Origin of the sequence: Chryseobacterium sp. C-71 (assembly GCF_020911865.1) — a bacterium.
In the GTDB taxonomy this organism is placed as follows: domain Bacteria; phylum Bacteroidota; class Bacteroidia; order Flavobacteriales; family Weeksellaceae; genus Chryseobacterium.
In genome coordinates this window covers 403,698-461,368 of the sequence record NZ_CP087131.1, presented here as the reverse complement: position 1 = coordinate 461,368, position 57,671 = coordinate 403,698, and the positions used below count along the sequence as shown (strand labels likewise).

The window sequence follows — 57,671 nt, the reverse complement described above, 5'->3', positions numbered from 1 at the left end:
TAAAAAAGCAAGCCTGATTGCCCATAGTTTTGGAGGTTTAGTTGGAACAATTTTCACAGAGCAAAATCCTGAAAAAGTAAATGCATTAGTGCTCGCGGGAGCTCTATTTTCCCAGCAAGAAACTTATGATCATATTTTAAGTACAACTAAAATAATTTATCAAAAACAAAATGATAGCCTGATGCTTTCTAAAATTGCTGAAATTGAAAGTTTAGATAAAAATTCAGCGGCGTACAGAAAGCAATGCTTTGAGCTGGCAGGTCAAAATAATTATTTTAAGATGCCGTCTCCAACAACCGAAGCAAATAATCTTCGAAATGACTATGAACGAAGTGATTTCTTTAAAAATAACATCCGAAATACTCAGGCACCGATTCTGTTTTACAAAAATGAAATCAGGAATAATATCGACACTAAACCTATCTTAAAAAAGCTGAAAAATCAAGTAAAATTATTTGCCATTTATGGAAAGCAGGACAGCATATTTTCTGAGAAGCAATTGAATGATCTTCAAAAAATCGTCACAAAAAAGAATTTCAAAATCATAGAAAACTGTTCGCATTATCTCTTCGTAGATCAACAAGAAATATTCAATAATACCATCGAGAAATGGCTAAAATAAAACGACCTCCAACAAATTTATTTGAGCCACAAAGTCAGCCTTCGTTCTTTTTTCAAAAAAAAGACATTGATAACAAAAATATCTGGCTGTACATTTAACTTTACATTTTTACAATTTTACAATTTTCATGGTTATAGTAAACATACTATTGTAATATTAAACAAGACAAAAAATGAATTTCGACTTTAATAAAAACTATATTTTAGAAAATGAATGGGTAAGATTAGAACCTCTTCAACTATCTGACTTTGACAAATTACTTCCCTACTCGGAAAACGAACCTGAAATCTGGGAATTCAATTCCGGAGGTGCAGACGGAAAAGAAAATTTAGAAAAATACATTTCAAATGCGATACTGCAAAGGGAAACTGAAAAAGAATATCCGTTCATTGTTTTTGATAAAACGACACAAATGTACGTTGGAAGTACACGGTTTTACGCCATTTTCATAGAAAACAAAACCATAGAAATCGGCTACACCTGGTACGGAAAAAAATATCAGGGAAGCGGAATCAACAAAAACTGCAAATATTTGTTGCTTGAATTTGCTTTTGAAAAACTCAATATGGAAAGAGTTGCATTTGCAGCAAATACCAAAAACAACCGAAGTTTAAATGCAATGAAAGGAATAGGTTGCTTCGTAGAAGGTGTTTTAAGAAATTGCAGCACAGATGCTAATGGAAACAGAATCGATGTTGCAAGGCTAAGTATTTTGAAAAATGAATGGAATGAAAATGTAAAATCTAAACTTAAAAACAGTATTGAAAAATAAAAATTTAAATACAAAGAAGCGCAAAAAAAGTATTCCTAATTACATAAGTTAGATTTAAAAATATGAACATACTAAAAGCCGAAACTAAAGACAGTGAATTACTGACAACCATCACCAAACGCTCAAAAGCCTATTGGGGATTTTCGGAAGAAATATTGAAAGAATGGGAACATTTACTTAGCATTTCAAAAGATTACATCGAGAAAAACATGGTCTACAAATTGGTAGAAAACGAAAACATTATAGGATATTATTCCTATTTTTCAATTGATGAAAAAACAATTAAACTTGATAATCTTTTTATCCTGCCAGAGTTTATTGGAAAAGGATTTGGGAAAATTTTAATGAATGATTTTTTAGAAAAAGCAAACCGATTAGGAATAAAAAAAATAACACTCGATGCCGAACCTAATGCAGAAAACTTTTACAAAAATTTTGGATTTGAAACCGTCGGACAGCTCGAGAGTTCAATCAAAGACAGATATTTACCTATAATGGAATTACGTTAGACAAAAATTCTCCAAAAAAGTAAGAAATTAAATGATACAATACACCAGAAGAACTTTCTCAATTTTTGCGGTTCTGTTAATTCTGACAAATAATTTATTTGCACAAAACAAGCAAATCAAACAAATCAATTCATTGATGAAATTGTCCCACGAAATCGGTATTTTTAATGGGAATGTTTTGGTCGCAAAAAACAACAAAATAATATACAACGCTTCTTTTGGGTTTACGGATGCGACTAAAACGAACAAATTATCGCCTGACTACAGATTTAATATTGGTTCGATTACAAAGGAATTCAGTGCAGTTGCTTTGATGCAATTGAAAGATCAAGGCAAACTTACACTGGACGATAAGGTTTCCAAGTTCATTCCCGAGTTACCAAAATGGGCGAATGAAGTATCGATTAAAAACCTATTGCAATACACAAGTGGAATCCCAAACATCAATTGGAAAAACATTAAAAATGATAAAGACCTATTTGATGGTTTAATGGGTGCAGATTCACTCGATTTCAAACCCGGAACAGCTTACGACTACAATAACAATAATCTTTTTTTAAGACAGTTTATTGTAGAAAGGGTAACCAAAATGCCTTTTAAAGAATATATAGAAAAATTCATCTTTAAACCTTGTCAAATGACTTCATCCGTGATGACACCTTTTGAAAATGAAGAGAAAATTGCCAGAGGATTTAATAATAATTTAGTTCCTGACAAACCAGATTTGCCGATAACAGGCGGAACTTACGTCACAACGATTGATTTATTAAAATGGACAAATTATCTTCACCAGAATAAAATAATCACCAAAAAATTACTCTACGAATTAGGTCAGCATTTTGATTTACCGGAAACTCAATCAGCATTGGGGCAAGCAAAATTTAAAAATGAAAATCTAATCGAACATTTACATGATGGAAGGGCTGGAAACTATGAAGCTATTTTAGTTTCTGATATGAATGAAAAGTTTACCGTAATTTTATTGGACAACAATTATAACGGGAAAGTTTTTGAAATATCTGATGCCATCATCTCAATACTAAAAAACCAAAAATATTCTTTTCCAAAAAGAACAATTGACTAACAGCTAATTACAAATAAAAATTAAATAATTTTCAAAACACAGATGAAAATTTTTTTCAAAATCACATTCATTGCCGTAGCAAGTGTATTTACATCATGCACCGCAGATGCCCAGCAAAAAGACAATTATTCTGCAAAAATAGATAGCTTGGTAAAAGCTACCCATCCTCGAAGTTTTAACGGTGTTGTTTTCATCCAACAAAACGGCAAGACAAAGTATAAAAAAGCGTACGGTTATGTAGATTTCAATAAAAAAACACCCCTGAAAATCTCTGATCGATTTTCAACCATGTCTATCGCAAAACAGATTACTGCCACCCTTATTTTGCAGGAAGTTGAAAAAGGAACGATTGATTTGCACGTACCTATTCGAAAATATTTACCAGATTTCAAATATTCTTGGGCAGATAGCATTACCGTTCATCACTTGCTGAATCATACTTCGGGATTATACAGCGATGATTTGAAGCCGAATTTGAAACTCAAAACGGGAAAAGAATTCAGTTATTCTAATGTCGGATATTCTGTTGCGGGAATGGTTTTGGAAAAGCAAAGTGGCAAAACTTATAGTGAATTGGTAACGGCCTTATTTAAAAAATGTAAAATGAATGACAGCGCCTATCCGACAGAAAATAGCAGCAAACTTTTGACGAAAGGTCATACGATCAGAAAAGACGGAAGTTTTAAATTGAATGAAAAATTAGGTTTCGATACTTCTTATTATTTTGGAAGTCATCTGATTGTGACCGCACCAGATTTAGCCAAATGGAATGAATGTCTGCACAACGGAAAACTATTGAAGCCTGAAACTTATCAATTAATGACCAATTATTCAACAACTGCCATCCATCAATTATTTAGTGAAAAGCCAATTGGTTATGGCTATGGTTTACGAATCAACGATAAAGCTGATATTTACGAAATCGGACATACGGGTTTTCATCCTAGCGAAGGTTTTACTGCTGTAAATCTCTATTATCCGAAAACAAAGACCAGCGTTATCGTCATGGAAAATGTAGCGAATGAAAACTTTGATATCGCTTATTATTTTGAGCAGGAGATTAGAAAAATAGTGAAGGAATCTCAACTTTTGAAATAAATGAAAAATATCTTTAATATTATTCTGATTTTACTATTTCTTAGTTTTGTCAACTGTCATTCAAATAAAGAAACGCAAAATTTAAATAAAGAAAATAATTACGTTTTCTTTTTGCATAATAAATTTTTAGAAGAAAATCCTGATGGAGCTTTTTCTACAGAATATGGTGTTAAAGCCGAATATAATAGAGTTTCAGAATCATTTATAAAAGATGGATTTGTAGTTTTTAGCGAAAAAAGAAAAACAAAAACTAATGGAATTGAATATGCAAAAAAAGTTACAAAGCAGATTGATAGTTTAATCTCAAAAGGTGTAAAACCAAATCACATTACTGTTGTTGGAACTTCAAAAGGTGGATACATTGCACAATTTGTTTCCACTTTTGCAAAAAATCCAGATTTGAACTTTGTTTTTATCGGTAGTTTTCAAGATACAGATATTGAAGAAGTACCTGAAATTGAATTTTGCGGAAACATTTTAACCATTTATGAAAAATCTGACGTATTTGGTGTCTCCGCTTTGAAAAGAAAACAATTATCAAAACTTCCCATTCCCCATTTTAAAGAAATTGAGCTCAATACTGGGTTAAAGCACGGATTCTTATACATCGCTTCTGATGAATGGTTGAAACCTTGTAAAATGTGGGCGAAACGGAATTATGAATTGAAAAACTAAACCATTTATGAAAAAAATAATATTAATACTGTGTGTTGCTTTGTTTTCGGTTCAGACATTTGCTCAAAATATGGATGAACTTCGGAAAGAACTTAATGAAATCATCGCAACAAAAAATGCAATAGTAGGCGTTTCAATAAAAGGAATTGAAAACAAAGACACTTTGAGCATTAATGGAAATATGAACATGCCAATGATGAGCGTTTTCAAATTTCATATTGCGTTGACTGTTTTGAATGAGGTCGATAAGGGTAAACTCAATTTGAAACAGAAAATTTTCATTAAAAAAGAAGATTTAAAAGATACTTGGAGTCCGATTCGAGAAGAATTCCCTAATGGAAATATAGACTTAACTATAGACCAATTATTACGTTACACCATTTCTCACAGCGATAATAATGGGTGTGACATTCTTTTGGAATTAATTGGCGGAACAGAAACGGTTCAGAAATTCATCAATAAAAATGGAATAAAAGATTTCACCATTAAAGTGAATGAAGAACAAATGCGGACTTGGGAAAATCTTTACATCAATACAACAACGCCGATTGCTACGACAGAATTATTAGAAAAATTCTACAAAGGAAAAGTTCTGAAAAAAGCCACTACAAAATATCTCTACCAAATAATGGTGGAATGTTCCCGTGGAATCACCTGGATGAAAGCCGGACTTCCTGAAGGAACAGAATTGGCGCACAGAACAGGAATTTCCGGAACGAATGATGAAAATTTAAGAGTTGCTATGAACGATATTGGCATAATAAAACTTCCGAACGGAAATCATTTTATCCTTTCCATTTATCTGAAAAACATTACCGAATCTAGAGAAGATACCGAAAAAATAATTGTAGATGTTACACGGAAAGTCTGGGATTTTTACAACCGTAAAAATGCTAAATGATTTAGATTCTCAAATTATTACAATTTTAATTAAAAGACTTCCGAAACTCCAAAGGCGAAATATCCGTTTTAGCTTTAAACAGTTTACTGAAAGATTGAGAATGTTCAAACCCCAATTCATAAGCAATTTCACTTACGGAAAGTTCGGTTGTTGATAGTTTTTCTTTGGCTTTTTCAATCAGTTTTTCGTGGATGTGTTGTTGTGTGGTTTGTCCTGTTAATTGCTTCAATAAACTTCCCAAATAATTGGTTGAGATATTCAATTGTTCAGCAACATAATTGGCGGTTGGTAAACCTTTATCAATCACATTTTCATTAAAATAATCTTCCAGAATAGTTTCTAATTTATCCAAAACCTGATGATTAGTCTTTTTTCGGGTGATGAATTGTCGCTGGTAAAATCTTTCGCAATAATTTAAAATAACTTCAATCTGAGAAATGATGATACTCTGCGTAAATTGGTCAATTCCAGATTGGTACTCTTTTTCGATTCCTTTAAAAAGTCCGATTAACGTCTCCTCTTCTTTTTCGGAAAGAAATAAAGCCTCGTTTACATCATAACCGAAGAATTTATAATTGTTAATGGTTTTTGCCAAAGGCGTATTCCATATAAAATCGGGATGAAATGCCAGTAAATAGCCGGAAGGTTTCACATCATACTTACTGATAATCATTTTGACAACTTGTCTTGGGGCTATAAAACACATCAGACCTTCATCAAAATCATATTGACTCTGCCCATAATGAAGCTTCCCCTGAATATCTCTTTTAAAACCCATAAAATACAAATCCTGAACCCAGCTGATTTCAGATTCTTCGATTTGATATTCCACCAAACTATAATCTACCAGACTGATAAGCGGATGCTGAGGTTTTGGCAATCCTGAAATTCTGTGAAATTCAGAAATGGTATCGATGGTGTATAATTTTCTGTTATTCATAACTTTAAAAATTAAAAGGCAACAGCAAGAAACTGTTGCCTTTACAAATTTAATAATCTGTAGATGTACTTAGCGTTTTAAACTCAGAAATTTCACTTTGAAGGGCATTTAATTTGTTTCCTGCGATTCCAAATGCATCAGAACCTAAAACCAAATGAACCGGCGGGTTTTCCATTTTGACTAATTCTATCAATGCCAGAGCCGCTTTTTCTGGGTCGCCCGGTTGATTCCCGTTGATGTCTTTTTCGTGCGCAGTCTGAAGTTGTCTTGCTACGGTGTACTCTTCAATTTCAGTTTTCGGAGTTCTGAGTGAACCGCCCGTTAAGAAATCTGTTCTGAAATACCCAGGATAAACAACCGTTGCATTCACTCCAAATTCTTTTATTTCCGCAGCCAAAGCTTCTGTAAATCCTACAACTGCAAACTTAGTGGCGCAATATATTCCCCAACCTGCAAATTCTCCTGTCAATCCGCCAATTGAAGCGATGTTGATGATGAAGCCGCTTTTTTGTTCTCTTAAATAAGGCATCGTTTTTCTGATGATATTCAGAGAACCGAAAACGTTGGTGTCAAAATTCTGACGGCTTTCCAAATCCGAAATTTCCTCCAAAGTTCCCAACTGTCCGTAACCAGCGTTATTCACTACAACATCTAGTTTACCGAATTTTTCTATTGATTTTGAAACTGCTGCTTCAATAGAGTTCTCGCTAATCAAATCAACTTCAAGCGGAAGAAATGAAGCGTTTTCATAACTGACAGCCTTCTGAAGTTCAGTAATATTTCTGGAAGTTGCTGCCACAGAATGACCTTCTGCCAATAATCTTTTAACTAAAGTTAACCCTAAACCTTTTGAAGCTCCTGTCACGAACCATACTTTTTTTGTGTCCATTTTTTGATTGTTTTTAATTGATTAATTTTTACAGTACAAAGGTGGAAAATCAAGAAAAGTATATTGTGACCAAATCAAAGATTATTGTAGCCAAATCAAAGGAGAACTACGCAATCAATTTCATTATTTGTGATGAAATTGATTATTTTTGATGGTTATTAAAGCTTTAAAATTTACTTTAGCAATACCATTAAAATTTAATGAGAAATTCACTTTTAATCACCATAGTTTTCGTCTCAAACTTATTTTATTCCCAAAATGACAAGCTTAGTCAGGATAAAGCAGATAAAATTCAAATTGTAATTCATTTATTTAAAACTAAAAATATCAAGGGAATTTCTGAAATTACAAACTATCCATTGAGTAGAGAATATCCTTTAACCGATATAAAAAATAAGCAGGAACTGATCAAAAGATTCCATAATGTATTTGATCAAAGCGTTATTGATGAGATTTCAAATTCTAAAATTACAGATTGGTCTGAAGTAGGCTGGCGAGGGATTATGCTTCATCAAGGAACGATGTGGATCGATACAGATGGAAAAATAATTGCTTTAAATCATCAAAGCGAAACTGAAAAGAAACAACGTTTGAAATTGATCTCCGAACAAAAAGAAAGTCTTCATTCTGCTTTAAAATCATTTAAAAATCCTCAGTATAAATTTAAAACAAAGCATTATCTCATAAGAATTGACGAATTAGAAAACGGAAAATACCGATATGCTTCATGGAAAAACAATCAAAATGAGTCTGCAAAACCTGACATTATTTTAATCAACGGAATTTTAGAATTCAGCGGAAGTGGCGGAAATCACACCATTACTTTTAAGAAAGGAAACTTTAAATATATTGTTTACAGATTTCATATAGGAGCGAGCGATACACCGGAAATCAGTCTTTCTGTAGAAGAAAATAATAAAGAAAATTCTCAATGAGGATGGTCAATTATTAGAAAAGTAAAACATAATTTAGATCAATATGAATTTCAGAAAAACATTCTTTCCTCATATAATAACTCTAGATTTTTCCTTTTCCGAAAATGATATTAAATCGATATCCTACTCCCAATAATTACTCTTTATCATACTCACAGCGGGATATATACAATGCTCATCTTAACAAGATTAAAGTAATCAATAGCTTTCATACGTTTTATTGATAAACATACCAACTATGAAAATTCCTACCATTCACGGTTACATCGAACGCAGAATTTTAATTAATTTCACCGCTCATCCGAAAGATATTGAAAAGATTTTACCATTCCCCTTTCGTCCGAAAATTTACAAAGGCAAAGCAATTGTCGGAATTTGCTTGATTCGATTAAAAGATATTAAACCGAAAGGTCTTCCCGATTTTATAGGAATTAATTCTGAAAATGGTGCGCACAGAATTGCGGTTGAATGGGATGAAGATGGCGAAGTAAAATCCGGAGTTTACATTCCGAGAAGAGATACTTCTTTACAGCTGAATACCTGGGTCGGTGGCAGAATTTTTCCCGGAAAGCATTATTTAGCAAAATTCAATGTCGATGAAAATAAAGGAAATTATCATATTGATTTTAAAAGTTCAGATGATACAGAGATTTCAATTGATGCCAAGGAAACTGAAACATTTAGTAAAGATTCCGTTTTTGAAAATTTAGAAAACGCTTCTGATTTTTTTGAAAAAGGTGATTTAGGATACTCTCCAAACAAGGAAAAATTTGATGGTTTAAGACTCAATGCTTATGAGAGGAAAGTAAAACCGCTGCAGGTTTCAAATATAAAATCCAGTTTCTTTGAAGATGAGAATGTGTTTCCGAAAGGTTCAGTTCAATTTGATAATGCTTTACTGATGACAAATATTGAGCATGAATGGAAAAGTGAAAAACCCATTTGATCTATAAATAACGTATGATAAAGAAAAATAAATTGCTCTGCTACCTAATCATAACTCCAATTATACTATTTATTTTATTTTGGATGCTTCAAGCTTACGGTGGTTGGTTTGGTTATCAGAAATGGAAATACCGCGGAGGAACTTCATCAATCGCAGAATCAAAAAGGAGAAATGTTTTTGTAAAAACTCTACATTATAAAATTGTAGAAGCAGAAAATCTTCATAATTTTAAATTTACACCATATTTAGAGAAAGGTTTTAAAGTAGGATTGCATACGAGTGAAGAAACAAATATTATCATGAACAGTCAATTCCCTTTCAATCTTTCGTACGACCGAAATAAAAAAGATTCTATTGCTTTAAATATTTTAAATATGGAGAAAGCAGATAGTTCAGATGTTGTCTGGGCTTATTTCAAAAAACCTAAACTGAATGATACAATTATCATAGAAATTGACGGAGCAGAAAACAAAAACGGAAAATTCATCAGTGGAAAAATAAAAGTTTGGTAATAAAATTTCATTTCTTTGATTGGAAGAAGAATTTCTATACCAAGTAATTCTCTTACATCAATTTTCTTCAAAATAAATCTCAATTCATACCCTTTTGGTGTAAAAATAGATAGGTTATAAACATCAATCACAATCATCAAAATAATAAGGTATGAAATCAGAAAATATTTTAGAAAAAAGAAGTCTTCAAGGTAAAACGGTTGTTGTAACCGGAGGAAGCAGCGGAGTTGGTAGAGCTGCCGTAGAAGCTTTTGCTTTAGAGGGTTGCAATATCGTCATCGCAGCCCGCGGACAGGAAGCTTTGGATGAAACTTTACACCTGTGTCAAGAGTTGGAAGTAAAAGCAATTGCAGTTCCTACCGATGTATCAGTAGCCGAAGAAGTTGATCATCTTGTTAAAAAAGCAATTTTAGAATTCGGACGAATTGATATCTGGGTAAATAATGCCGGAGTGATGGCAAGCGGAAAATTTGAAGAAATCCCGATGTCACTGCACGAACAGGTCATTAAAACCAATCTGTTCGGGTATATGCACGGCGCATACAGCGTTCTTCCTATTTTTAAAGAACAAAATGAAGGAATCCTCATAAACAATGTATCAATTGGCGGATTCATGCCTGCTCCATACAGCGCAGTGTACTCTTCCACAAAATTTGGAATCCGTGGAATGATGGAATGTCTTCAGGGTGAAATTTCAGATTTTGCAGATATCCATATTGCCAATTTATATCCTCAGATTCAGCGTTCTACAGGTAATGCACATTCGGCAAAATATTCAGGGTTAGATTTTAAAGTTCCGCCATTTGCTTCAGACCCTCGTGATACTGCTGCAAAAATTATTCAATTGGCCAAAGAGCCTAAAAAAGATTTATTCCCTGATTTTACATCAAGACTTTTGGTCAATGTATATGGAATGTTTCCAAAAGCCATCATCAACACAGCTTCTGCAGGAATGAGACTGATGATGAAGATGAAAAATGGCGAACCCACTTCAGGAAATGTTTTGCAACCATCATCAAAACCCCACCAAATTTACGGAGAAACTTCCTTACCAGTTCCTAGTAAGAAGACAAAGGTTGCAATGGTAGCCGGAGTCACATTGGGTTTAGCCTACATGTTTTTTACATCAAGAAAATCTGGAAACAATGAAAATTAATTAAAATTTTTACAACTTGTAATAAACGAAATTTAAAAAAATTAAACAATATTCTTTTATCTTTGAAAACAAGCGACTTACAGAATAGCTGTATTAATTCTTCTCAATTTCTCTGTTGATTAAAATTACAATCTTTATTTTAGCTCAACATAATCAATTTAACACCATTTAAAGTTATGAAAAAGTACATTTTCTTAGGTTCATTATCATTTTTGTTAATGAATTGTAATAAAAAAACTGAAGCAAACAAAACAGTTGCCGATTCAGATTCTCTGACAGACACTATTTCACCCGTGGTTGATACTTTAGGCTCAAAATCATTCTGTTATTTGGGCGTTACCGGTAAAGACAGTGTTTTCGTAACTATCGATGATAATTTGGGTACTGTAACCGGAAAAATGAGATACAAAAACAGTGAAAAGGACAGTTCAAAAGGTGATTTAGCAGGATTCAAATCTGGAGATACCTTGAAACTGACTTACGAATTTGCATCAGAAGGAACTACCAGCAAAAGAGATATTTTCTTCATTCAGAAAGACGGAACTCTTCAAGAAGGCATTGGAAATCAAAAAGATGAAAATGGCGAAATGAAGTATGCAGATGAAAAGAAAGTTACCTATAAAGACGGACAAAAATTTGAAACTGCAGACTGCGCAATGATTTCAAAAGCCTTAAAATAAAATCACCAATCAATCACTCTGCAAAAAGCAGAAATTAAACATTCAAAAGATAACCAAATCTTTATGCAAAATGTAAATGTTAAGCCATTTTTAAAAAATGACCTTGTTGAAGGATTAAGAAAAAAATTCCCACAGTACAAAATTCAGACAAGCTTCGGAGCTTTGCAGGTAAGAACCAGCGGTTTTACACTTACCGGAAATGTGAAAATAGACGCTTTCCCGGAATCTGGTAAAATTAAAACCACAACACAGTTGGATTCTGGTGTTTTCTTGATTTTCATGTTGCCCATCGGGCTATATGTTTGGGCAAAAAAACAGAAAATCAAAAATTTAGAAAATGAAGTTCTTGAAGGAATTAGTACTATTTTAAATTAAAATTCACTCAAAAATCATAAAAAAATGCAACTCAATTCGGTTGCATTTTTTTTATTTATTTTCAACTTCACAATTAATGAAATTTAAGCAGGCTCTAAGATATTCAAAAGGACCTGATGTGAATCGTGAAGAGGTTTTTACATTTTGTGAAATTTTGTTTTACAATAATTCCTATTGAAAGTTTTACTTGCAGTAAAAACCTTTCAAAACAGATTCACTACTCAATAAAATTCATAATTTTATAGTTTTTCTTTTCTAAATTTCAGAAATTTGCAGGTATGAGTATTAAAAAAAATTATAAGAATATAAAAGATCAACTTTCTTCACATGTTGAACTGGTAGCGGTTTCAAAAACACATCCCATTTCAGCAATTCAGGAAGTTTATGATTTAGGTCAAAAAGTTTTTGGCGAAAATAAAGTGCAGGAATTGGTTGAGAAATATGCTCTACTTCCACAAGATATTCAATGGCATTTGATTGGACATCTTCAGACAAACAAAGTAAAATACATTGCAGAATTCATTGACACCATTCAAAGTGTTGATTCTGAAAAGCTTTTAAATGAAATCAATAAAGAAGCCGGAAAGCATAACCGAAAAATAAAAGTTTTACTTCAGGTGAAGATTGCTGAAGAAGACACTAAGTTCGGATTGGAAATGGAAGAAGCAGAAAATTTATTTAAAAAATTCATTGATGGTGAATTTCCAAATGTTGAAATCACAGGATTGATGGGAATGGCAACTTTTACGGAAGAAGAAAATCAGGTGCGAAAAGAATTTGAAAAATTGAAGAGTCTTTTTGATAATTTAAGCAAGATCAAACCATTACAGACCCTTTCTATGGGAATGAGTGACGACTTCCCTATTGCAATTGAATGCGGAGCCAATTCTATACGTGTAGGTTCTGCAATTTTCGGAAGTAGAGATTACTCAATATAACCTTTTGGGAACGATTTTTGCTAATACTCAACCAAAAAATACCTAAATTTGCGACTATGCAAAAAATCCTTATTGTAGAAGACGAAAAAGCAATCTCCGGAGTACTTCACAGTATTCTTTCGGATGAACTTCCCGATTATGAATTTGTAATTGCCGAAGATGGCCTTGAAGGCTATAAACATGTTGAGAAAGAAGACTTTGCCTTAGTCATTTCAGACATCAAAATGCCCAAAATGTCAGGGACTGAATTTTTAAAACAAAGTTTGGTTTTAAAGCCTGAATCAACATTTATCATGATTTCCGGCCATGCCGATATCGATTCTGCGGTAGCTTGCTTAAAGGATGGAGCTTACGATTTTATCTCAAAACCAATCGACATCAACCGATTGATTACAAGTGTGAAAAACGCTTTAGTAAAGGAAACTTTAAAGAAAGAAAATAAAAATCTTCAGACCGAAAATAAAACCCTGAAGAGAAAAGTCAACAAGAAATACCAAATGATTGGTGAGTCTGCTCCGTTGAAAAAAATTCAGGAGATGATTGAAAAAGTGGCAGTTTCTGATGCTAGAGTTTTAATTACAGGACCAAACGGTGCTGGTAAAGAACTGGTTGCCCACGCTATTCACAATTTAAGTGAAAGAGCAAGAGGCCCAATGGTAGAAGTAAATTGTGCTGCGATTCCTTCTGAACTGATTGAATCTGAACTTTTTGGTCACGTAAAAGGTTCGTTTACAGGTGCTATCAAAGACAAACAAGGGAAATTTGAACAGGCTACCGGTGGTACTATTTTCTTAGACGAAATCGGAGATATGAGTTTAATCGCTCAGGCAAAGGTTTTAAGAGCATTGCAGGAAAGCAAAGTTTCTCCTGTAGGAAGCGATAAAGAGATCAAAGTTGATGTAAGGGTACTTGCAGCAACCAATAAAAATATGGCGAAAGAAATCGAGGCCGGAAGATTCAGAGAAGATTTGTATCACAGACTTTCGGTTATTGAAATCTACGTTCCGCCTTTGGATGAGAGAAAAGAAGATATCAAATTGTTGGTAGACCACTTTTCTACCCTGATTTCTGATGAGCACGGTACAGCTTTGAAAAAATTTGATGACACTGCGATTGATGCTTTAAAAGCGTTATCATGGACAGGAAACATCAGAGAATTGAGAAATGTTGTTGAAAGATTAATTATTCTTGGAGGAGCTACGGTTTCCGAAGAGGATGTTGCAAGTTTTGTGAGAAAATAATTTAATTATTAATTAAAATAAATTATAAAAATTTGCAGTAACTATACTGCAAATTTTTTTTGAACTATTATGAGCTTTTTAAATAAAAATTACACGAAAGAAGCCCTTACACTGGCACTTCCGGTAATGCTTACTCAGGTTGGGCAGGTTTCTGTAAACCTATTCGATAATATTATTGTAGGTAAATTATTAGGTGCGGATGCTTTGGCGTCTGTTTCTTTGGGTAATGCAGTATTTTTCTCAATGTTCGTTTTGGCATTGGGATTTTCGTTTGCAATTCCGCCGTTGGTTTCTGAGGCGCATTCTCAGAATGACCACAAAACCATCAATTCGGTATTCAGTCATGGTTTTGTCATCAATATGACGGTAGGAATTATTTTGATGTTGGTCTTGTTTTTAGGGTTACCGCTACTCTATCATTCGGGTCAGCCAGCGAAAATTATTCCTGATACAGCAGATTTTTTATGGATCATGGCGATCAGTATTGTTCCGTTTATGGCATTTCAGACTTTGAGAGAAGTTTCTGAAGGTTTATCATATACAATCGGAGTTACGAAAGCGACTATTATTGCGAATGTGATTAATATCGTTCTGAATTACGTTTTCATCAAAGGACTTTGGATTTTCCCTGAAATGGGTGTAAAAGGTTCAGCTCTAGCGAGTTTAATTGCCAGAATATTCATGGTGGTTTTTCTTTATTTTGTTTTAATGAAAGAACCAAAAACCAGATTGTATGTCAAACAGTTCTCTTTGAAAATACAGGTTTTCTCTAAGCAAATGTTTGAAAAAATGGTGAGACTAGGCTTCCCGACTGCTTTACAAATGTTCTTTGAAGTAACGGCTTTCGCTGCAGCTGCTTTTATCTGTGGATTAATTTCGGCTCACGACATTGCATCTCATCAGATAGCATTGAGTATGGCGTCATTTACCTTTAATTTATGCATCGGTTTTAGTGTGGCTTCAACAGTAATGATTGGTAGAAAACTAGGTGAACAGAATTTCGTGGAATTAAGAAAAATAGGAATTAACAATTTAAAAATTGCCTTTCTTTTTATGTGTCTTTGTGGGATTGTCTTCATTTTAGGTCGAAATATTTTGCCTACATTTTTCACAAAACCTGAAGAAGTTGAAGTGATTATGTTGGCATCGAAACTCATGATTATTGCTGCATTATTCCAGCTTTCTGATGGAGTTCAGGTGACGGCTTTGGGGATGTTGAGAGGTTTGCAAGATGTGAAAATACCGTCAATCATTACGTTCATTGCGTATTGGCTAATTACCATTCCTTTAGGATATTTCCTTTGTGTAACCTTAAGAATGGGCGCTTTCGGAATGTGGATAGCCCTTGGATTGGGATTAACGATTTCAGCATTTATGCTGGTCAAACGTTTTCTGGATATGTCAGCAAGAAGAATTAAAGCAAGTAAATTATAATATTAAGCGGTCTTTGGATCGCTTTTTTTATTTGTTATCTTTAAGTTTTAATTAACTCATGATGAAAACGATACTCGAAACCGATCGCCTTTTACTAAGAGAATTTGAAATCACCGATGCTCAAAATTTCTATGAATTAAATTTAAATCCAAACGTCATTAAGTACACCGGAAATTCAGCATTTAAAGATATTGACGAAGCTGAAACATTCTTACAAAACTATTCAGATTATCAGAAAAATGGATTTGGAAGATGGGCAGTCATCAACAAATCAACGCAAGATTTTATTGGCTGGTGCGGACTAAAATATGATGAAAAACTTGATGAAACCGATATTGGCTTTCGCTTTTTTGAACATTTATGGAATAAAGGCTATGCGACTGAAAGTGCGAAAGCCTGTGTCGATTATGGTTTTGCTAAATTAAATTTAAAAACAATTATAGGAAGAGCCATGAAAGAAAATACAGCTTCCATAAAAGTTTTAGAAAAAATTGGACTTCAATATCAACGAGACTTTAATTTTGATGGTCAGGAAGGTGTCATTTATTCAATTAAAAATTATTAAATTAAATAAAATCATGCAAAAAATCGTTTTTTATGAATTACATAGTCCTGTCTTTAACATCTTTCAAAGCTTTGTTCAGACTTCTGACGGTAGTTCCCAGATAAGCTGCCATATCTTCTTTTGAAACTTTCATTTCTTTCGCTTTTAGTTCCAAAAGTTGAGATAAAGTATGTTCTGTTGCGTGAAGCTGCTGATAAGATGATCGGTTGGAGGTATTTACAATACGTTCCGCAAAAACATCAAGCAATAAATTGTTTAAATTGATGTTGCTTTTGATCAATGACTGAAAGTACGGAATCGTCATTGAAAATACAGTAACTTCCGTTATAGCCTCAATACTGCAAATACACGGAACATTTTTCATCACTTCTATTTCACCAATAATTTCTCCTTTTCCTAAGAATTCAACGATGTATTCCTGATCATTTTTTTCTGTGAAAAAACATTTTGTAATTCCGGTTCTGATGAGCATGATGTTGTTTGAAATCTCATTTTGAGTCAGTATTTTGTCTCCTTTTTCAAAAGATTCTATAATGATATTTCCTTTGTTATCCTGATTATTATATATTTTTTCTAAATAATCTAAAAATGGCTGGTTTGTTTTTAACATAACTTTTTTTGTAACAGAAATCCTTTCGGGATCTAATATTTAAACTAAATTTTACCGCAGAAAATTACAAAAATTAAAGTGAACCCAATGTGAATTATTCTTTAGTGTATTCATAAAAAAACTCGTTCTGCTTGAACGAGTTCTATTATTTATTTCTTTAAACATTTTTCCAAAAACTGATCCTGTTCCCAAAGCAAATGCAAGATATTTTCTTTAGCAACATATCCGTGAGCTTCTTTTGGAAGAAGAACCATTTTCACAGGTGCTCCAAGGTTTTTCAAAGCCTGGAAATATCTTTCGGTCTGCAAAGTAAACGTTCCGGGATTGTTGTCGGCATCACCATGAATCAACAACATTGGCGTCTTCATTTTGTCAGCATTCATAAACGGTGACATGGTGTTATAAATTTCCGGAACATCCCAGTAATTTCTCTGCTCACTTTGGAAACCAAACGGTGTCAAGGTTCTGTTGTATGCACCACTTCTTGCAATTCCGCAAGCGTAATCTTTAGAATGAGTCAGAAGATTAGCCGTCATAAATGCTCCATAAGAATGTCCGCCAACTGCAACTTTATTTCTGTCAATGTAACCTAACTGATCTACTGCATCGATGGCAGCTTTTCCATTAGCCACCAATTGAGGTATAAAAGTGTCATTCGGTTCTGTTTTTCCTTCGCCAATAATTGGAAACGCAGCGTCATCCAAGACTGCATAACCTTTAGCCGTCCAGTAAACAAATGAACCGTAATAAGGGAAGGTAAAGTCATTAGGATTTTGCGTGTTCTGACCAGCTGTATTTTTATCTTTATATTCGGTAGGATAAGCCCAAATCAACAAAGGCAGTTTTTCTTTTTTCGCTTTCCTGTCGTAGTTTGCAGGTAAATAAAGTGTTCCCGTCAAAGTAACGCCGTCATTTCTTTTGTACGTAATGACTTCTTTATAAACATCTTTAATGCTTTCAAAAGGATTGGCAAAGTTTGTAACTGCTTCCGCTTTATTAGATTTAATATTTTTCTTAAAATAATTCGGATACTGACTTGCTGACTGCTGAATCGTCAACACCTCTCCTTTCGCAGGATTGATGATATCGATGATTTCTTCTTTTGCACCTTTAAGATTCGAAGTGTAGAGTCTTTTCTTTTTCAATGATTTCATATCCATCTCATCGATGAAAGGATGCTGTCCGTCTTTGGTGAATCCTGCTCCAATTAAATATGCTTTGTCTCCTTTCATATCTAAAACATATCTTCCGAAATCATTTTTAGTGGTGTGAAAACTTCCCGGATCGCTGTAAACATCCTGGTAATTTCTATCTTCAATCACCTGAGATTTTCCGTCATTTAAATCAACTAAATAAGATTTTGTGTTTCTTGTATCGTACCAACCTTCAGAAACGATTGCATAATGATTATTCGTCCAGCTCGTTCCTTCGTATCTTTGTTTAGTTTTAAAAAAAGACTTTGGAGCAGCAGTAAAAGGAGCTTCCCATGTGAAAACTTCATCCCTGAAATCAACGGTTTTCGACTGATCACCACCATCTAAAGCTTCGGCAAAAACTAATGTTGCAGGCTGATCGGCTCTCCAGCTCATATCTCTTTTTCCTGTTCTTACAGAAGAAAAGCCTTTTGGCATAATTTCATTCAACGGAACTTCATTAACAACTTTTACAACGTTTCCTTTGTTATCATAAACCGTTGTCGTCATTGGGAATCTGTTCAACGGAACGATGTATGAAAACGGTTTTTTGATGGTCGTTAGCATCAGATAATTTCCGTCCGGAGAATAACTGATTCCTCCATATAAATCTTGATCTTTTATCTTTTTTAAATTTCCATTTAAATCTACATTAAACAATTCTGAAGCGGTAAGAATTTCAAAATTCTTCTCATCCTGAGGATTTTTAAGCAAATCCTGATAGGTTCTGTTTTGAGAAACTTTTCCGTCAGCTGTGGAAACGATTGGTCCGGTAGGTAAATCCTTTGAAGAATCTGTTAATTTAGGTCTGTTCTCAGGAAGAACCTTAACCAAAAAACTTTGAGAATCTTTTATCCAACTGTAAGGATTTCCTAAGTTGGCATTCAGATTATCTTTTGTGATTTTCTTTGCCGTTGCCGTTTCTAAGTCAACAACCCAAAGTTCAACTCCTTTATCGGTCGTATTGGTAAAAGCTAATTTTTTCTCGTCGGGTGAAAAAGAAGTATTGGTAATTTTAGGATTTGTCAGCAAACCTTTTACCTGAACTTCAGTTTTATCATTCATCTTTCTTACTTTTAGATTGTAAGAATAAGATGTTGAGCTTGAAATATTCGTCACAGGATTGATTCTCAAACCACCCAGTTTCATTTCCTGCTGATTGAGATCATCCAAAGTTTTATAAGTAGGTCGGTATACAAAAACCACCCAATCTTTTTTTGAATTGGTCAAAACACTTGGCGGTCTGTCGTAATCTGCAAGCTTTAGGATTTCTGCAGAAGGTTTCTGATAAGAAATGTTTTCCTGAGCTTCATAAAAGTTGAGAAACGCCAGTAAACAGATGGTTAGTTTGATCTTCATTATCTTTTTGATTTGATACGAATTTAATGAAAAGTATTTAACCAAAACAAGATGGTTGAAATTCTTTTGGAAACTTAGAGATTTAGCTACTCTATTTAGAAGATTTCTTAGAAGAATTTTATTCATAGTCCCAAAGGGACGATTTAACAAAGAATAGGATGCAATCCTATTAATATAAAAAGTATTAAAACAAAAAAAGCGGCAAAAAATTACCGCTTATATATTTAAAAATAAAATCTTACCATTCTGAAGCTCTTCTTTTCTTTTCTATCATGCCATCTATCGAAAATCTTCCCGCTCCTAAAACCATGATGAGCAAATAAATTGCTAAATAAAGTAAACTCATTTCCTTTTTATCAAATGGATCTGCACCGTGGACTACAAATCCTGCAATAATCATCGTAAAGATGAGAAAACCTACGGCTATTCTTGTAAATAATCCTAAAATCAGGAAAATAGAACAAACAAATTCAGCAAAAACCGTCAGACCTAAAGATATTTTCGGACCTAGTCCGAGGAAATCAAAAAACTTAAGATCACCACCTTCTAATAGCATCTGAAGCTTTGGAAAACCGTGAGACAACATCGCAAAACCTATAAATAATCTTACTATCAACAAAACGATATCTAAGTATATAGGATTAGTTTTTAAGTTGGAGTAACTCATTGATTAAAAATTTAGTTTAAAGATAATAAAAATCTTTTAATACAACGATGAATATTGACTTTTTAGTCTATCGGTATCCGAAATTCTTCAAATCTCTATCGTTCTTTCTCCAGTCTTTTTTCACTTTAACAAACAGATTCAAATGGATTTTTTTTGAGAAAAATTTCTCTAAATCGATTCTTGCTTCTGTTCCTACTTTTTTAATCGCTTCCCCTTTATGTCCTATGATAATTCCTTTCTGGGTATCTCTTTCTACATAAATTATAGAGTCAATGAAAATAATTCCTTCCTTTTCTTTAAACATTTCTGTCACCACTTCTACAGAATATGGAATTTCTTTATCGTAATTCAAAAGAATTTTCTCTCTGATGGCTTCGTTTACAAAGAATCTTTCAGGCTTGTCGGTGTACATATCCTTATCGTAGTACGCAGGACTTTCTGGTAACATTGATTTTAATTTAGGTAAAATAACATCAATGTTGAACGCATTTAGAGCTGAAATAGGAAGAATTTCCGCTTTTGGAATTCTTTCGTGCCATTCGGTCGCTATTTTTTCAAGACCTTCCTGATTGGTCTGATCAATTTTATTCAGTAACAGTAAAACCGGTACGGGAATTTTATTCAATTTCTCAATTAAAAATGCCGATTGTTCAGATTTATCTGTAACGTCTACTATATAAAGAAAAACGTCTGCATCCTGTAAAGAATCTTTTACAAAATCCATCATTTTCTCCTGCAAACCGTATTTAGGGTCTAAAACTCCGGGAGTATCAGAAAATACAATCTGTAAGTCTTCTTCGTTATAAATTCCAAAAATTCTATGTCTGGTTGTCTGTGCCTTTTGGGTAACGATTGCCAGCTTCTCCCCCATCAATTGATTCAGAAGGGTAGATTTTCCGGCGTTTGGCTTTCCAACAATATTTACAAATCCTGCTTTATGCATATAAAAAAATTAAGTCGCTTTTATTACGATTTGCAAAGTTAGTAAAACAAAATCGGTCTTGTGGTCTATATTAAAATTAGATGCTGAAAAAAGTCTATTTTTGGTTGATATTTTATAATTACAAAATTAAACTAAGGTTTCGGGACAGTTAAAAATTTAAAGGTTAAAAAAAACCGTTTCACTTATTTACGAAAAACAAGGAATGATAACTGCTTCAAATAACTTTTAACAAATTTAATTTCTACATGAATATCAACGAAATTATTGATAATATCTACCTACTTCCAACAACTTCTAGAGATAATCTAAAGCAATATATTATTGAAGTTAAGCATCAGAAAGGACTTATTTTAATGGAATCTGACAAAGTAGTTCCTCATATTTACTTTTTGAAAAAAGGGATTGTCCGTGCTTTTGCGTCGTCAGAAAATAATGACATCACTTTCTGGTTTGGAGCGGAAGGCGAACCGGTGGTTTCAATGAAAAGTTACGTTGAAGAAAAACCTGGATACGAAAGTATTGAGCTTTTGGAAGATTGCGAACTTTATCAATTAGAAACTTCAAAGCTGAAGGCTTTATTTAATGAAGATATTCACATTGCGAATTGGGGAAGAAAATTTGCTGAACGGGAATTGATCAAAACTGAAGAACTGATTATCTCAAGACAGTATAAAACAGCTTTGGAGCGGTATAAAGATTTGCTGAGAGATAAACCGTATCTCATCCAAAGAGTGCAGCTGGGACATATTGCCTCTTATTTGGGAATTACGCAGGTGAGTTTGAGCAGAATTCGTGCAGAAATAAGGTGATTTTTTTTAACTTTCTGTCTGATGAAAGAGATAGTGCAGGTTTATTTTTACATTAATCTGCTTGATTTGCTAAATCTGCGAGATAGTATTTCTATTTAAATTAAGTATTTCTTTCAAAATAAAATTTGACAATCTCTAGATTCATTTATTTTTTAACAAATGTAAAATTTAAAGCAAAAGTAAATCCTCAACTTTGTGTCATAAATTATTACTCATGAATTGGATTATTTTAATTATCGCCGGATTGTTTGAAGTTGGTTTTGCTTCTTGTTTGGGAAAAGTAAAAGAAACATCAGGAAACGAAATGTATTGGTGGTTTGGTGGTTTTTTAGTTTGTCTTACAATCAGTATGCTTTTACTTATTAAAGCTACAGAAACTTTACCCATCGGAACTGCTTATGCGGTCTGGACGGGAATTGGTGCCGTGGGAACGGTCTTAATGGGAATTTTAGTTTTTAAAGATCCTGTGACCTTTTGGAGAATGTTTTTTATCTGTACGCTTATAGGTTCTGTAATTGGGTTAAAAGCAGTTTCTCATTAGATTTAAACACAAATAGCACAAATTTTTTCACGAATCTCACAAATAGAAATTCCAAGATATAGAACAAAAACGTCTTCAAAATTGAAGACGTTTTTTCTATTTTTTATAAACCACAGGTAATATCTCGTTGTGATTGAGTCCGTATTTTAAAATTTCCGCATCAGAGAACTGTTTTGAGTAGAAATTGGGTTCTGTTTCAAAACCTGCTTTTCTCAAACGGTCAAAATAATCCATTCCGTACCAGCGAACGTGGTCGTACTGCCCGAAATGTTTCTGACGTTCTTTCGGGTCCTTAATGGTGAAATCTTCATATGTTTTTTCCAAAGAATTTTTCATCGGAACCTGAATAATTCCCCAACCGCCAGGCTTCATAACACGATACAGTTCGCTGATCGCTTTAGCATCATCTTCAATATGCTCTAAAACATGATTGCAAAAAATGACGTCAAAACTCTCATTTTCGAAAGGTAAATCTAAAATATCAGCTTTCACATCTACAATCGGTGAATAAAGATCCGCCGAAATATAATTGAGGTTGCTCATTCTTTTGAATTTCCTCAAAAATTCCTGTTCGGGAGCGATGTGCAGAACTTTACAATTTTTAATGAAAAAATCGGTTTCATTCTGAAGATACAGCCACATCTGACGGTGTCTTTCTAAGCTCAAAGTTCCAGGAGACAAAGCGTTTTCTCTCTGTTTTCCGTAACCGTAAGGCAAAAATTTCCGGTATGATCTTCCATCAATAGGGTCGAAAAACTGATCACCTTTAAAAAACTGATAAATCAACGGACGCGCCCAAACACTCATCTGAATAAGCATCGGACGAGGGATTTTATTAAGTAAAAACTTGGTCAGCGTTTTCATTAAAATTCCATTTGAAATGGCTTTTCTTCATCACTTTCGATGCCTAAAGCTTCGTAAACATACTTAAAGGTAGAAAGCAAAACAGGTTTACCATTCACCACAGCAACGTCATGTTCAAAATGTGCCGAAGTTTGGTTGTCAAGCGTCGTCACCGTCCAGCCGTCATTGTGGAACTTCACTTTTTCAGTTCCCAAATTGATCATTGGCTCTATCGCAATTGTCAAACCGTCTTTAATGACTTTTCCACTTCCCTGTTTTCCGTAGTTCGGAACACTAGGATCTTCGTGCATTTTTCTGCCTAAACCATGCCCTACCAATTCTTTCACAACACCATAACCTTCTTTTTCACAGTATGATTGAATTGCATGAGATATGTCTCCGATTCTTTTTCCTCTTACACATTGTGCGATTCCTTTATACAACGAATCTTTGGTTACCTGAAGTAGTTTTTTGATTTCAGGTTTTACTTCACCAATTTCAAATGTGTAAGCGTGATCGCCAACGAAACCATTCAAAACCGCTCCGCAATCTACAGAAAGCACATCGCCTTCTTTGATTTCTTCTTTGCTTGGAAAACCATGAACTACCTGCTCATTTGGTGAAATACACAGCGAATAAGGAAAACCTCCATATCCTAAAAATGCAGGCTCTGCACCATGATCTTTGATGAAATCATGCGCCAATTTATCTAAATATAAAGTGGTAATCCCAGGCTTGATTTCCTTTGCCAACATTCCTAATGTTCTGGAAACCAACTGAGCACTTTCTCTCATCAGACGAATTTCGTCTATTGTTTTTAATTGAATCATTTTCTTTCTTAAAATGTATCAATCTAGCAGTGTATCAGTGTAACAATTACTGATTGCTAGATTATTATATTCGTAAATTGTTACGTTGAATATTTTACCAGAAAAGTCCTTTTTTCTTTTCTTTTTTTAATTTTGAGTAAGCTAAAACTTCCTTGCCTTCTACACGGAATTCTATTCTTTCGTTGATAATATTATAAATCTCTCCCCAGCCAGGAAAACCACCAAGGTTTCTATCGTCAATAAACCAATCTGCATCTAGTTTTCTCGATTGAGTTTCGCTATCAAAAACTTCTCCTTCAAAACTTGAATTGACTGCATAAAACTCTACACCGTTTTTTTTGCAGAATTCTACAGCTTCATCAAGAGTTTTGCCGTGCCTGTACGTCCAAAGTATCAATCTGAACCCTTGGGACTGCAATTTTTTCAAAGTCTCAAAGGCGAAAATTTTAGCTTTTCCAATTCCTGGGTATGCATCATCCACAATTGTTCCGTCGAAATCTACAGCAATTTTTTTATTACTTAACATTTTGTTCTTTTTTAGCTGTGCAAAGATAATAAATAAAAAAAGAGTGTCGAAAAAACATCCGACACTCTCTATTATAATTTATTGTTAAAATAAAATTAATCTTTCACCCAACTAAACTGAAATTGCAAATCCGGAGTCGAAACTCTGTCAGTGATTTTCTGCAATCTGTTTGGAAGTTTCATTAAATATTCCTGAGCTTTTTCTGCTTTTTCGGTAAGACCTGTAATGTGTTCAATTTTCCATTCGTCTAATAAATCTTTCATGATGTTGATATAATCCTGACCTGTATAAACCATACATCTTTGCGCCGCATCTGAGAAATGTCCCCAAAGTTCACCGGCTTTTTGTCCCGACTGTCTCATCATGTGAGCAGGCATTACGATTTTTTTTCGCATCATATCTTCAAATGCCAAAATCATCTCAGAAGGATCCAACTCAAGAATTTTAGCTACGAAATGTTTGTAAGCTTTTGCGTGTCTTGCTTCATCTGCAGCAATGACACCACACATTTTTGCTAATTTTCCGTTTCCGGACTGTTTTGCCAAAGTCCCTACTCTTCTGTGAGAAATATTGGTTGCAGTTTCCTGAAAGCTTGTGTAAACAAAATTTCTATAAGGATCCATACTTGTCCCAATATCAAAACCATCGCTAATTAAATATTGCGTGGTAATCTCAACCTGTCTCATATTTACTCTTCCACACAGATAAAGATATTTATTCAATAAATCTCCATGTCTGTTTTCTTCACCTGTCCAGGATCTTATCCAGCTTGCCCAACTCGGTCCGCTTTTTTCCTGATCAATTCCGTCAACGCTCATTAACCAAGATTCGTAAGAAGGTAAAGCTTCTTCAGTGATACAATCGCCAATTAAAGTCACAAAAAGGTCGTAAGGCATCTCACGTGCAAAAGTCTGAATTTCATCTAAATCATATTTAAAATTTTCGCTTGAAGGATCTGGTAAATAGTCTGATGGCTGCCAGATCTTTTCGATTGGCGTCAAAAACTTATCTAGAAAAGAACCTACTTCCTTTTCTAGAATACCCATTACCTCTTTTCTTACGAGCTTATTATACATTTTAAAATACGTTTATAAAGTGCAAAGATATTAATATTTTATTATTTGTAGCATACTATTGTATGTGTCTCATAGTAAGTCTTATCTAAATAACAAAAAAATACCGCTATCTTTTAAGACAACGGTAGATATATCATAATCGTATAAGTTTAGCTAACTAAAATGTCTCCGGTCATTATTGCAGGGATTTCAACGCCCATTACAGATAAAATAGTAGGAGCCATATCACCCAGTTTTCCTGGTTTTAAATTCCATTCATGATCTTTATCCATTACAATTAATGGAACCAAATTGGTTGAATGCTGCGTATTTGGTGAACCGTCTGCATTGATCATTACGTCAGAATTTCCGTGATCAGCAAGGATGAAAACTGCATAACCATGCTCGTAAGCTGTCGTTGCTACTTTTTCTATGCATTTGTCAACAGTTTCTGCGGCTTTCACTGCGGCTTCAAAAACTCCTGTGTGACCCACCATGTCGGTATTTGCAAAATTTAAACAGATAAAATCTGCAGTTTCATTTTCCAATTCAGGTAATATTGAATTGGTGATTTCGTAAGCAGACATTTCTGGTTTTAGATCATAAGTCGGAACATCTTTAGGGCTCGGACACAACAATCTTTTTTCACCATGAAATTCTTCTTCACGACCTCCCGAAAAGAAGAAGGTAACGTGAGGGTATTTTTCAGTTTCGGCAATTCTGATCTGCGATTTTCCGTTTCTTTCAAGAATTTCACCCATTGTTTCTTTTAAGACATCTTCATCAAAAACAACTTTTACATTTTCGTACGTTTTGTCGTAATTGGTCAACGTTACATAATGAAGATTGAGCTTTCGCATAAAATATTCAGGCATATCATGCTGACAAAGAACTTCAGTAATTTCTCTTCCTCTGTCTGTTCTGAAATTAAAGCAGATTACCACATCATTATCAACAATCTTTCCTACTGGAACTTCATTTCCGATCTGTGTATCTTTAACTAAAATAATAGGTTTAATAAATTCGTCAGTTACTCCTTCATTGTAAGAATTTTGAATAAGAGAAGCTGCATTCATTGTTCTTTCTCCGATACCGTTGACCATTGCATCATAAGCCAATTTCACACGTTCCCAACGTCTGTCTCTGTCCATTGCATAGTATCTTCCGATTATCGTTGCCAGAGCACCAGTCGTTGTACTCATGTGATCCTGAAGTTCTCTGATAAAACCTAAACCAGAATGCGGATCACAATCTCTCCCGTCAGTAAATGCGTGAACATATACATTTTCATGCAAACCATATTCGCTGGCAGCCGTTAATAATCCTTTTAAATGATTGATATGTGAATGCACCCCTCCGTTGGAAACCAAACCGATAAAGTGCACGTTTTTTTTCTCTGCCTTAGCATAAGCAAACGCTTCCTGAATCACTTCTTCATGACCCAAAGTACCATTTTCAACGGCCATGTTGAGTTTAACCAAATTCTGATATACCACTCTTCCGGCACCCAAATTCATGTGTCCAACTTCAGAATTTCCCATCTGTCCCAATGGAAGTCCTACTGCAAGACCACTTGCCTCTAATGTTGTGTGTGGATATTTTTGATAACAGCTATCTATAAATGGCGTATTTGCCTGAGCTAATGCAGAAACTTCAGGATTTTGACCCAAACCCCATCCGTCAAGTATTGCTATTATTGCTTTTTTTGACATTTTAATTTATTTTTTAACAAACAAATTTATCGATTTTAAAGTGAATTGAAGAATTTGAATAACCTAAATTTTTATTAAAAAGCTTCTTAAATATATTAAATGAAACTCGTTACGTACTACGAGAATATATTTAAATTATTGATATTTAAATAATTGTGTTTCTTTGCTAAATAAAATGCCATTGTTTGTCTTAAAAAAAGAAATCTAATTAAAAACTTAGTCTTTCTTAGCGATAAAAAAACGCAAGGATAGACAAGGAATTTTTTTAAAAAATATTGAAATAAAGGTAAACAAAGCCGTTTCACTTATTTTAGAAATACAAAAATTTAAAATGCACAAAGGGTTAAATGAAGTAATATTAAATTCTCAGCATCAATAATCTGTGTATTCTAAGACATATGCAAATTATATCTCACTAAATTTACGAAAGGTTCTTCTCTTTTTACAACGGCAAACATTCTGTAAACAAGTTTACAGCAAACAGCATTAATAATGGAATTATGGGCTTTTCCCTCTTCTTTTTTTCTCTTGTAATAAGATTTTAGCTCCTCATCGTAAATAACTGCCGAATTTGCACCATTAAAGAGTACCGTTTTAATCCTCTTATTTCTAAGCTTGCTGGTTTTGGTCTTTCCTTTAATACTCGTTCCCGAGCAATGCTCAAAGGGAGCTAAACCTGCATAGCAATTGAATTTTCTGGGATTCTGAAACGCTGTAAAATTATTAGTCAAAACAATCATATAAGCAGCGGTCAGCATACCTACTCCTTTTACTTTGGTTATTTTCTTATAATTCGTGCTTATTTGCTGTTGTTTATCAATTTCCTGCTGTATTCTTTTTTCTACCAAATCAATATTGTTGTCCAATCGTTTGATGTGTTCTGCAATCTCATCTATTTGATAGCTAACATCGGCAATTTTATTTATTTGATGAAAAGATTGTTTCTCATTTTTAAACTGCGTTCTTATCTTTATCAAATGGTTTCTGTAGGTCAGAAGGTTTTTTATTATAAGAATTTCTTTCTCCGGAAGAGCATGGATTTTGAGTTCATTACAGTGAACTTTTGCATACCTTGCTATTCTCCACGAATCTACTTTATCATTTTTCCCTCTCTGAATTCCCTGACTCAACTTTATTTCCAAGGCAGGAATCTGATAATAAGGCAGATTATGGTTTTCTAATATTTTAGCAAGAAGAAGCCCGTAGTTACCGGTGTTTTCAAAGCAATACCGTAACTGGGAATCCTTTCTTACGTTAGTTGAAATCATCTTTTCAACTCCTTCAACCGAGTTTTCTACCTTAAAGAAAATCTCTTTTTCGTCATTCTCACTCATTACACAGACATCCAATGTATCTTTAGAAATGTCTATTCCGACAAAATAATTTTTCATAATTTTGGATTTAGGAATAAGCCTGAATGAACCAACCTTGAATGATGCTAAAACCTTTAATAAGCCTCAATGCTTAACATTCTAAATGGCAGTAATTCAAAAGAGAAAATAAAGTCTGATATACAGAATAGTTCTGTTCTGGCAATCTGTTTAGTTCACTTTATTTTCTCTGGTTCTTCAGAATTATAATTATTATCTAAGTTAATGCTAAATCCTTTGGCAAATCTAAAGGAAAATCTGTGTGATCCGTGGGAATTATCAATCACGCAAATCACAGATTTTTTTCTCGAAATAAAACCACTTTATTTGCTTTATCTTGTTTAATCTTTAAACCTTTTAAATATTTTATTAATTTTGCGCTATGGATTTACGTGATCAACTCAAAAACCTTTTTCCTGAGCATGAAGAGCAGGAATTTCAAATGCCTGAAGAACAGTTTAAACAGAAAGAACCCTTGGTTTGTAAGTTTGAAAAGAAAGGCAGAAACGGAAAACCGGTGACCATCGTTGAAGGTTGGGAAGGTAGTGAGGAAGATTTAAAAAAGATTTCGAAAAAAATAAAAACCACACTGGGAATAGGTGGTTCTGAAAAAGACGGTACGATTATCATTCAAGGAGATAACCGTGATAAAATCATGACTATTCTTAAAGATTTGGGCTTTAAGACAAAAAGAGTCGGCGGATAATTTTTAAAAGTAAATCTGCGTTTGAGGCATCAGTTCTTTCAATTTTTGTATGGTTGCATTTTCCATAGGATTTCCTGCTAAAATTAATGTTTTTAGATTTTTCAATTGTTGAAAATCTGTTGGAAGATCTTTCAGTTGATTGTTTGCCAAATTCATACTCACAACACCTTTTAAGCCTTTTACTTTAGAAGAAATTTCTTTCAGATTGTTATTGCTTACATTCAAAAACTCAAGATTTTTAGATTTAAATAAATAATCAGGAAGTTTTACAATCGCATTCTGCTGAAGCTCTAAATATTTTATTTTCTCTGGAAACTTTACATCAGCTAAATCATTGATCTGATTGGCAGAAAGATTTAGATATTTTAAATTTTTAATTTTATTTAAATCCTGCGACACAAAGCTTATTTGATTGCTGCTCAGGTTGATTTCTTCTAACGTCGGAATTTCAAGCAACGCTTCAGGGAAAACATTTAAATTATTGGCGTCAAAATGCACAACTTTCAATTGCTGAAGTTTTGAAAGATTGGGATTAATCTTTGTAAGACCGTTCAGATTCATTGAAAAAGTAGTCAGTTTTTTCAGATTACCAATTTCATCGGGAATAAATTTGATGCTGTTTGAATTAATGTTTAAAATTTCCAATTGTTTCAAACTAAAAATATCATTATCCATTTTCTCTAAATTGTTTGCCATCAGATTCAAGAAAAATAAAGAATCCATCTTCACGAGATCAGGAGGAACATTAAAAATTCCCTTGTCTCTGAAACTCATGCTGTAAACTGTTTTCTCACTTTTCAGAGCGTCTTCAATATTGGTATAGGTGGGAAATTTGATGGGGTCAATCTGTGCTTTGACGTTATAAAGAGATAAAAAGGCAATGCTTAGAATTAATTTTTTCATGAGAATATCTTTTGCAAAAAATTTAATTTAAAATGGTTTCGTTAAAACAAAAAAAGCCACCGACAAAGAAAATGTCGGCAGCTAAGAAAGAAATTAAGTAATTATTTTTTAAGAATTTTCACGGTCTTCTGGAATCCTTCAGCCTCGATGTTAAGCATCAAAACTCTTGAAACCTGAAGTTGAGAGGTAAAATCTAAGTCTAAAGATGAATTGTTTCCTGAGAATTTCTTTTGGTAAACAATTTTACCATCCATGCTGTATGCAGTCACTTCAAGGTTTTTCAAAGCTTTAGGAGAATTGATTTTCACTAAACCAGATGTTGGGTTTGGAGAAACGGTCACTTCTGTTTCCTTAACAGTTTCAGTAGTTCCTAATACTGCAGTTGTACCCAAAAATTGTTGTAAAGCAACGACCATAGTGGCAGATTTCCCTTTATAATCAATCACATTTCCTGTAGCATCAATATCCGTAGATATAGTGGAATTTGGATGTTGAATAGAGAAGAATCCAAATTTGTGATCTGGTGTGAATGTAAGACCAGTAGGCTCTGAACCTGCAGGCATAGAAGCGAATAATTTCACTTTAGGATTTGCTGCAGTATGATCTGGTGCAATTACCCAAATGTAATTTTTACCACCATCCTGAAGTACCCATAGGTTTCCTAATTCGTCAAACGTAAGGTTATCATTACCATCTCCCCAAGTTTCAGTTTTCACACCCTGAGCTGTATTAAATGAGTATTGCGTTGTAGCACCGCCAGCGAAAACTTCTACCTGAGAGGCCGTCATCCCATTATCCTGTAAACGGTATATTTTATTTAAACCTTTTGCTGTAAAGTATATTTTACCATCAAGTGGGCTGATTTCTACATCTTCAACACCGTTGAAAGCAGTTCCACCTAATGATTGTGCAAGTGCCTGAGTATTATTTTGATCTGCCTGTTGTTTATTAGGAACCTGAACCCAAGTTGCTGTAGTTCCTGTAGGATTTCCACCAGAAAGAGGTTGGTCTAATTTTAAAACATATAAATTTCCTGATGTAAGATCGTTTGGAGTATCCATCACGTATTTGTACACTAAGTTTGTACCTCCATCTTCACCGTAATAAGCGATTGTTCCCGCATTGTTTACCACTACATTTTCATGATTCATCTTACCCATTTGCCAAAGTTTATCTTTAGTTCCTGAAGGATTGTGAGACATCACCTGTGCAGTAACAGGATCAATTTCTACCAACCATCCGTAGTCATGGTTTCCATCCGCATTGCTGTCGTTTCCTGTTACAGATTCTTCAGCAGTAACAACTGTTCCCCAAGGTGTAACACCGCCAGAACAGTTTCTGATGGTCTGTACCAAACTTGGTGCAGAAAAACTAACGCCTCTTGATTTCGTTAAAGCCCAAAGTTTTGAGGTTGGATTATAATTAATCTCTGCCATGGTTACCCCACCAGGACTGGTCTCGTGATTTACAGAAAGATATCCGTCTGTGCTGCTTGAACTTTTCGGTACATAACCTGTAAAATCATTCAGACCACCTACAAGACCACCACCCTCGGTATAAGCATCACCTTCTTTCAGAATCATCTGAAATCTATGCTCTGCAGGAATGATTAGTTTTGAAGTCTGAGACGTAGGAACGATAGATGTAAAACAGCTAATGTGTGTTCCTGTACAAGTAGTAATTACTCCTACATTTTTAAGATAAGCATCAATCGTTAAATCTGAACTTGCGCCAGTTCTATTGTGTAATTCGATTGAAATTCTGTTCACTCCCTGTACAAATTTACTTTTCAGAATAGAGAATACATTGATAGCAGTTTCTCCTGCCCCATCAATTGTTGTAAGAGAAGCTGTATTGTGTGTAATCGTTCCTGTAGGCATATTATCTCTCACAACTTCTTCACCATTCAAATAAACGACGATACCGTCATCTCTTCTCACACCAAATTCCAGAGTATTGGTAAGGTCTGCTAAGTTTACAGTAAAATCTTTAATGAAATATGCAGTAGGTAAACCCGTAGCACCATTGTGAATAGTAGTTGTTACCGGATCACCATAACCTAATGGCCCATTACCCGAAGACCAAGCTGAAGCATCAAAATTGGTGTTTTTCCAATTTGCTGATGGTGCTGCATCGAGATCATAAAATTTCCAAGAGCTTTGCAATCCGAAAATTGTAGTTTGAGCCTGAAATGCTGAGCTTGTCATTAATACAAGTGCTGCAACTGAAAGTAGTTTTCTTTTCACTTTTAAATACTTTTATTTTTTCTGTTGCAAAGCTATTTTATTATTGCGAGCCCTCTGTTAATAGGGTTTTAATTAAATCAAGCTTAATATTAATTAATCTCAAACATAATATTACGGGGATTAACTTTATGTTAAATCGTGCTCAAATTTTAATTATTTAATTTTTGCTTTGCTGATATCCGTCAGAGAATTCAGGAAGGCGATAATCTGTTTAATTTCAGTTTCAGTTAAGTTCAATTTATCGGCAGGCAAAGTCTGATTGTTAATTTTTAAACCTAAACCTTCTGCCCCACCTTCGTTGTAAAAATCTAAAACTTCTTCTAAAGTTGTAAAGGCACCGTTGTGAAAGTAAGGTTTCGTTAAAGCAATATTTCTTACCGTCATCGTTTTAAAAGAATTTTCATAAATCCAGGAATCTTCTTTTTTAACGTTACTTTTTATTCTTCCCTGATCAGAATCGATTTCCAGAGGGGAAATTTTTATGGGTTGTTTGGTAACACCCAAAACTTCAGATTCATTTTCATTAAAAAACGGCGGAACCAATCCTGAAAAATGAGGCGCAAAATGGCAGGTTGCACAGTTCGCTTTTCCCATAAATAAATTAAAACCTTTCTTTGCGTCATCAGAAATCTCTTTTTCGTTTCTCATAAAACGGTCAAAATCGCTGTCAAAAGAATAGAGAGAAGCTACGTAAGAACTTAGAGCCTTAGAAAAATTCTGCTTGCTGATGTCTCCGTTTTTAAATGCCTTTCGGAACGCTTTTTTGTATTCTAGTTTATTTTTTAGTTTTTTAATGATGCTTTCATAGCTTGTATTAAATTCATCATTATTATAAATAACGTGCTCTGCCTGCTGCTCAAGATAAAAAGCACGCATATCGTAGAAAAATCTTTTCGCAAAAACCGCATTATACAGTGAAGGTGAATTTCGTAAAACCGTTTTTCCTTCCACATTACTCAAAGATTTAGTTTTAAGATCGGTAAAAGCATTTTCGGGAAGATGGCAAGATGCACAGCTCATCTTTCCATTATCGCTGAGATTTTGGTCATAGAAAATTTCTTTTCCTAATGCTTTCAGATCGTCATTGTCTTCAGAACCTTTTAAAATGGTAAAAAAATACGGATCTAAGAAATCACTGCTGAAAAAGTTTTTATTGGCAATATTCCAGCCCGAAAATTCTTTTAAATCATCTGTGTTTCCGTCCCAGCTTCCTAATTCTTCGTACAATGGCTGTAGATATTTCTTGTAAAACTCAATTCTGTCAAATGTTTCAAAATCTTTATTTTTATTTAAATAAATGATACTTTCATCTATAAGTTGGTGAGCTTTATCTGAATTGTAATTTTTAAAATAAGCATCATCCTGAATGTATTTTTTCATTCCCTTTAAAGCAAAAGCTGCTTCTTCAGAGATGTTTAATGAGCCAGGCGTATCAAAACCTGTCAATCCTAAAGTGTAGATTCTGATTAATTCGATTCTTAAAGGCAATGTTTTATTATTTCCTTTGCTTAAACCATTGGTGATAGAGCTTAAATAGAAATTATTGTAATTGTTGTACAGAAAATCTGTGATCTCAATGATCTTATCTTTCTGTTCGGCTATTTCGTCAGAAAAAATCAGTTCGTCCAAAACCTGCAAACCTTCTGGCGGAAGTGTGTAAGCAGTAGTTCCTGCAGCTTCAATTCTGAATAATGGTGCGGCATTGAGATGCGTTTTAGAAAACTCCGGATAATGATAAGCGATGAAAAATTCAATTTCTTTATAAGAATTCCGGGTATTTTTTAATGAATTCTGAAGTTGTTCTGCATTGATTTTATCATCTTTAAAAAGATAAACGTCGGTCTTTAAACTTTCAAGATGATTTTTAAAACTGAACAAACCCTGAGCAACAAATGTTTTCTCGTTTCCAAATCCTTTATGAACCGGATTGAATGACATGGCGGCAATTCCAATGAATGCGATAAGAATAAGTAAAGGATAAGACCTCGTAAAATTTTTCATCTGCAAAACTATCATCCCAACGTTACCGCAGTTTTAACGAAAAATTAAATAATGTTTATATTTTGCTTCATTTAATTTTCACTAATTTTAAATCCCTGAAAAATTCAGGTTCACAAATTTCAATCAAACTATATAAAAAATATGCTCAATAAACTCGCAGCTTCAGAACTGGTTCTGAATGAAGACGGAAGCGTTTACCACCTGAATCTTTTACCCGAAGATATTGCCGATAAAGTAATCCTTGTGGGAGATCCTGATCGTGTTCCGAAGGTTTCAAAATATTTTGATACCGTAGAAATCAAAAAGAACAAAAGAGAATTCTATACCCACACCGGAACCTTGCGAGGTGAGAGAATTTCTGTAATGTCAACCGGTATTGGAACAGAAAACATCGATATCGTGATGAACGAACTTGATGCTTTGGTGAATATCGATCTTCAGAAAAAGGAATTCAAAACCGAACACAAATCTCTGGAACTTTTCAGAATGGGAACCTGCGGCAGCGTAAATCCTGATGTGCAGGTCGATAATATGCTGGTTACGCAAAATGTGGTAGGCCTTGACGGACTGATGCATTTCTATCAGGACTACAGTTTTGAAAACGAATTTTCAAGGAGTTTTTTAGAGAAATTCCCTTACGAAAAGATCAAGCCTATGTTGTATTTCTCTGAATGGTCAGAAGATTTGGGCGAAGTTTTCAAAGATGCAAAATACCACGGCAACACGGCAACTTTCCCCGGATTTTATGCGCCACAGGGAAGAGAACTTCGTTTAAAAGCTTTGGATGACAAGTTCCTTGAAACTTTAAATGACCTGGGCATCACCAATTTTGAAATGGAAACTTCTGCCATCTATGCTTTCTCTAAACTTTTAGGTCACAAAGCCATTACCGTCAACAACGTCATCGCCAATAGAAGACGTGGCGAGTTCTCAGCAGATCACCACCAGTCTGAAAAAAGATTGATTGAGTGGGTTTTGGAGAGAGTGATTAGTTAAATTTAATTGTCTTAAAAGAAAAATACAAAAGCAGGATTTATCAGTCCGGCTTTTTTGATGAAGAATCTTTATCATTGATGACTTTTCCGCCGAAGTTGTAAGTTTGGAAAACGGGTATTTTAGAGATTTGATTTTCATTAGAAATATGAATAATATTAACAAATAAATTTAAAATTTGAATTACGGTTTTCCATAAATGCTTTTTAAAATTTATAAGTATTTTTATCATCAATAAAACAAACAAGTCACCATGGAAATTATTTTAATTTTAATTTTATCTTTTCTTGCAATCTACTTTTATACTAAGTTTAAAAAACTTAAAAATGAAATTAAAACAAAAGATATAAAATTCAATGAATTAGTAGTACAAAACAATCTTCTTGAAACTAAAATTCAATCTGCTAACAGAGAAAATTTAAATCTTCAGAATACCAATCGTGAGATGAAAGATAAAATTGCAGAATTAAGTAAATATCAAAGCATCATCGATGTAAAAATTGAATGCGAATATCTTCTGAAGAAAGCTCAAAAAGATTATGAAAAACTGAGAGAACAAGGAAGTAAAGAATTATTTGAAGCTCAGGAAAACGCAAAAGAATCGAGAAGAAATATTAAAGAGCTTACAGAAAAGAAACAACGAGAAATCGAATTATTATATGAAAATGCTGTAAGAGAATCGAAAAGAATTATTGATAACGCGGAAAATAAAGCCGAAACGATTGGTGGTGATGCCTACCGAAGCCTAAGAGAAGCAAACGAAATTGCAGACAGAATTCAGGCAATGAAAAATGTAATCAAAGGATATGGAAATGAATACCTAGTTCCCAATTACACACTTTTAGATCAGCTTGCAGAAGATTTCAGTCATAAAGAGGCGGGAGAAAATCTCAAAAAACTTCGTCAGAATAATAAGATGATGATTGTCAACAGACAGGCTGGAATCTGTGATTATGTGGATAGAGAGCGACAACTAACGGCTGTCGATTTTGTAATTGATGCTTATAACGGGAAAGTTGATTCTATTCTGGCGACAGTAAGAAAAGATAACTATGGAATTTTAAAACAGAAAATTGAAGATGCTTTTCAATTGGTCAACTTTAATGGAAAAGCTTTCAGAAATGCAAGAATATCTGAAATTTATCATCAGGCAAGATTGGAAGAACTTAAATGGGCAGTTGTTGCACAGGAATTAAGAGCAATGGAACTTGAAGAGCAAAGAGAAATCCGGGAACAGATTCGTGAAGAAGAAAAGGCTCGTAGAGAATTTGAAAAAGCGATGAAAGACGCTGAAAAAGAAGAACAAACTTTAAAAAGACTGATTGAAAAAGCCGAAACTCAGGTTTCACGAGCAAATGAAGAACAGAAAGCACTTTTCCAGCAAAAATTGGAAGAACTTCAAGGAAAACTAATAGCAGCTGAAGAAAAAAATCAACGAGCAATTTCAATGGCACAACAAACTAAAACAGGTAATGTTTATATTATTTCAAATGTCGGTTCGTTTGGTGAAGATGTTTATAAGATTGGAATGACTAGACGTTTGGAACCTTTAGACAGAGTTCGTGAATTAGGAGATGCGAGTGTTCCGTTTGAGTTTGATGTTCATGCGATGATCTACTGTGATGATGCACCGGCTTTGGAAAGACAACTTCATAAGAAGTTTCTCAAAAATCAGCTTAACAAAATCAATCCACGAAAAGAATTCTTCAGACTTGAACTTAATGATTTGAAAAGTCATATTGAAAGAATTGGCATTAATTGTAAATGGACACTTCTTGCCGAAGCAAAGCAGTATCGTGAAACTTTGAAACTAGAAGAAGAAATGAAAACAAACAAAGCAATGGAAGCTGAGTGGAAACGTTTTCAAGAAGTTGCAGATCCTGTGACATATGATGAAATAATTGAAGAAGTATAATTCTTAATAAGTTGTTATCAACTTAGAGTTTTTATGCTTAAAAAATATATAAAACTAAACCAAAAAAACCTGCTCAACAGCAGGTTTTGTCAATTAAAGATATAAGATTTTAGTTACAACCATTGCAATAACTTTTATCGACGTATTCTTTATTACCTCCAGACGATAAATAATAACATCCACCTTTCTCACCTGTGTACAAGGTATGTCCATTATAACTACAAGATTCTGAACTATTACTGCTTCGGTCACAAGAGTTAATCGTAATTGTTAAGACAATCATTAATAATAATTTTTTCATTAGGTCAAGTTTTATAGTTGTTTAAATCTGTAACAAAAGTAAACTAAGGCTAAAAGGGAAAAATACGGAAAACCATAAAACAAGAAAAAATGCAACAAAAAAACTTGCTGTTGAGCAAGTTTTATATTTTAAGATTCAAACATGATAACCATGTCAAGGTTTTAAACCTTGACATGGTTAGTTTTTAACTAATGCCCAGATTTCGCATCAGCATCCTGTTTCACATGCCCTAAATATTTAGTACAGTATGCACCAAAAATCAAGATGGCTACATAACAGAATACAGGAATGATAAATGATTTCTGTACTCCAAAAATATCAGCCAAATATCCCTGGAAAATAGGAACAATTGCACCACCCAAAATTGCCATTACTACCAATGACGAACCCTGACTTGTGTATTTTCCTAATCCTGAAATGGCAAGCGTATAAATATTAGAGAACATAATTGAGTTGAAAATTCCGATTCCTAAAATGCTGTACATTGCCAGTTCGCCATGATTTACCATTGCTGAAATCAATAACAAAACGTTGATCGAGGCAAAGATTGATAACGTTCTTGCCGGAGCAGATTTTCCGATAAAGAAAGCGATAAAGTTTAATACAATAAATACAAGGAAAAAGCTAATCTGTGAGAATGTCAAATCAACAATGCTGAAAATAACCAAGAAAACCGCAGCTGCAGCACCTATCATGTATAAAGCTTTTTTCTGCTGACTGATTGCCTGATTCAAAGATATTGCTCCCAAAAATCTTCCGATCATCGCACCGCCCCAATACAGAGAAAGATAGTTTTTACTGACCACTTCATTAAGGTTCATAACCTGTGGCTGCTCAAGGAAACTGATGATAAAACTTCCTACCGCTACTTCCCCACCTACATAACAAAACATAGCAAAAACTCCGAATAAAAGATGCGGATACTGAAGTGCTCCCAAACCTTTTACGGCTTCCTCTTCCTCACTCTGGAAAGACGGAAGTTTTACCTGAGAAATTAATAAAGCAACCAATAATAAAATTCCTGCAAAGATGAGGTACGGAATTCTTGTTGCCACGGCAGAGAACGAACCGTCATCAGCGGAGAAAAATTCAAAGATTAAATGTCCGCCCAATACCGGAGCAATCGTTGTCCCGAATGCATTGAAAGCCTGAGTCATATTCAGTCGGCTTGATGCAGAATCTTCTGAACCTAACAGTGAAACGTAAGCGTTTGCAGTGATTTGAAGAACGGTAAATCCTAATCCGAGAACGAATAATGCTCCAAGGAACAATCCGTAAGAAGAAAAAGTTGCCGCCGGATAAAACAGAATACATCCGAAAGCTGCAAGGAAAATCCCGAAAAGAATTCCTTTCTTATACCCTACTTTGTTAATCGGGTCTTCACTAATCATGGAGATTAAAAAGTAAATCAGAGATCCGATAAAATAAGCTCCAAAGAAACAAAACTGCACCAACATCGATTCGAAAAAGGTAAGGTTGAAAAGCTGTTTCAGATAAGGAATAAGGATGTCATTCATACAGGTGATGAATCCCCACATAAAAAATAAAAGCGTAATGGTAATTAGAGGAACTGTATAATTCCTGCTATTTGTCTTTACATCATTAATCATAACATTCATTTAAGTTAAAAAGAGGTTAAAGATAACCTCTTTAGTTGATATAATCTTATTTTGAGACAATAAATTTATGGTTGAAATTGTTACTTTATTGTAAATCGTCAATTCGAGTAAAATTCTGAAAGAATTTGTATCGAGAATTTTTTGTTTCGTGACCCATTCTCGATACAATTTTTTCCACTTCATTTCAAAAATCACTCGGATTGACGCAGTGTTAGAATACTTATTTACATTTTTTGAATTATGGCTTCAAATCCTCAAACTTCTCATCCGCAGGCAAAATATGCTGAACTTTTTCAACCACCAATTCTTTAGGAACAGAGAACTCTGCCGTTTGTTTAAGGTCTAAAGAAGAAGTTCCGACAGACACTTTATAATTTCCCGCTTCAGCAATCCAAGCTGATTTTGCAGTTTCAAATGAAGCCAAATCTTTCGGATTAAGAGTCAAAGTAATCGTTTGAGATTCTCCCGGTTTCAAATCTTTGGTTTTAGCATACGCTTTCAATTCAGATTTTGGTTTGTCAATCGTTTTTCCAGGAGCTGAAACGTATAATTCCACCACTTCTTTTCCTGCAACCTTTCCTGTATTTTTTACATCAACTGTAACTTCTAATTTGTTGTTGAAAGTTGTTGAATTAGTTTTAATATTTGAATAAGCAAAATCCGTATAAGACTTTCCATAACCGAATTCATAAGAAGGTTTCACCCCAAACGTATTGAAATAACGGTATCCAACATAAACACCCTCCTGATACGTCACATCTTTCGGATTGTCGGCAGGAATTCCCGGGAAATTCTTAGCCGAAGCGTGGTCTGCGTAATTCACAGGGAAAGTCATCGTCAGTTTTCCTGAAGGATTTACTTTTCCAGAAATTACATCTGCAACAGAATGTCCACCCTCCTGACCTGATTGCCAAGCTAAAAGAATTCCATCCACTTTATCTTTCCAAGAAGCCGTTTCGATGACGCCACCGATGTTTAAAATCACAACCACCTTCTTTCCTTTTGCGTGGAACGCTTTTGAGATTTTATCCAGCATTTCGATTTCTTCCGTTGCTAAGTTGAAATCTTCATTCACTACTCTATCACCACTTTCTCCTGAGTTTCTTCCCAAAGTCACGAAAGCTATTTCAGAAGTTTCTGCTTTTTTAGCGATAAATATATCATCCATTTTCATTTCAGGAAGTCTTTCTGGCAATGCTAAAATTCCTCTTTCTTTTCTTCTTTCTTTTTCGGCTGCGACTTCTTTTTCAGCGTGAGGTTTATATAAATCAACCAGCTCTTTGTCTAATTTGTAACCAGCTGCATTTAAACCTTCCAATAAAGAAACCGTATGTTTGTTGTTCACACTTCCGCTTCCCGTTCCGCCGGTAATCCAAGCGTAAGAAGTCACTCCGAATAACGAAACTTCTTTCTGTTTGTTAGCAAAAGGCAAAGCGTTTTGTTCATTTTTAAGCAAAACCATTCCCTCTGCTGCAGCGTTTCTCGTCACTTCTGCGTGTTCAGCTAGATTCGGCTTGTCACTGTATTTGTACTGTGCGAAAGTCGGTGTTTTGAAAACATATTCCAAGATTCTTTTTACATTCAGATTCGCAACTTCCGGAGATAATTTCCCCGAGTTTAAAGCTTCCAGCAAGACTTTTTTCTGTGCAGGAATTCCGGGCATCAACAAGTCGTTTCCTGCATTCATCTGTTTTACAACGTCAGAAATTCCTCCGCTTCTAATCGATTCAAATCCTGGAAAACCTCCAAACCAATCGGTCATTACGATACCTTTGAAACCCCATTCGTTTCTCAAAACCTGAGTCAGTAAATCTTTTGAATCTGATGTATAAACGCCATTCACTTTATTATAAGAAGACATTACCGTCCAAGGCTGAGATTCTTTAACAGTAATTTCGAAATTCCTCAAATACAATTCTCTCATTGCTCTTTCAGAAACGTGAGCGTTGATGGTTAAACGATTGGTTTCTTCGTTATTCGCAGCGAAATGTTTGATAGAAGTTCCTACACCTTGAGACTGGATTCCATTAACGATGGCTGCCGCAGTTTTCCCTGAAATTAATGGGTCTTCCGAATAATATTCGAAGTTTCTTCCGTTCAATGGATTTCTCTGGATGTTCAGAGCCGGCGCTAAAAGTACGTCAACACCGTATTCTTTCACTTCATTTCCCATTGCTTTTCCAACCTCCTCCAACAATGGTTTATTCCAAGTTGAAGCCAAAGCTGTCCCAACAGGAAAAGCCGTTGCATAATATGTTTTTGAATCATTATCTCTTGTCGGCTGAATTCTCAAACCTGCAGGTCCATCAGCAGCAATCGTTGCAGGAATTCCGAATCTGTCAAAAGAATCCGTTCCACCAGCTGCTCCGGGAACCAAACCTTGTTTTGAATCTCCCACAGGACCTGTCAGAACCTCAATTCCGGGCATTCCGGTTCCGATGAGAAGGTTTACTTTTTCTTCGTTGGTCATTTGCTTAATGATGGCGTCGATTCTTTTGTCAACAGAAAGTCTTGTGTCTTCCCAAACATCTAATTTTCCGTTTTTATTGGAATCTTTAAATGTTTTTCCATCAACCGTTACCGTTGCATTTTTAGTCTGAGCATTCGCAAATGGTGATGCAGCCAATAAAGCCAGAAATAATCCTGAATATTTTGCTTTCTGAGAAAGTCCTATCAGCGTTGATATATTCTTCTGCATAATTCTATATTTTTTACTTTTTGTTATTGAATAATTTTAATTTTGAATAGAAATCTTCGAACATCAGTCGAGTGTCCAATTGTGTGTAAACTCTGATGTTCCTTTCTTTTGAATTGTATTCGTACAGTCCACTATCATTGATTTTCGGCGCATTTTTGATGACGTAAGAACTCGATGACGGGTCGGCTTCAAATGAAGACTGTAAAGCTGTCAGCAAAACCAAAGGCGAATCTCCCATAATGTAAGTCTCCCCGATTTTCAGATTGAATTTCTGAACCATTTCCATCAGGTCTTCAATCTTTTTGGTTAAATAAGCTCCGGTTTTTCCTTCAGGTTTTACTTTGGTTACGAGTTCTGCATAAGACATCAAAGTCTGTCGGTAAGCGTTTCTCGGAATTTGCCAGATATTTAAGTTGGATTCATTGAAAACAACCTGTGCTGCTTTGATGTCGATTCCGAGATTGTAATCTAAAGGCGTGTAACCCGGAGGTGGCGTTGCCAAATCGAGATATTCCGGACCGCCAATCCAAACGACGATAATTTTGTCTGCGATTTTTGGTTCCATTAAATAGGCACTTGCAACTTCCGTTAAACCTGCGCCACAAACCACGAACAAAGGATTTTTTTCATCCGCTTTCATTGCTTCTGCAACAATGGCTTTCGCACCTTCGGAAACATTAGGAGTTTTCAAATCTTTCAATTGGTCATTTGAACCCTGGAAAACTGAAAATTTGTTTTTCAAATTCATCACTTCCAAAGTTTCGTTGACTCTTTTTACCGCATTTTCTGCAGTGATATTCGACTTATCAAAAGGGTCATTCGGTTTTAAATGAGAACCAATAATTCCCTTGATTTCCGCAGAAGGCGAAAGAATCTGATGAACGAGCTGAAAAAGTCCGTCGGGGTCGCCACCGAAATCATTGTCGACGATGATGCGATAACGGGGTTTCACGTATTTATCAATTTCTGAAATCACGGCAGTAGACTGTGCGGAGACAGCCATTGCCGCAAAAAAAGAAACTATATTAAAAATTGATTTCATTGTTGTAGGTTAACCACAAAAGAGTTATTGATTATTTTCTGATAGGATTTTATCCTATCCTTTAGTAAATCGTCCCTTTGGGACTCTATAGAATCTCTCGCAGATTATTCAGATAAAGTAGATTTCTTAATTTATTATCTGCAAAATTTGCTCAACCTACGTGAGACTAAAGTCAGTACAATCTTTATGATTTAATCAAATGCTATAAAAATTTGTGGAATTTCAGCCAATCCAAATACACATCCGACCATTTATCAACAGGAAGATTCTGTTTCCCCATTCCGAAACCGTGACCACCTTTTTCGTAGATGTGAAGTTCGGTTGGCTGTCCTGCTTCAAGCCATTTGCTGTATAATAAAACTGATTTTGGAGCCAGTTTTAATTGATCATCACTTGCAGCACAAATGAACAATGGTAAAGGTGTTGAAGGAATCTGTGTATCTAAAATCTCCTGACTTGGTCCGCCGTAAATGGAAGCTGCGAAGTTGGGTAACGTTGAAGCATCTTTGCTGTGAAGAACGCTTTCCAAAATCACACTTGCACCCGCTGAAAAACCGATAACACCCAATTTTTCAGGATTGATATTCAGTTCTTTTGCGTGGGTTCTGATGTAGGAAATGGCCGTTTTGATGTCGTCACCAGCCATTACTTTGATTGGAGCTGTTTTTGCGTCAAATGCTTTTCGGTCTTTGATGCCTTCCATCATTTCTTTTGCAGGGTCGTTGGATTTTGTTTCCAATAATCGGTATTTTAAAACGATTGCCGTGATTCCGTTTTCTGCTAGTTTTTTGGCAACATCAATTCCTTCTCTGTTGATAGATAAACTTTGAAAACCACCACCCGGAGCGACAACGATAACTGTTCCGTTGGCTTTCGCCTTATCGGCTTCGAATAATAACATTGAAGGTTGCGCAACATTAAAAACCACTTCGGTTTTGAACAATTCATTAAATTGCTGCGCTTCTTTCTGCGTCCAGTTTTCTGTTCCCGGCGCTTTTCCTTTGTATAATGGAATTGATTTTTGAGCGTTGATGGTTGTTAAACCTACAAGAAATAAACTTGCTATGATTAATTTTTTCATTTTGATTTGATTTTAATTTTTTTAAACGCAAAGAGCGCTAAGTTTTTTTAATGTTGTTCTGCAAATTTTCCGTTAGCAAAGGCGTTTGACTTCGTCGAATCTTCGATTTCCCTCAGCTAAGATTTTCAAGTTAGTTTGTCATTCCGTAGGAATCTCGACTGTTTAGATTCCTACGGAATGACAAACTATTTGTTAAAAGACAAAACTTCAACTTTGCGAAGCGCAGCCCGACTTGAACGGAAATCCTTTTTTGCTTTGTATTCAAGTTCTATTTAAACAGAAATCGTCTGCAAAAAAGATTGGGAGTGGAAGGCGGATAAAGCTGCCCAAATAAATACGGTTAAAAGAAATGAGACCGAACCTAATGCCCGGTCTCAAGACATCAATTAACTAATTTTTTGATGAACTATTACTTATGATATTTATGAGTTCTGACGTCTTTAATCACACCTGACCAGTTCATTCCATATCCGAAATCGTAGTTGTGACCTTCGGAATCTTTGTGTGTTTCCATATCATAAGGAACATCTTCTTTCTGCTTTTCAACCGTCGCCATATTCGCAGGCATCTGTAAAGGAAGCAAACCTGAAGGTTCGTATTTTCCGGTCACAATATCCACAACTGCCTGATTGGATACATTGAAATTCATCAGAATTGCATCTGCGTGATTTTCAAACTCATTAAAAATCATTGGCTTGGAAGCTGTGATAGAAACGATGACCGGCTTTCCGTTCATTGCTTTGTAAGCATTTTCTATCGCTAGCAAATCTGTGAAATTAGTCGCTGTAGAAGTTTTGTTCTTGAACGTTCTGTCGTGAACATTCGATGCTACAACTGGGTCTCCCGCTGCAATACTTTTTTCACGAGCTTCGGTTGCCGTGTACGTCTGATACTGAAGAGAAATCGGTACATAGCCGTTTCCACCTTCTTTCGCGTCGATGTCGCTGTAACCACCTTCTTCACTGTGCGGACTTTTCACAAAAACCAAAGCGAAATCAGCTTTTGCAGGGTCATTGGTTACGTTAAAATGTTTCTTCACTTTTTCGATATCGACAGGATATTCCAAAGATGGTCCGGTGTAAACTCCCCACCAGTTGAAGGTTGCAGGAGAATATCTTTTCGGAATGTAAACCGTTTTTCTTTCTTTAATCGGAAGAATATTGGCTTTGTTTTTCAATAGTACGATGGATTTTACCTGAGCTTCGTAACCTGCTTTCATAAATTCAGGATTACCAACGATTTTCTTGGTTTCTTCAACGTTAACGTAAGGGTTTTCAAACAATCCGGTTCTGAAGAAATTTCTCAATAAACGAACCGCTGACTGCTCAAATTTTGCACGGTATGCCTTTTCACCGTGTTCTTTCACGCCCATTTGATAGGCTTCCAAAACAGGAGCTTTATCGTTGTTTCCTCCGAACTGGTCAACGCCGGCTTCTAACACTTTGTAATGACGTTGAGCGATTGACAATTTTTCTGCTCCCCAAGGTTTTCCGGCAAATCCTCCCGGAGATTTTGGTTCGTCTGCGGTGATTAACCAATCGGTACAGACTACGCCGTCGTATTTGTATTTTCCACGGAGTAAATCGGTGATTAAATATTTGCTGTAGCCGTTTCCAACGTTTTCTCCGTTTTTCGTATCCTGATTGAAACTAATCGTATAATAAGGCATTACCGCAGAAGCTTCTTTGGTTCCGCCATTGAGTTTGAAAGCACCTTCAGTAAACGGTTTTACGTGATTCTGGAAATTATTTCCCGGATAAACCGCAAATTTTCCCATTGCCCAGTGACCGTCACGACCACCTTCCTCAGGTCCGCCTCCCGGCCAGTGTTTCACCATTGCATTTACACTTTTATTTCCCCAACCGTTTTTACTTCCGATGGTTGTCTGGAAACCGTCGATGTAACCTCTTCCTAAATCTGCCGTCAATTCCGGACTTTCACTGAAAACGTAAGCGATTCTATACCAGCGAGGTTCTGTTCCTAAATCAATCTGAGGCGATAAAGCGGTTGAAATTCCCAATGCTCTGTATTCCTGAGCGGCGATATTTCCGAATTTCTTCACCAATTCCGGGTCGAAAGTTGCACCCATTGCCAAACCGTCCGGCCAAAGAGAAATTTGTCCGCCTGCTCCTTCATTAAATTCTGCTGTTACCGTTGCCGAATGTCTAGGGTCTGTACTGTTGTTGGCAGGAATTCCTAATCCCAAACCTTCGATGTAAGCCTGAATATTATTGCTCCATTTTGCAGCAATTTCCGGAGATTCTACCGTTGTTACCAAAACGTGACGAAGATTATCTTCTTTTAAAAATTTCTTTTGCTGGTCTGTTAAATCAAAAGCTTTTGCACCGCTTTCTTTGTAAAACATTCCGTTGTATTTTCCTGCTCTGAAACCTTCTGCAGGAGCCGGAACCGATTGGTGACCACTGTACAACATTAATCCTGCAATCTGCTCGACGGACATTTTTGAAGCTAAATCTTTGGCTCTTTCGTCAACCGGAAGTCTCCAGTCTTCGTATTTGTCGAGTTTTCCGTTTTTGTTTAAATCTTTGAATTTATTTCCGCCCACCGTCAAAATCTTGACGCCTGAATCTGCAGAATATCCTAAAACAGGACCTTTGGAATTGGTCACGGTTTGGATATTTTGAGAAAATGCAGTCACACCCAAAAATAAAGCGGCGATATTGAATACTGATTTTTTCATTGTTTTAAATTTTAGAAATTAAAGCTTACAGAAAACTGACCTGTTAGTGGCATAATGTAAGTTCCCGTCAATAATTTTCCGTAGTATGGACTTGCATCGGTAATCAGTTCAGCACCGTTTATGGTTCCGCTCGCCCCTCTTTGGTTCAGGAAGTTGATAACCGTTGCGCCAAGGTTGATATTTTTGTTCACCGTATAACTTACCCCACCGAAAGTTTCCCATCTTGGAGCGAAATATAAAGCGTTGGTAAGGTTTGCATATTGTTTTGAAAAATATCTGAAACTTGCCCAGAATCTCCACTTGTCAATCGTGTAACTCGGGTCGATTTCCATTAAAGTTTTAGCAACACCCAACACATTGTTGTCGCTGTAGTTATATGAAGTTCCGAATGCATCAAAATTAAATTTCTTGTAAACCGGATTCTGGAACGTCACCAAATAATGCAAGTTAAATCCTTTGAATGGCTTTAAAACAAAATCCGTTGTCCATCCCAATGTCTGAATATCGTAATAAACCGTTGCAACCTGCGCCTGAGAACTGTTGGCTGGATTTACAAGATTGTATCGGTTCAGGTTGTTATTTTTCTTCAGATAAGTCGCCTGAGAAATCAGCTGAATCCAGTCTGTATTCCAGAACACTCCGATTGCACCAAGCGGACTTTTAATTTTATTGGTATTGGGTTCAAAAGCCTGTGAATAACTTTCCAGTCTTCTGTTTTCTTCGGTGTATAAAGCGTTTGCGATCACGCCAAAATTTTTGGTAATGTTGTATGTTGCGTTCAAGCTACCTCCAATCTGGAAAAAGCTCTGATTAATCTGATTGAATTGACTTGGATCTGTAAAGCTGAAACCAACCGTTCTTGGTGTTAAAGAATATTCTCCGTCCAGAATGTGATTTTTCAGATGCAAACCGTAGCTCAAGTTGAAATTATCAGAAACTTTCCATTCATCTGTTCCATAAACAGACAGTTTATTTTCTGTTCCGCTGTGGTATTCTGCGCCGGTATTGTAGTTGTAGAAACCGTCTGCATCTGTATTGGGACCGATTAATCTTTGAGGCTGCGCGCCAACCGTTTGGTAGAAGAAAGAACGGTTTGAGGTGAATTTATCAATGTGATAATATTGCTCCAAAACACCTACGGTAAGGTTATGATTTCCCACCTGTTTGTTCAGTGAAAAACGTCCTGCAACACTCGTAATCGGTGTTTCCGGCGTGTACATTGCCAATTGCGTTCCGACTGGGCCTGAATACGCCTGTCCGTTTGAAGCCAGTGTGTAACCAGCTCCCGGGGTAGCATTGAAAATACTTAAAGGAATGCTGTTGGCCATTTTTACTTTTGAGAAGTGGGCTCGTGTTGAGAATTTGAAATTCCAGCCGTTATTCAGCAGATAATTTCCGACAACGTCAATGTTATGAGAGCTAGACCTGTTATCATTCCCTGCAAGATTTGCAAAATAGGTCTGTCCGGAAAGAACGTCTTTAAACTTCATATTTCCCTCACGCACTATGTAAGAATCTCTACCGATTTTGAAGTTATCCAGCTCGGTTACCTTACCTTCCGGTCCGTATTCAAAAACCGCATAATTGGTAAGACTGTACGAATCAGCATATTTGTATAAAACTGAGATTTTACCCTTATCGTCATTAAAATATTTGGTTATTCCGGCTCTGAAAATCTTTGTTTCATCGGCATTTCTGGCAAAACCCAATTTATAGGTGCTCGGGTCAAAATTGGCGAAGGCACCAACTGTGTACGTCCAGCCGTTTTTAGATATAGGACCCGAAACATTGGCATCACCCTGCAGCCAGCCGAAAGTGCTTGTTGTAAATTTTCCTTTTACTTTTAAATCCTTTGTTCCGATTTGAGAATAAGAGTTAACTGCAAAACCAAGGTCACCCATTGTATTTGCCAATTGATCCATCTTTAGCAGTCCTGTTTTTTCTAAGCCTACACTTTGCCTCCACGTTTTGTTGGGAAGTTCCGGCCAGAAGAAGTATACTGCGGGCAAGTCGTTTTCAAGAATGGTAATTCCACCCACAGTTGAGGGCAAACCGATATTCACGTCTCTTGGACTTGTGTTATTGGCTGCGTTCAGCATTACGTTTCTGTTGTTGTCTTCTTTTGAAGAGGTGGTCACGGTTTTTACGCCTTCCTCTGTTTTTGCAGCAGCATTGATAGCGCTTTTCACTGCAAGACTGTTTGTCTTTTCCTGTGCAAAAGCTGTGGCGAAGGAAAGCATCAGTCCAAGAGCTGAAATTTTAAGTGTAGATTTTCTCATGTTTTATTATATAGTTTGTCTTTTCTTTTTTATCCTTTTTCCAAGGCACAACATTTCCTGCACCCAATTTTGGGTGATTTCTACATTCATTAAAACTGTTTGGAATTTTTAGTAACCTGCTACTTTTTAATTTTTAAAAAAACATAGTTCATGTAAAACTTCAATCTAATTCCAAATTGTATTTCAACTTTAGATGAAAAGGAAATTCATTTATTGTTGAGAAATAGATATTCAAATAAGAATACCTTGAAATAAATAATTAATAACAGATGTGCTTTTTTTTCATTGCTTCATAATGAAACAATACAATTATACATTGTTTACCCGAATTACCAAAGAAAATATTAATAAAAATTAATATTTAATTTAAAGTATTGATTATTAATAAATTAAAATTCATTAATGTTTAAATTATCATTGGTTCATATAGAAACTATGATAAAAATCAAGTTAAAAAATCCCCAAATTCTTATTCTATCTACCATATTTCAAAAATTCTTAATATTTTAATGTTAAATTTGTCATATTAGAGATTCACAAACACATTATATGGATTCACAACAACAATTTTTAAGGAAATCTGAAGAAGCTAAAGACCTTTACCTTCCCCATCTGTCGGCCGACCCGGTCGTTTTTGGTTTTGATAAAAGTGAACTGAAAGTACTGCTTCTTCAAATGACTTACCGTAAACAATGGCTTCTACCTGGTGGTTACGTGAAAAAAAATGAAGATTTAGATGATGCAGCAAAACGCGTTTTAAGAGAAAGAGCAGGAATATCAGATGTTTATCTTGAAGAATTTGCAGTTTTTGGAAAAAATAAAAGAAGTGAATTTTATTTCGAAGATTTTGATGATTCTCTGTGGCACAAGCAACGTTTCGTTTCTATTGGATATTACGCTTTATATAATCCTGACAATGCGAATCTCATCATTGACGAATTCAGTGATAAGTGTGAATGGGTATATCTAAGCCAGCTTAATGAGATTGAATTGGCGATGGATCACCGCGAAATCATTGATAAAGCATTACTCGCTTTAAGAGAAAGAATTTCCTATAAACCAATCGGTTATAATCTTTTAACGGAGAAATTCACCCTTTCAGAATTACAGAAATTGTATGAAACAATTTTAGGAAAAGAGCTCAACAGAGGGAATTTCTACAGAAAGATTAAAAATTTGGGAATTCTCAGAAAATTAGATGAGCAACGCCGTGGTGGAGCTCACAAGTCTCCTGACCTGTACTCTTTTGATGAAGAAAATTATAAAAAAGCTTTAGAAAACGGTTTGAATAACTGGTAAAAAAGAAAATCCTGATTTACTCAGGATTTTTTATTGTTATAAACTTAGTTGTCTTTCAAATTCTTCAAAGTATTTCGCTAAATGAATTCCATCTGCCAAACCATGATGCGCTTCGATTGAAACGGGAAGATATTTTTTACCGTCACGGATGTTGAATTTTCCAAACGTAATTTTCGGAATACATTCTTTCGGATCAAAATTAGTCGGATGAAGCATAGCAGAAAACGATTTCCACGGAATGGTTGTATGCCTGATATGATTTATCGGTAAGACATCATTGCTGATTCCTAAGCCAGAAGAGTTTTGCACTGTTTTTACCTGATCTTGTAATCGGGTGTTAAAAATTTCAAAATCTTCAGAATACTCAAAGAAGGAAAATCCAAAAGTTCCGTCAGCTCTTCCGATAGTACCTCCTACGTGCACTTCATCATATAAAACTACTTTTCCGTCAACGATTCTAAGTTTCAATTCATCCACCATGTTGATGGCAATCATTGATTTGTGTAGATAAACAGCATAAAAAGAATGTCCTTGTTCTTTTGCATCATCATAAGCTTTTGTACAGTCAACTTCGGTAGTGAATCCGAAAAACGGACTTTGCATTTTTGAGAAAAATTCAAAATGTTCCTTTCTGTTCCAGCTTTCTATATCTATTATTTTCATTTTTTTATAACAGTCAGTCTTTTTATTTTAATTAAACAGTAGCATCCGATTTTTTGTCAGTGAAATCAAACTCATTTTCCCATTCTTCAAGCAAATTTAAAATAGGCAGTAATGCCAACCCTTTTTTAGTAAGGTGATACTCTACTCTTGGCGGTAATTCTTTGAATTCTTCTCTGATAATCAATTTGTCTTCTTCCATTTCTCTCAATTGATCGGTAAGAACTTTTCGTGAAATTACCGAAATCCGTGCTGCGATTTCTCCAAATCTCAAAGTGCGGTCTTTAATGACCAACACAATAATGGGTTTCCATTTGCTGCCCAAAGCTGACATGGCCTTTCCGAGCGGACAGTTGCACTGTTTCATTTTTTCCTGTCTCATGATGTGTTAAATTAGTTATTAGTTACCACTAAGTTACTAGTTTTTTTTAACTACATGGTACAAAAATAAACTATTATTAGTTACTTTGTGTAACAATAAGGAATTTAAAAATTTAAATTAATTTAAAAAGATGAATATAGACGCATTATTTGCTCCATTCAATTATAAAAATCTGAACCTTAAAAACAGATTAGTAATGGCACCCATGACAAGAGCCCACTCTGATAATGGAGTTCCTACGAAGGCAATTGAAGATTACTATGCAAGAAGAGCTGCAGCAAACGTAGGCTTGATTTTATCAGAAGGTACAGTAATCAATCGTCCTGCCTCAAAAAACATTCAAAACATTCCCGATTTCTACGGAACGGAAGCTTTGCAAGGCTGGAAAAACGTAATTGATGCCGTTCACCAAAATGGTGGAAAAATGGGACCACAAATCTGGCACGTAGGTGATACCAGAAGTTCTGAAACCTATCCGGAAATCCCGATGGAAAAGGCTTCCACTATGACTTTAGAAGATATCAAAGATACCATCGCACAGTTTGCAGCATCTGCAAAATCTGCCAAAGATTTAGGCTTTGATTGTGTTGAAATTCATGGAGCTCACGGCTATTTGATCGATCAGTTTTTTTGGGAAGTTACGAATACAAGAACAGACGAATACGGTGGGAAAAACATCAAAGAAAGAAGCCGTTTTGCAGTTGATGTCATCAAAGCAATCAGAGCTGCAGTAGGTGAAGATTTCACGATTATCATCCGACTTTCTCAATGGAAGCAGCAGGATTACAAAAGCAGATTGGCAGCAACACCGTCAGAAATGGAAGACTGGCTTTTACCGTTGAAAGATGCCGGAATTGATATTTTTCACTGTTCTCAGCGTCGTTTTTGGGAACCGGAATTTGAAGGTTCTGATTTAAATTTTGCTGGTTGGGCAAAGAAAATTACAGGTCAGCCAACGATAACTGTAGGGTCTGTAGGTTTAAAAGGTGATTTCATGAGTGCATTTGCCGGTGAAGGAAGCGAAAAAGCTGATCTTTCAGAATTGTTGCGCAGATTTGAGCGTCAGGATTTTGATCTTGTAGCTGTAGGGCGTGCATTATTGACCGATCATCAGTGGGTACAAAAAATAAAAGAAGGAAGAACAGAAGAAATTTCAGATTTCTCTGCAGAGAGCCTTGGCGTCTTGTATTAATTTGATTTTAAAAGTTAGATAAGGCAGTTTCATTTCGAAACTGCTTTTTTTATACGTGATTTTGTAATTTAAAATCAGAAGGATTTATCTTCTTTAAATTTTTAAAATAGTTGGTCAAATGACTTTCATCTGTAAAACCAAATTCAAAAGCAATCTGCTTCATCGTCATTTGTCCGGACTGAATTCTTTTTTCAATCAACTTAAGTTTGTAATCTGTAATGTAATTTCGGTAAGAAACGTCGAAATTTCTTTTAAAATAAGCACTGAAATAGGTTTTTGAAATATTAAAATGTTTAGAAATAGTATTGACTCTTATTTTATCCGGAGTATAAATATTTTGATGAATGTAGGAGATTAAATCATCTTTTTATGTTAAGCCGTTATCAATTCGTATATTCAGTTTAAGTGAAGCCTCACGAATAAATCCGAAAATCAAGAGTACCTGAAAAAATACGATAGGTGAATATGAAATCTTATGAAAATTGCCGTATTAGAAAATATTTTCTACCGTCTTTCTTAGAATCGTTTTGCAGGGTTCATCAAAAATCAGTTTTTCTTCTTTCAGCAAATGATTCTGCATAATCTCTGTTGGTGATGCAATCACCAGATGATCGGTTTATTTCCTTTAAAATAAGCATCGTTAAATTTAATGAAGAAAAAGCTGGTCGATTTTTTGATGTCAAAGAAATGCTCATCATCAGGAGAAATGAGATACAGATCTCCGGCTTTATATGGAATGACAATCTGATTAGTATGATGACTTCCGGAACCTTTTGAAATATAGATCAATTCGTAGTAAGTATGACTGTGCCTGGGAAAAGGATATTTAGTTGCTTCGAAAGTATCAATTTCCAGGGGTTCAAACTGCTTTTTTTTCATGCGGAAAATATTTTTAGTATTTAAAGCCGAGAGAAAGTAAATTTTCAGTTGTCGAATGGAATATTACCTAAGACGAAATTGAACATTTTGAATACGATAATACATTATACATTTTAACAATAAAATTATGCAATACAGAAAATTAGGAACTAGCGATTTAGAAGTTTCAGCAATCACTTTTGGAGCTTGGGCTGCCGGTGGCTGGATGTGGGGAAGTACAGATAGAAACGAGGCGATTGATGCCATCAAAGCTTCGTATGATGTTGGTGTAACTTCCATAGATACCGCTCCTATCTACGGACAAGGTGCTAGCGAAGAAATAGTCGGCGAGGCCATCAAAGGATTTCCCAGAGATAAAGTTCAGATCTTGACAAAATTTGGGATGCGTTGGGATTTAGCTAAAGGAAATCTTGCAATGAAAAGTAAAAATAACAATGGACAGGATATTGACATTTACAAATATGCAGGAAAAGAAAGTATTATTCATGAGTGCGAGCAAAGCTTGAAAAGGCTGGGGACAGATTATATTGATTTATACCAAATTCACTGGCCAGATTCTACTACGCCGATTGATGAAACCTTTGAAGCAGTTTCAAAGTTGATTGAGCAAGGGAAAGTTCGTTTTGCTGGAGTATGTAATTATGATGCGGCTCAAATGGCAGAGGCTGAAAAGACTTTACAATTAGTTTCCAATCAGATTCCGTTCAGCATGGTTAACCGTGGGATTGAAGAAGAAACTGTTCCTTACTGCATCGAAAACAACAAATCTATTTTGGCATACAGTCCGCTTGAAAGAGGTTTGTTGACAGGGAAAATTACTTCCGATTATAAATTTAAAGAGGGTGATCACAGAGCGGGTCACGCTCATTTTCAGCCAGATTTTATAGAGAAAACGAATCAGCTTTTAGATAAAATTAAACCGATTGCAGAACTGCACAACGCCTCTTTAGGTCAATTGGTTTTAAGATGGACGATTGAAAGACCGGGAATCACGATTGCATTGGCAGGAGCAAGAAACGCAGAACAAGCCGTACAAAATGCAAAAGCAATTGATATTCATTTAAGCAAAGAAGAATTGAAAGGAATTGATGATCTAGTTAATGCTTTTTAAATAAAAAATGGAAAAAAGAAATAACAGATACCAGATTGATCTTAAAGAATTATCATTAAAAGACAGTTCGGAAGCAAGTAAGAACATCTCTTTTGAATTTGAAAACCATGATGATCTTTTTAAAATTTTTGATTTAATTAAAACTAAAAATCTCTTTGAAGATGAAAAGACGTCGCTAGAGTTTAGCTTAGGTTTAAAATTATTTACAGAAGTTTTGATTACGAATAAAAATCATACGCTATTTGAGGATTTACGCCCGGCAATTCAGGAATTTATGAAGAAACTGAAAAGCACGTAATTTTAAATGTTCAATTCTAAATTTAAAAAAATAAAACTAAAAATGGATTTACAGTTAAAAAATAAAACAGCTTTGGTTACCGGTTCCACAGAAGGAATCGGTTTTGCCATTGCCAAAGGTTTGCTGAAAGAAGGAACAGAAGTTTATATCAACGGACGACAACAGGAAAAGGTAGACAAAGCGATCGCTCAACTTAAAAGCGAACTACCCAATGCTGAGGTAAAAGGTATTGTTGCTGATTTTTCTAAAATTGAGGAAGTGAATGCACTGATAAAACAGCTTCCAGAGGTTGATATTTTAATAAACAACGTCGGAATCTACGGAGATCAGCCGTTCGAAACGACAGAAGATGATACTTGGTTTCATGATTTCGAAGTAAATGTGATGAGCGGTGTAAGACTGTCTCGTCATTATGCTCCGATCATGAAAAAGAAAAACTGGGGAAGAATAATCTTTCTTTCCAGCGAATCGGCGGTGAATATTCCGGACGATATGATTTTGTATGGAGTCACAAAAACTGCTTATCTTGCATTGAGCCGAGGGTTGGCAAAACATTTGAAAGGAACAAATGTAACCGTTAATGCGATTTTACCAGGCCCGACCTGGTCAGCAGCAAACATTAAAAACATGCAGAAAATAGCTGATGAACGAGGCGTCAGCCTTGAAGAAGCAGGAAATGCTTTTGTCAAAGAAAAAAGACCTTCTTCTATTGTAGGAAAATTTGTAGAAGCGGAAGAAGTTGCTAATCTCGTGGTGTACACCGCAAGTCCGCTTTCTTCGGCAACAACGGGTGCGGCGTTGAGAGTTGACGGTGGTGTTATTGATTCTGCATTTTAGTCTTCATTAAATTAAATCAAAAATATGAGTGAGAAAATAGGTTTCATCGGTTTAGGAAATATGGGACATCCGATGGCAAAAAATTTGGAGAAAGCAGGATTCCCATTATTCGTTTACAACAGAAGTGCAGAGAAAGCTGAAGATTTTAAGGCTCAGTCAAAAGTTGCGGTCGATGTCAAAGAATTGGTGAAAAACAGTGATGTCATTTTCACGATGTTGACCAATGATCAAGCGGCAAATGAGGTTTATAAGCAAATTTTAGAACTGAATATCTCAGATAAGCTGTTCATCGACATGAGCACAATTTCGCCTGAAACAAGTGGGAAGATTGCAGATGCAGTGAAAATAAAAGAGGCCTCATTCCTTGACGCTCCGGTTGCGGGGAGTACAAAACCTGCTGCTGAAGGAACTTTAATTATCATGGTCGGTGGAGACGAAAAAGATTTGGAAAGAGCTAGGCCTTATTTGGAAAAACTTGGAAAGCAGATTAAACATTTAGGAAAAAATGGAAAAGGTCTGGCTGCAAAATTGTCGGTCAATTATTTCATTTCGGCTTTGTATCAAGGTTTAGCAGAAACAATTTTGTTTTCGGATACATTAGGAATCGAAAGAGAAGATATGCTTGACATCATCAACGAAAGTGCAAGCGGAAGCGGCGCCACAAAAGTGAAAACGCCTCTGTTGATAGAAGAAAATTACCAACCTGCATTTTCCTTGGATTTAATGTTAAAAGATATTCTGCTGGCGAAAGACGCAGGTGCTGATTTTCCTTTCACCAAGACATTAATTGAAACTTACAAGTCTGCTCAAAACGAAGGTTTCGGGAAAGATGATGTGATTGGGATCATTCAGTATTTAAGTAAAATGTAAAAAGAACCAAGTTAAAAGTTTATGGAAGAATTGGATAATAGGTGTAGTTATCTTCCGGCTTCCTTCTTCTATCCAAAAATATTACAATGAAAGACTTCAAAACCCTATTCTTCTTCCTGAGACTTCCGATCGCCATTTCATTGGCAGGCCATGGGTTAGTAAGAATTCCAAAACTACAGTCCTTTGCTGAAGGAATGGTAAAATCTATGGAGAAATCGGCAATTCCGGAAGTATTGATCACGCCTTTCGGATATCTGCTTCCATTTTTAGAAGCGATAGTCGGAATTGCTTTATTGATTGGTTTTAAACCGAAATTAACCATTTATGCTTCATTTACCTTGATGAGCATACTGATTTTGGGAAGCAGCTCTGTTGAAAACTGGTCAGCGATTGAAGCGCAGCTACTCCATTCACTGTATCTGTTTGCGCTTTTGTGGTTTTATCTAAAATACAGTTCAGAAGAACATCAACCATAATATAACAATATGAAAGAACGAATTCTAGAAGGCGAATTGTGGACTGCCAAAAAAATTGAGAATAATTATATCGTGAGCATTAAAGACCAATCGAGTATTGTGCAGGCATTGAATGATTTTGTTTTAAATCAGAATATCAAATCGGGACAGGTGACAGGAATTGGCGCGGTAAGTGAAGCCACGCTGAGGTTTTTCGACTTTTCTACGAAAGATTATGTCGACAAAAAGTTTGACGAACAGATGGAAGTTACCAATATATCAGGAAACGTTTCGGTTGCGGAAGATAAACCGCTCCTCCACCTGCATATTACTTTGGGAAGACAGGATTACTCTGCCATTGCCGGGCATTTACAGGATGCAAAAATTCGGGGAGCGGGAGAATTTTTCTTTTATCCGATGGGAGTTCCGGTTTTTAAAACTAAAAATGAAGACATTGGAATTCTTCTCTATGA

General features: G+C 35.2%; 56 protein-coding genes (2 of these 56 cut by a window edge). 30 read left to right on the top strand and 26 right to left on the bottom strand.

What is annotated here, in order from left to right:
• From LNP04_RS01970 to bla, 7 genes are all read left to right on the top strand, one after another.
• A protein-coding gene (locus LNP04_RS01970) for an alpha/beta fold hydrolase (RefSeq protein WP_229984914.1) crosses the window boundary here: on the top strand, positions 1-622 show its 3' portion. It extends 356 nt beyond the left edge of the window; only the last 622 of its 978 coding nucleotides appear in the window; its start codon lies off the left edge, out of view; the stop codon is at positions 620-622.
• 172 nt (positions 623-794) lie between these two features.
• Positions 795-1,394 (top strand): GNAT family N-acetyltransferase, encoded by a 600-nt coding sequence (locus LNP04_RS01965; RefSeq protein WP_229984913.1) that lies wholly within the window; start codon positions 795-797, stop codon positions 1,392-1,394.
• 62 nt (positions 1,395-1,456) lie between these two features.
• Positions 1,457-1,903 carry a GNAT family N-acetyltransferase gene (locus tag LNP04_RS01960; protein WP_229984912.1) on the top strand — a complete coding sequence of 149 codons (447 nt, stop codon included), beginning with the start codon at positions 1,457-1,459 and terminating at the stop codon, positions 1,901-1,903.
• Positions 1,904-1,934: 31 nt separating this feature from the next.
• Positions 1,935-2,987, top strand: coding sequence for a serine hydrolase (locus tag LNP04_RS01955; protein ID WP_229984911.1), 1,053 nt, complete (start codon positions 1,935-1,937; stop codon positions 2,985-2,987).
• A gap of 42 nt (positions 2,988-3,029) precedes the next feature.
• On the top strand, positions 3,030-4,085 hold the full coding sequence (locus LNP04_RS01950) for a serine hydrolase (protein ID WP_229984910.1): 1,056 nt from the start codon (positions 3,030-3,032) through the stop codon (positions 4,083-4,085).
• On the top strand, positions 4,086-4,760 hold the full coding sequence (locus LNP04_RS01945) for an alpha/beta hydrolase (protein ID WP_229984909.1): 675 nt from the start codon (positions 4,086-4,088) through the stop codon (positions 4,758-4,760).
• 7 nt (positions 4,761-4,767) lie between these two features.
• The gene (gene bla / locus LNP04_RS01940; protein WP_229984908.1) at positions 4,768-5,661 is read left to right on the top strand and encodes a class A beta-lactamase, subclass A2; all 894 of its coding nucleotides are present in this window, start codon (positions 4,768-4,770) and stop codon (positions 5,659-5,661) included.
• Positions 5,662-5,686: 25 nt separating this feature from the next.
• Here the strand turns inward: bla and LNP04_RS01935 are convergent, their stop codons facing one another.
• Together LNP04_RS01935 and LNP04_RS01930 are read right to left on the bottom strand one after the other, a co-directional pair.
• The gene (locus LNP04_RS01935) at positions 5,687-6,601 is read right to left on the bottom strand and encodes an AraC family transcriptional regulator (protein ID WP_229984907.1); all 915 of its coding nucleotides are present in this window, start codon (positions 6,599-6,601) and stop codon (positions 5,687-5,689) included.
• A 49-nt stretch (positions 6,602-6,650) separates the two neighbouring features.
• Positions 6,651-7,490 carry an SDR family NAD(P)-dependent oxidoreductase gene (locus tag LNP04_RS01930; RefSeq protein ID WP_229984906.1) on the bottom strand — a complete coding sequence of 280 codons (840 nt, stop codon included), beginning with the start codon at positions 7,488-7,490 and terminating at the stop codon, positions 6,651-6,653.
• A 200-nt stretch (positions 7,491-7,690) separates the two neighbouring features.
• Here LNP04_RS01930 and LNP04_RS01925 point away from each other — a divergent pair, with 200 nt between their 5' ends.
• From LNP04_RS01925 to LNP04_RS01880, 10 genes are all read left to right on the top strand, one after another.
• Entirely contained in the window at positions 7,691-8,425 is a 735-nt protein-coding gene (locus LNP04_RS01925) for a hypothetical protein (RefSeq protein WP_229984905.1), read from the top strand.
• A 238-nt stretch (positions 8,426-8,663) separates the two neighbouring features.
• A complete protein-coding gene (locus tag LNP04_RS01920; RefSeq protein WP_229984904.1) occupies positions 8,664-9,371 on the top strand; it encodes a DUF2071 domain-containing protein in 708 nt (235 codons plus the stop codon).
• Positions 9,372-9,454: 83 nt separating this feature from the next.
• On the top strand, positions 9,455-9,883 hold the full coding sequence (locus LNP04_RS01915) for a hypothetical protein (RefSeq protein ID WP_229984903.1): 429 nt from the start codon (positions 9,455-9,457) through the stop codon (positions 9,881-9,883).
• A 151-nt stretch (positions 9,884-10,034) separates the two neighbouring features.
• Positions 10,035-11,039 carry an SDR family NAD(P)-dependent oxidoreductase gene (locus LNP04_RS01910; protein ID WP_229984902.1) on the top strand — a complete coding sequence of 335 codons (1,005 nt, stop codon included), beginning with the start codon at positions 10,035-10,037 and terminating at the stop codon, positions 11,037-11,039.
• Between the two features lie 176 nt (positions 11,040-11,215).
• Entirely contained in the window at positions 11,216-11,719 is a 504-nt protein-coding gene (locus LNP04_RS01905; protein WP_229984901.1) for a hypothetical protein, read from the top strand.
• Between the two features lie 63 nt (positions 11,720-11,782).
• Complete coding sequence (locus tag LNP04_RS01900) at positions 11,783-12,094, top strand: hypothetical protein (RefSeq protein WP_229984900.1); 312 nt, start codon at positions 11,783-11,785, stop codon at positions 12,092-12,094.
• A gap of 278 nt (positions 12,095-12,372) precedes the next feature.
• Positions 12,373-13,032 carry a YggS family pyridoxal phosphate-dependent enzyme gene (locus LNP04_RS01895; protein ID WP_229984899.1) on the top strand — a complete coding sequence of 220 codons (660 nt, stop codon included), beginning with the start codon at positions 12,373-12,375 and terminating at the stop codon, positions 13,030-13,032.
• Positions 13,033-13,088: 56 nt separating this feature from the next.
• Positions 13,089-14,273: a sigma-54 dependent transcriptional regulator gene (locus LNP04_RS01890; protein WP_229984898.1), complete on the top strand. Its 1,185-nt coding sequence runs from the start codon at positions 13,089-13,091 to the stop codon at positions 14,271-14,273.
• A gap of 69 nt (positions 14,274-14,342) precedes the next feature.
• Positions 14,343-15,707, top strand: a complete 1,365-nt coding sequence (locus LNP04_RS01885; RefSeq protein WP_229984897.1) for an MATE family efflux transporter — start codon at positions 14,343-14,345, stop codon at positions 15,705-15,707.
• A 61-nt stretch (positions 15,708-15,768) separates the two neighbouring features.
• Entirely contained in the window at positions 15,769-16,272 is a 504-nt protein-coding gene (locus tag LNP04_RS01880) for a GNAT family N-acetyltransferase (RefSeq protein WP_229984896.1), read from the top strand.
• Positions 16,273-16,309: 37 nt separating this feature from the next.
• Here LNP04_RS01880 and LNP04_RS01875 read toward each other — a convergent pair whose 3' ends face one another.
• From LNP04_RS01875 to era, 4 genes are all read right to left on the bottom strand, one after another.
• Positions 16,310-16,882 (bottom strand): Crp/Fnr family transcriptional regulator, encoded by a 573-nt coding sequence (locus LNP04_RS01875; RefSeq protein WP_229984895.1) that lies wholly within the window; start codon positions 16,880-16,882, stop codon positions 16,310-16,312.
• 149 nt (positions 16,883-17,031) lie between these two features.
• A complete protein-coding gene (locus LNP04_RS01870) occupies positions 17,032-19,434 on the bottom strand; it encodes a S9 family peptidase (RefSeq protein WP_229984894.1) in 2,403 nt (800 codons plus the stop codon).
• A 238-nt stretch (positions 19,435-19,672) separates the two neighbouring features.
• On the bottom strand, positions 19,673-20,101 hold the full coding sequence (locus LNP04_RS01865; protein WP_229984893.1) for a DoxX family protein: 429 nt from the start codon (positions 20,099-20,101) through the stop codon (positions 19,673-19,675).
• A 67-nt stretch (positions 20,102-20,168) separates the two neighbouring features.
• The gene (era, locus tag LNP04_RS01860) at positions 20,169-21,044 is read right to left on the bottom strand and encodes a GTPase Era (RefSeq protein WP_047443936.1); all 876 of its coding nucleotides are present in this window, start codon (positions 21,042-21,044) and stop codon (positions 20,169-20,171) included.
• A 245-nt stretch (positions 21,045-21,289) separates the two neighbouring features.
• Here era and LNP04_RS01855 point away from each other — a divergent pair, with 245 nt between their 5' ends.
• Together LNP04_RS01855 and LNP04_RS01850 are read left to right on the top strand one after the other, a co-directional pair.
• Positions 21,290-21,853: a Crp/Fnr family transcriptional regulator gene (locus LNP04_RS01855; protein ID WP_229984892.1), complete on the top strand. Its 564-nt coding sequence runs from the start codon at positions 21,290-21,292 to the stop codon at positions 21,851-21,853.
• A 214-nt stretch (positions 21,854-22,067) separates the two neighbouring features.
• Positions 22,068-22,394 carry a multidrug efflux SMR transporter gene (locus LNP04_RS01850; protein ID WP_229984891.1) on the top strand — a complete coding sequence of 109 codons (327 nt, stop codon included), beginning with the start codon at positions 22,068-22,070 and terminating at the stop codon, positions 22,392-22,394.
• 96 nt (positions 22,395-22,490) lie between these two features.
• Here LNP04_RS01850 and LNP04_RS01845 read toward each other — a convergent pair whose 3' ends face one another.
• The 6 genes from LNP04_RS01845 to LNP04_RS01820 form a co-directional block, all read right to left on the bottom strand.
• A complete protein-coding gene (locus LNP04_RS01845) occupies positions 22,491-23,258 on the bottom strand; it encodes a class I SAM-dependent methyltransferase (RefSeq protein WP_229984890.1) in 768 nt (255 codons plus the stop codon).
• Entirely contained in the window at positions 23,258-24,067 is an 810-nt protein-coding gene (gene map / locus LNP04_RS01840) for a type I methionyl aminopeptidase (protein WP_229984889.1), read from the bottom strand. Before map ends, LNP04_RS01845 begins: the two co-directional genes overlap by 1 nt.
• 94 nt (positions 24,068-24,161) lie before the next feature.
• Positions 24,162-24,593 (bottom strand): BT0820 family HAD-type phosphatase, encoded by a 432-nt coding sequence (locus tag LNP04_RS01835; RefSeq protein ID WP_229984888.1) that lies wholly within the window; start codon positions 24,591-24,593, stop codon positions 24,162-24,164.
• 95 nt (positions 24,594-24,688) lie between these two features.
• Complete coding sequence (locus tag LNP04_RS01830; RefSeq protein WP_229984887.1) at positions 24,689-25,669, bottom strand: acyl-ACP desaturase; 981 nt, start codon at positions 25,667-25,669, stop codon at positions 24,689-24,691.
• Between the two features lie 149 nt (positions 25,670-25,818).
• Positions 25,819-27,360, bottom strand: a complete 1,542-nt coding sequence (gene gpmI / locus LNP04_RS01825; RefSeq protein ID WP_229984886.1) for a 2,3-bisphosphoglycerate-independent phosphoglycerate mutase — start codon at positions 27,358-27,360, stop codon at positions 25,819-25,821.
• A 389-nt stretch (positions 27,361-27,749) separates the two neighbouring features.
• On the bottom strand, positions 27,750-28,751 hold the full coding sequence (locus LNP04_RS01820; protein ID WP_229984885.1) for an IS110 family transposase: 1,002 nt from the start codon (positions 28,749-28,751) through the stop codon (positions 27,750-27,752).
• A 361-nt stretch (positions 28,752-29,112) separates the two neighbouring features.
• On the opposite strand from LNP04_RS01820, the gene LNP04_RS01815 reads away from it, so the two are divergent.
• Positions 29,113-29,436: a translation initiation factor gene (locus tag LNP04_RS01815; RefSeq protein WP_229984884.1), complete on the top strand. Its 324-nt coding sequence runs from the start codon at positions 29,113-29,115 to the stop codon at positions 29,434-29,436.
• A 3-nt stretch (positions 29,437-29,439) separates the two neighbouring features.
• Here the strand turns inward: LNP04_RS01815 and LNP04_RS01810 are convergent, their stop codons facing one another.
• The 3 genes from LNP04_RS01810 to LNP04_RS01800 all read right to left on the bottom strand — a co-directional run bounded on the left by LNP04_RS01810 (position 29,440) and on the right by LNP04_RS01800 (position 34,586).
• Positions 29,440-30,339, bottom strand: coding sequence for a leucine-rich repeat domain-containing protein (locus LNP04_RS01810; RefSeq protein ID WP_229984883.1), 900 nt, complete (start codon positions 30,337-30,339; stop codon positions 29,440-29,442).
• Between the two features lie 101 nt (positions 30,340-30,440).
• Positions 30,441-32,585, bottom strand: coding sequence for an alkaline phosphatase PhoX (locus tag LNP04_RS01805; RefSeq protein ID WP_229984882.1), 2,145 nt, complete (start codon positions 32,583-32,585; stop codon positions 30,441-30,443).
• Positions 32,586-32,738: 153 nt separating this feature from the next.
• Positions 32,739-34,586, bottom strand: a complete 1,848-nt coding sequence (locus tag LNP04_RS01800) for a cytochrome-c peroxidase (protein WP_229984881.1) — start codon at positions 34,584-34,586, stop codon at positions 32,739-32,741.
• A gap of 141 nt (positions 34,587-34,727) precedes the next feature.
• Here LNP04_RS01800 and LNP04_RS01795 point away from each other — a divergent pair, with 141 nt between their 5' ends.
• Both LNP04_RS01795 and LNP04_RS01790 read left to right on the top strand, forming a co-directional pair.
• A complete protein-coding gene (locus LNP04_RS01795) occupies positions 34,728-35,582 on the top strand; it encodes a nucleoside phosphorylase (RefSeq protein WP_229984880.1) in 855 nt (284 codons plus the stop codon).
• A gap of 250 nt (positions 35,583-35,832) precedes the next feature.
• Positions 35,833-37,494, top strand: coding sequence for a DUF4041 domain-containing protein (locus LNP04_RS01790; RefSeq protein ID WP_229984879.1), 1,662 nt, complete (start codon positions 35,833-35,835; stop codon positions 37,492-37,494).
• Between the two features lie 109 nt (positions 37,495-37,603).
• Here LNP04_RS01790 and LNP04_RS01785 read toward each other — a convergent pair whose 3' ends face one another.
• The 7 genes from LNP04_RS01785 to LNP04_RS01755 form a co-directional block, all read right to left on the bottom strand.
• On the bottom strand, positions 37,604-37,777 hold the full coding sequence (locus LNP04_RS01785; RefSeq protein WP_164998600.1) for a hypothetical protein: 174 nt from the start codon (positions 37,775-37,777) through the stop codon (positions 37,604-37,606).
• 206 nt (positions 37,778-37,983) lie between these two features.
• Positions 37,984-39,405 carry a sugar MFS transporter gene (locus tag LNP04_RS01780; RefSeq protein ID WP_229984878.1) on the bottom strand — a complete coding sequence of 474 codons (1,422 nt, stop codon included), beginning with the start codon at positions 39,403-39,405 and terminating at the stop codon, positions 37,984-37,986.
• A gap of 247 nt (positions 39,406-39,652) precedes the next feature.
• A complete protein-coding gene (locus tag LNP04_RS01775; RefSeq protein WP_229984877.1) occupies positions 39,653-42,112 on the bottom strand; it encodes a glycoside hydrolase family 3 N-terminal domain-containing protein in 2,460 nt (819 codons plus the stop codon).
• A gap of 13 nt (positions 42,113-42,125) precedes the next feature.
• Positions 42,126-43,154 carry a nucleoside hydrolase gene (locus tag LNP04_RS01770; protein ID WP_229984876.1) on the bottom strand — a complete coding sequence of 343 codons (1,029 nt, stop codon included), beginning with the start codon at positions 43,152-43,154 and terminating at the stop codon, positions 42,126-42,128.
• A gap of 202 nt (positions 43,155-43,356) precedes the next feature.
• Positions 43,357-44,235, bottom strand: a complete 879-nt coding sequence (locus tag LNP04_RS01765; RefSeq protein WP_229984875.1) for an alpha/beta hydrolase — start codon at positions 44,233-44,235, stop codon at positions 43,357-43,359.
• A gap of 409 nt (positions 44,236-44,644) precedes the next feature.
• Positions 44,645-46,936, bottom strand: a complete 2,292-nt coding sequence (locus tag LNP04_RS01760; protein ID WP_229984874.1) for a glycoside hydrolase family 3 N-terminal domain-containing protein — start codon at positions 46,934-46,936, stop codon at positions 44,645-44,647.
• Between the two features lie 11 nt (positions 46,937-46,947).
• Positions 46,948-49,215, bottom strand: a complete 2,268-nt coding sequence (locus LNP04_RS01755) for a TonB-dependent receptor (RefSeq protein ID WP_229984873.1) — start codon at positions 49,213-49,215, stop codon at positions 46,948-46,950.
• A 549-nt stretch (positions 49,216-49,764) separates the two neighbouring features.
• Between LNP04_RS01755 and LNP04_RS01750 the strand changes: the two genes are divergently transcribed.
• Positions 49,765-50,514 carry an NrtR DNA-binding winged helix domain-containing protein gene (locus tag LNP04_RS01750; RefSeq protein ID WP_229984872.1) on the top strand — a complete coding sequence of 250 codons (750 nt, stop codon included), beginning with the start codon at positions 49,765-49,767 and terminating at the stop codon, positions 50,512-50,514.
• Between the two features lie 36 nt (positions 50,515-50,550).
• Here the strand turns inward: LNP04_RS01750 and LNP04_RS01745 are convergent, their stop codons facing one another.
• Together LNP04_RS01745 and LNP04_RS01740 are read right to left on the bottom strand one after the other, a co-directional pair.
• A complete protein-coding gene (locus LNP04_RS01745) occupies positions 50,551-51,177 on the bottom strand; it encodes a chloramphenicol acetyltransferase (protein WP_229984871.1) in 627 nt (208 codons plus the stop codon).
• A 31-nt stretch (positions 51,178-51,208) separates the two neighbouring features.
• Entirely contained in the window at positions 51,209-51,541 is a 333-nt protein-coding gene (locus tag LNP04_RS01740; RefSeq protein ID WP_229984870.1) for a helix-turn-helix domain-containing protein, read from the bottom strand.
• 145 nt (positions 51,542-51,686) lie between these two features.
• Between LNP04_RS01740 and LNP04_RS01735 the strand changes: the two genes are divergently transcribed.
• Positions 51,687-52,748 carry an NADH:flavin oxidoreductase gene (locus tag LNP04_RS01735; RefSeq protein WP_229984869.1) on the top strand — a complete coding sequence of 354 codons (1,062 nt, stop codon included), beginning with the start codon at positions 51,687-51,689 and terminating at the stop codon, positions 52,746-52,748.
• Between the two features lie 49 nt (positions 52,749-52,797).
• On the opposite strand, the gene LNP04_RS01730 is transcribed toward LNP04_RS01735, so the two are convergent.
• Positions 52,798-53,031, bottom strand: a complete 234-nt coding sequence (locus LNP04_RS01730) for an AraC family transcriptional regulator (protein WP_229986335.1) — start codon at positions 53,029-53,031, stop codon at positions 52,798-52,800.
• Between the two features lie 317 nt (positions 53,032-53,348).
• Positions 53,349-53,627, bottom strand: coding sequence for an AraC family ligand binding domain-containing protein (locus tag LNP04_RS01725; RefSeq protein WP_229984868.1), 279 nt, complete (start codon positions 53,625-53,627; stop codon positions 53,349-53,351).
• 127 nt (positions 53,628-53,754) lie between these two features.
• On the opposite strand from LNP04_RS01725, the gene LNP04_RS01720 reads away from it, so the two are divergent.
• The 6 genes from LNP04_RS01720 to LNP04_RS01695 all read left to right on the top strand — a co-directional run.
• Entirely contained in the window at positions 53,755-54,738 is a 984-nt protein-coding gene (locus LNP04_RS01720; protein ID WP_229984867.1) for an aldo/keto reductase, read from the top strand.
• A gap of 7 nt (positions 54,739-54,745) precedes the next feature.
• Positions 54,746-55,036, top strand: a complete 291-nt coding sequence (locus LNP04_RS01715; RefSeq protein ID WP_229984866.1) for a DUF3861 domain-containing protein — start codon at positions 54,746-54,748, stop codon at positions 55,034-55,036.
• 42 nt (positions 55,037-55,078) lie between these two features.
• Complete coding sequence (locus LNP04_RS01710; protein ID WP_229984865.1) at positions 55,079-55,873, top strand: SDR family NAD(P)-dependent oxidoreductase; 795 nt, start codon at positions 55,079-55,081, stop codon at positions 55,871-55,873.
• Between the two features lie 24 nt (positions 55,874-55,897).
• The gene (locus LNP04_RS01705; RefSeq protein WP_229984864.1) at positions 55,898-56,743 is read left to right on the top strand and encodes an NAD(P)-dependent oxidoreductase; all 846 of its coding nucleotides are present in this window, start codon (positions 55,898-55,900) and stop codon (positions 56,741-56,743) included.
• Positions 56,744-56,829: 86 nt separating this feature from the next.
• Entirely contained in the window at positions 56,830-57,219 is a 390-nt protein-coding gene (locus tag LNP04_RS01700; protein WP_229984863.1) for a DoxX family protein, read from the top strand.
• 9 nt (positions 57,220-57,228) lie between these two features.
• Positions 57,229-57,671: the 5' portion of a PPC domain-containing DNA-binding protein gene (locus tag LNP04_RS01695; RefSeq protein WP_229984862.1), read on the top strand. Its footprint extends 28 nt past the window's final position; the window shows 443 of its 471 coding nt (coding positions 1-443); the start codon lies at positions 57,229-57,231; its stop codon lies beyond the right edge, outside the window.

Excerpts from the sequence above, each read along its gene's own strand:
- LNP04_RS01895 (WP_229984899.1), top strand. The coding sequence starts at position 12,373 with ATGAGTATTAAAAAAAATTATAAGAATATAAAAGATCAACTTTCTTCA.
- LNP04_RS01800 (WP_229984881.1), bottom strand. The coding sequence starts at position 34,586 with ATGAAAAATTTTACGAGGTCTTATCCTTTACTTATTCTTATCGCATTC.
- LNP04_RS01785 (WP_164998600.1), bottom strand. The coding sequence starts at position 37,777 with ATGATTGTCTTAACAATTACGATTAACTCTTGTGACCGAAGCAGTAAT.
- LNP04_RS01755 (WP_229984873.1), bottom strand. The coding sequence starts at position 49,215 with ATGAGAAAATCTACACTTAAAATTTCAGCTCTTGGACTGATGCTTTCC.
- LNP04_RS01920 (WP_229984904.1), top strand. The coding sequence starts at position 8,664 with ATGAAAATTCCTACCATTCACGGTTACATCGAACGCAGAATTTTAATT.
- LNP04_RS01945 (WP_229984909.1), top strand. The coding sequence starts at position 4,086 with ATGAAAAATATCTTTAATATTATTCTGATTTTACTATTTCTTAGTTTT.
- LNP04_RS01710 (WP_229984865.1), top strand. The coding sequence starts at position 55,079 with ATGGATTTACAGTTAAAAAATAAAACAGCTTTGGTTACCGGTTCCACA.
- gpmI (WP_229984886.1), bottom strand. The coding sequence starts at position 27,360 with ATGTCAAAAAAAGCAATAATAGCAATACTTGACGGATGGGGTTTGGGT.
- LNP04_RS01910 (WP_229984902.1), top strand. The coding sequence starts at position 10,035 with ATGAAATCAGAAAATATTTTAGAAAAAAGAAGTCTTCAAGGTAAAACG.
- LNP04_RS01795 (WP_229984880.1), top strand. The coding sequence starts at position 34,728 with ATGCTCAATAAACTCGCAGCTTCAGAACTGGTTCTGAATGAAGACGGA.
- LNP04_RS01765 (WP_229984875.1), bottom strand. The coding sequence starts at position 44,235 with ATGAAAAAATTAATCATAGCAAGTTTATTTCTTGTAGGTTTAACAACC.
- era (WP_047443936.1), bottom strand. The coding sequence starts at position 21,044 with ATGCATAAAGCAGGATTTGTAAATATTGTTGGAAAGCCAAACGCCGGA.
- LNP04_RS01705 (WP_229984864.1), top strand. The coding sequence starts at position 55,898 with ATGAGTGAGAAAATAGGTTTCATCGGTTTAGGAAATATGGGACATCCG.
- LNP04_RS01780 (WP_229984878.1), bottom strand. The coding sequence starts at position 39,405 with ATGATTAATGATGTAAAGACAAATAGCAGGAATTATACAGTTCCTCTA.
- LNP04_RS01820 (WP_229984885.1), bottom strand. The coding sequence starts at position 28,751 with ATGAAAAATTATTTTGTCGGAATAGACATTTCTAAAGATACATTGGAT.
- LNP04_RS01870 (WP_229984894.1), bottom strand. The coding sequence starts at position 19,434 with ATGAAGATCAAACTAACCATCTGTTTACTGGCGTTTCTCAACTTTTAT.
- LNP04_RS01845 (WP_229984890.1), bottom strand. The coding sequence starts at position 23,258 with ATGAAAACGCTGACCAAGTTTTTACTTAATAAAATCCCTCGTCCGATG.
- LNP04_RS01790 (WP_229984879.1), top strand. The coding sequence starts at position 35,833 with ATGGAAATTATTTTAATTTTAATTTTATCTTTTCTTGCAATCTACTTT.
- LNP04_RS01770 (WP_229984876.1), bottom strand. The coding sequence starts at position 43,154 with ATGAAATCAATTTTTAATATAGTTTCTTTTTTTGCGGCAATGGCTGTC.
- LNP04_RS01745 (WP_229984871.1), bottom strand. The coding sequence starts at position 51,177 with ATGAAAATAATAGATATAGAAAGCTGGAACAGAAAGGAACATTTTGAA.
- bla (WP_229984908.1), top strand. The coding sequence starts at position 4,768 with ATGAAAAAAATAATATTAATACTGTGTGTTGCTTTGTTTTCGGTTCAG.
- LNP04_RS01885 (WP_229984897.1), top strand. The coding sequence starts at position 14,343 with ATGAGCTTTTTAAATAAAAATTACACGAAAGAAGCCCTTACACTGGCA.
- LNP04_RS01830 (WP_229984887.1), bottom strand. The coding sequence starts at position 25,669 with ATGTATAATAAGCTCGTAAGAAAAGAGGTAATGGGTATTCTAGAAAAG.
- LNP04_RS01865 (WP_229984893.1), bottom strand. The coding sequence starts at position 20,101 with ATGAGTTACTCCAACTTAAAAACTAATCCTATATACTTAGATATCGTT.
- LNP04_RS01950 (WP_229984910.1), top strand. The coding sequence starts at position 3,030 with ATGAAAATTTTTTTCAAAATCACATTCATTGCCGTAGCAAGTGTATTT.
- LNP04_RS01740 (WP_229984870.1), bottom strand. The coding sequence starts at position 51,541 with ATGAAACAGTGCAACTGTCCGCTCGGAAAGGCCATGTCAGCTTTGGGC.
- LNP04_RS01905 (WP_229984901.1), top strand. The coding sequence starts at position 11,216 with ATGAAAAAGTACATTTTCTTAGGTTCATTATCATTTTTGTTAATGAAT.
- LNP04_RS01925 (WP_229984905.1), top strand. The coding sequence starts at position 7,691 with ATGAGAAATTCACTTTTAATCACCATAGTTTTCGTCTCAAACTTATTT.
- LNP04_RS01725 (WP_229984868.1), bottom strand. The coding sequence starts at position 53,627 with ATGAAAAAAAAGCAGTTTGAACCCCTGGAAATTGATACTTTCGAAGCA.
- LNP04_RS01875 (WP_229984895.1), bottom strand. The coding sequence starts at position 16,882 with ATGTTAAAAACAAACCAGCCATTTTTAGATTATTTAGAAAAAATATAT.
- LNP04_RS01930 (WP_229984906.1), bottom strand. The coding sequence starts at position 7,490 with ATGGACACAAAAAAAGTATGGTTCGTGACAGGAGCTTCAAAAGGTTTA.
- LNP04_RS01815 (WP_229984884.1), top strand. The coding sequence starts at position 29,113 with ATGGATTTACGTGATCAACTCAAAAACCTTTTTCCTGAGCATGAAGAG.
- LNP04_RS01835 (WP_229984888.1), bottom strand. The coding sequence starts at position 24,593 with ATGTTAAGTAATAAAAAAATTGCTGTAGATTTCGACGGAACAATTGTG.
- LNP04_RS01715 (WP_229984866.1), top strand. The coding sequence starts at position 54,746 with ATGGAAAAAAGAAATAACAGATACCAGATTGATCTTAAAGAATTATCA.
- LNP04_RS01960 (WP_229984912.1), top strand. The coding sequence starts at position 1,457 with ATGAACATACTAAAAGCCGAAACTAAAGACAGTGAATTACTGACAACC.
- LNP04_RS01810 (WP_229984883.1), bottom strand. The coding sequence starts at position 30,339 with ATGAAAAAATTAATTCTAAGCATTGCCTTTTTATCTCTTTATAACGTC.
- LNP04_RS01735 (WP_229984869.1), top strand. The coding sequence starts at position 51,687 with ATGAATATAGACGCATTATTTGCTCCATTCAATTATAAAAATCTGAAC.
- LNP04_RS01890 (WP_229984898.1), top strand. The coding sequence starts at position 13,089 with ATGCAAAAAATCCTTATTGTAGAAGACGAAAAAGCAATCTCCGGAGTA.
- LNP04_RS01775 (WP_229984877.1), bottom strand. The coding sequence starts at position 42,112 with ATGCAGAAGAATATATCAACGCTGATAGGACTTTCTCAGAAAGCAAAA.
- LNP04_RS01750 (WP_229984872.1), top strand. The coding sequence starts at position 49,765 with ATGGATTCACAACAACAATTTTTAAGGAAATCTGAAGAAGCTAAAGAC.
- LNP04_RS01955 (WP_229984911.1), top strand. The coding sequence starts at position 1,935 with ATGATACAATACACCAGAAGAACTTTCTCAATTTTTGCGGTTCTGTTA.
- LNP04_RS01850 (WP_229984891.1), top strand. The coding sequence starts at position 22,068 with ATGAATTGGATTATTTTAATTATCGCCGGATTGTTTGAAGTTGGTTTT.
- LNP04_RS01965 (WP_229984913.1), top strand. The coding sequence starts at position 795 with ATGAATTTCGACTTTAATAAAAACTATATTTTAGAAAATGAATGGGTA.
- LNP04_RS01760 (WP_229984874.1), bottom strand. The coding sequence starts at position 46,936 with ATGAAAAAATCAGTATTCAATATCGCCGCTTTATTTTTGGGTGTGACT.
- map (WP_229984889.1), bottom strand. The coding sequence starts at position 24,067 with ATGATTCAATTAAAAACAATAGACGAAATTCGTCTGATGAGAGAAAGT.
- LNP04_RS01700 (WP_229984863.1), top strand. The coding sequence starts at position 56,830 with ATGAAAGACTTCAAAACCCTATTCTTCTTCCTGAGACTTCCGATCGCC.
- LNP04_RS01880 (WP_229984896.1), top strand. The coding sequence starts at position 15,769 with ATGAAAACGATACTCGAAACCGATCGCCTTTTACTAAGAGAATTTGAA.
- LNP04_RS01900 (WP_229984900.1), top strand. The coding sequence starts at position 11,783 with ATGCAAAATGTAAATGTTAAGCCATTTTTAAAAAATGACCTTGTTGAA.
- LNP04_RS01720 (WP_229984867.1), top strand. The coding sequence starts at position 53,755 with ATGCAATACAGAAAATTAGGAACTAGCGATTTAGAAGTTTCAGCAATC.
- LNP04_RS01915 (WP_229984903.1), top strand. The coding sequence starts at position 9,455 with ATGCTTCAAGCTTACGGTGGTTGGTTTGGTTATCAGAAATGGAAATAC.
- LNP04_RS01855 (WP_229984892.1), top strand. The coding sequence starts at position 21,290 with ATGAATATCAACGAAATTATTGATAATATCTACCTACTTCCAACAACT.
- LNP04_RS01935 (WP_229984907.1), bottom strand. The coding sequence starts at position 6,601 with ATGAATAACAGAAAATTATACACCATCGATACCATTTCTGAATTTCAC.